This window comes from Cellulomonas cellasea (genome assembly GCF_030372105.1).
Lineage (GTDB): Bacteria > Actinomycetota > Actinomycetes > Actinomycetales > Cellulomonadaceae > Cellulomonas_A > Cellulomonas_A cellasea_A.
The window spans coordinates 1-57074 of sequence record NZ_JAUDBQ010000019.1 but is presented as its reverse complement, the minus strand read 5'-3'; the positions used below and the strand labels follow the sequence as shown (position 1 = coordinate 57074).

51 protein-coding genes and 1 tRNA gene are annotated in these 57074 nt (G+C 72.6%); 31 read left to right on the top strand and 21 right to left on the bottom strand.

Translation table 11 applies throughout. The features are described from left to right. Positions 1-240: 240 nt before the first annotated feature. The 4 genes from QUV83_RS15925 (at position 241) to QUV83_RS15910 (ending at position 6633) form a co-directional block, all read left to right on the top strand. Positions 241-3243, top strand: coding sequence for a glycoside hydrolase family 48 protein (locus QUV83_RS15925; RefSeq protein ID WP_289565906.1), 3003 nt, complete (start codon positions 241-243; stop codon positions 3241-3243). 179 nt (positions 3244-3422) lie between these two features. Further along, on the top strand, positions 3423-4883 hold the full coding sequence (locus QUV83_RS15920; protein WP_289565905.1) for a sensor histidine kinase: 1461 nt from the start codon (positions 3423-3425) through the stop codon (positions 4881-4883). After that, positions 4871-5551: a response regulator transcription factor gene (locus tag QUV83_RS15915; RefSeq protein WP_289565904.1), complete on the top strand. Its 681-nt coding sequence runs from the start codon at positions 4871-4873 to the stop codon at positions 5549-5551. Before QUV83_RS15920 ends, QUV83_RS15915 begins: the two co-directional genes overlap by 13 nt. Then, complete coding sequence (locus QUV83_RS15910) at positions 5548-6633, top strand: DUF4097 family beta strand repeat-containing protein (RefSeq protein WP_289565903.1); 1086 nt, start codon at positions 5548-5550, stop codon at positions 6631-6633. The genes QUV83_RS15915 and QUV83_RS15910 overlap by 4 nt, the downstream gene beginning before the upstream one ends. An 87-nt stretch (positions 6634-6720) precedes the next feature. Here the strand turns inward: QUV83_RS15910 and QUV83_RS15905 are convergent. The 5 genes from QUV83_RS15905 to QUV83_RS15885 all read right to left on the bottom strand — a co-directional run bounded on the left by QUV83_RS15905 (position 6721) and on the right by QUV83_RS15885 (position 15192). Next, a tRNA-Pro gene (locus tag QUV83_RS15905) sits at positions 6721-6794 on the bottom strand. Between the two features lie 77 nt (positions 6795-6871). Then, entirely contained in the window at positions 6872-7825 is a 954-nt protein-coding gene (locus QUV83_RS15900; protein WP_289565902.1) for a metallophosphoesterase, read from the bottom strand. Beyond that, entirely contained in the window at positions 7825-10233 is a 2409-nt protein-coding gene (locus QUV83_RS15895; RefSeq protein WP_289565901.1) for a transglycosylase domain-containing protein, read from the bottom strand. The genes QUV83_RS15900 and QUV83_RS15895 overlap by 1 nt, the downstream gene beginning before the upstream one ends. 106 nt (positions 10234-10339) lie before the next feature. Then, positions 10340-12778 (bottom strand): penicillin-binding protein, encoded by a 2439-nt coding sequence (locus QUV83_RS15890; protein ID WP_289565900.1) that lies wholly within the window; start codon positions 12776-12778, stop codon positions 10340-10342. Between the two features lie 53 nt (positions 12779-12831). Beyond that, positions 12832-15192: a transglycosylase domain-containing protein gene (locus QUV83_RS15885; RefSeq protein ID WP_289565899.1), complete on the bottom strand. Its 2361-nt coding sequence runs from the start codon at positions 15190-15192 to the stop codon at positions 12832-12834. Positions 15193-15411: 219 nt separating this feature from the next. Between QUV83_RS15885 and QUV83_RS15880 the strand changes: the two genes are divergently transcribed. Genes QUV83_RS15880 through QUV83_RS15870 form a run of 3 tightly spaced genes read left to right on the top strand, consistent with a single transcriptional unit; the run spans position 15412 to position 16353 of the window. Next, complete coding sequence (locus QUV83_RS15880; RefSeq protein WP_289565898.1) at positions 15412-15711, top strand: WhiB family transcriptional regulator; 300 nt, start codon at positions 15412-15414, stop codon at positions 15709-15711. Positions 15712-15721: 10 nt separating this feature from the next. Next, the gene (locus tag QUV83_RS15875) at positions 15722-15883 is read left to right on the top strand and encodes a DUF4177 domain-containing protein (protein ID WP_289565897.1); all 162 of its coding nucleotides are present in this window, start codon (positions 15722-15724) and stop codon (positions 15881-15883) included. Continuing rightward, positions 15880-16353: a RidA family protein gene (locus QUV83_RS15870; RefSeq protein WP_289565896.1), complete on the top strand. Its 474-nt coding sequence runs from the start codon at positions 15880-15882 to the stop codon at positions 16351-16353. The genes QUV83_RS15875 and QUV83_RS15870 overlap by 4 nt, the downstream gene beginning before the upstream one ends. A gap of 63 nt (positions 16354-16416) precedes the next feature. On the opposite strand, the gene QUV83_RS15865 is transcribed toward QUV83_RS15870, so the two are convergent. Further along, positions 16417-17094, bottom strand: a complete 678-nt coding sequence (locus QUV83_RS15865) for a Crp/Fnr family transcriptional regulator (RefSeq protein ID WP_289565895.1) — start codon at positions 17092-17094, stop codon at positions 16417-16419. 53 nt (positions 17095-17147) lie between these two features. Next, positions 17148-17570 carry a hypothetical protein gene (locus QUV83_RS15860; RefSeq protein ID WP_289565894.1) on the bottom strand — a complete coding sequence of 141 codons (423 nt, stop codon included), beginning with the start codon at positions 17568-17570 and terminating at the stop codon, positions 17148-17150. A gap of 186 nt (positions 17571-17756) precedes the next feature. Between QUV83_RS15860 and nth the strand changes: the two genes are divergently transcribed. Continuing rightward, on the top strand, positions 17757-18464 hold the full coding sequence (nth, locus tag QUV83_RS15855) for an endonuclease III (RefSeq protein ID WP_289565893.1): 708 nt from the start codon (positions 17757-17759) through the stop codon (positions 18462-18464). A 24-nt stretch (positions 18465-18488) separates the two neighbouring features. Here nth and QUV83_RS15850 read toward each other — a convergent pair whose 3' ends face one another. The 3 genes from QUV83_RS15850 to QUV83_RS15840 form a co-directional block, all read right to left on the bottom strand. Next, positions 18489-19415: an alpha/beta fold hydrolase gene (locus tag QUV83_RS15850; RefSeq protein WP_289565892.1), complete on the bottom strand. Its 927-nt coding sequence runs from the start codon at positions 19413-19415 to the stop codon at positions 18489-18491. A gap of 10 nt (positions 19416-19425) precedes the next feature. After that, entirely contained in the window at positions 19426-20712 is a 1287-nt protein-coding gene (gene nhaA, locus QUV83_RS15845; RefSeq protein WP_289565891.1) for a Na+/H+ antiporter NhaA, read from the bottom strand. Positions 20713-20829: 117 nt separating this feature from the next. Next, complete coding sequence (locus QUV83_RS15840; protein ID WP_289565917.1) at positions 20830-21576, bottom strand: winged helix-turn-helix transcriptional regulator; 747 nt, start codon at positions 21574-21576, stop codon at positions 20830-20832. A 235-nt stretch (positions 21577-21811) separates the two neighbouring features. Here QUV83_RS15840 and QUV83_RS15835 point away from each other — a divergent pair, with 235 nt between their 5' ends. The 3 genes from QUV83_RS15835 to QUV83_RS15825 all read left to right on the top strand — a co-directional run bounded on the left by QUV83_RS15835 (position 21812) and on the right by QUV83_RS15825 (position 23715). Next, a complete protein-coding gene (locus tag QUV83_RS15835) occupies positions 21812-22576 on the top strand; it encodes a hypothetical protein (RefSeq protein ID WP_289565890.1) in 765 nt (254 codons plus the stop codon). Positions 22577-22579: 3 nt separating this feature from the next. Further along, positions 22580-23065, top strand: coding sequence for a thioredoxin family protein (locus QUV83_RS15830; protein ID WP_289565889.1), 486 nt, complete (start codon positions 22580-22582; stop codon positions 23063-23065). 158 nt (positions 23066-23223) lie between these two features. Next, positions 23224-23715 carry a DUF4395 domain-containing protein gene (locus QUV83_RS15825; protein ID WP_289565888.1) on the top strand — a complete coding sequence of 164 codons (492 nt, stop codon included), beginning with the start codon at positions 23224-23226 and terminating at the stop codon, positions 23713-23715. 32 nt (positions 23716-23747) lie between these two features. Here QUV83_RS15825 and QUV83_RS15820 read toward each other — a convergent pair whose 3' ends face one another. Further along, positions 23748-24116 carry a DsrE family protein gene (locus QUV83_RS15820; protein WP_289565887.1) on the bottom strand — a complete coding sequence of 123 codons (369 nt, stop codon included), beginning with the start codon at positions 24114-24116 and terminating at the stop codon, positions 23748-23750. A 187-nt stretch (positions 24117-24303) separates the two neighbouring features. Here QUV83_RS15820 and QUV83_RS15815 point away from each other — a divergent pair, with 187 nt between their 5' ends. The 6 genes from QUV83_RS15815 to dtd all read left to right on the top strand — a co-directional run bounded on the left by QUV83_RS15815 (position 24304) and on the right by dtd (position 29119). Beyond that, positions 24304-24927, top strand: coding sequence for an FABP family protein (locus QUV83_RS15815; RefSeq protein WP_289565886.1), 624 nt, complete (start codon positions 24304-24306; stop codon positions 24925-24927). An 8-nt stretch (positions 24928-24935) separates the two neighbouring features. After that, the gene (gene ygfZ, locus QUV83_RS15810; protein WP_289565885.1) at positions 24936-26120 is read left to right on the top strand and encodes a CAF17-like 4Fe-4S cluster assembly/insertion protein YgfZ; all 1185 of its coding nucleotides are present in this window, start codon (positions 24936-24938) and stop codon (positions 26118-26120) included. Continuing rightward, positions 26117-27250: an FUSC family protein gene (locus QUV83_RS15805; RefSeq protein ID WP_289565884.1), complete on the top strand. Its 1134-nt coding sequence runs from the start codon at positions 26117-26119 to the stop codon at positions 27248-27250. The genes ygfZ and QUV83_RS15805 overlap by 4 nt, the downstream gene beginning before the upstream one ends. 80 nt (positions 27251-27330) lie before the next feature. After that, the gene (locus QUV83_RS15800) at positions 27331-27663 is read left to right on the top strand and encodes a DUF2516 family protein (protein WP_289565883.1); all 333 of its coding nucleotides are present in this window, start codon (positions 27331-27333) and stop codon (positions 27661-27663) included. A gap of 8 nt (positions 27664-27671) precedes the next feature. Further along, complete coding sequence (locus tag QUV83_RS15795) at positions 27672-28682, top strand: asparaginase (RefSeq protein ID WP_289565916.1); 1011 nt, start codon at positions 27672-27674, stop codon at positions 28680-28682. After that, positions 28679-29119 (top strand): D-aminoacyl-tRNA deacylase, encoded by a 441-nt coding sequence (gene dtd, locus QUV83_RS15790; RefSeq protein ID WP_289565882.1) that lies wholly within the window; start codon positions 28679-28681, stop codon positions 29117-29119. The genes QUV83_RS15795 and dtd overlap by 4 nt, the downstream gene beginning before the upstream one ends. A gap of 97 nt (positions 29120-29216) precedes the next feature. Here dtd and QUV83_RS15785 read toward each other — a convergent pair whose 3' ends face one another. Further along, entirely contained in the window at positions 29217-30347 is a 1131-nt protein-coding gene (locus QUV83_RS15785) for a YeiH family protein (RefSeq protein ID WP_289565881.1), read from the bottom strand. A gap of 380 nt (positions 30348-30727) precedes the next feature. On the opposite strand from QUV83_RS15785, the gene QUV83_RS15780 reads away from it, so the two are divergent. After that, complete coding sequence (locus tag QUV83_RS15780) at positions 30728-31252, top strand: O-acetyl-ADP-ribose deacetylase (protein WP_289565880.1); 525 nt, start codon at positions 30728-30730, stop codon at positions 31250-31252. Here the strand turns inward: QUV83_RS15780 and QUV83_RS15775 are convergent. Both QUV83_RS15775 and QUV83_RS15770 read right to left on the bottom strand, forming a co-directional pair. After that, positions 31249-31854, bottom strand: a complete 606-nt coding sequence (locus QUV83_RS15775) for an alpha/beta hydrolase family protein (RefSeq protein ID WP_289565879.1) — start codon at positions 31852-31854, stop codon at positions 31249-31251. The genes QUV83_RS15780 and QUV83_RS15775 overlap by 4 nt on opposite strands. A gap of 24 nt (positions 31855-31878) precedes the next feature. Beyond that, the gene (locus tag QUV83_RS15770; RefSeq protein ID WP_289565878.1) at positions 31879-32460 is read right to left on the bottom strand and encodes a TetR/AcrR family transcriptional regulator; all 582 of its coding nucleotides are present in this window, start codon (positions 32458-32460) and stop codon (positions 31879-31881) included. A 117-nt stretch (positions 32461-32577) separates the two neighbouring features. Between QUV83_RS15770 and QUV83_RS15765 the strand changes: the two genes are divergently transcribed. From QUV83_RS15765 to QUV83_RS15735, 7 genes are all read left to right on the top strand, one after another. Beyond that, a complete protein-coding gene (locus QUV83_RS15765) occupies positions 32578-34068 on the top strand; it encodes an MFS transporter (protein WP_289565877.1) in 1491 nt (496 codons plus the stop codon). A 51-nt stretch (positions 34069-34119) separates the two neighbouring features. Further along, a complete protein-coding gene (locus tag QUV83_RS15760; protein WP_289565876.1) occupies positions 34120-34683 on the top strand; it encodes a dihydrofolate reductase family protein in 564 nt (187 codons plus the stop codon). A gap of 39 nt (positions 34684-34722) precedes the next feature. Next, positions 34723-35181: a GatB/YqeY domain-containing protein gene (locus QUV83_RS15755; protein ID WP_289565875.1), complete on the top strand. Its 459-nt coding sequence runs from the start codon at positions 34723-34725 to the stop codon at positions 35179-35181. A gap of 32 nt (positions 35182-35213) precedes the next feature. Then, positions 35214-35681, top strand: a complete 468-nt coding sequence (locus tag QUV83_RS15750; RefSeq protein WP_289565874.1) for an acyl-CoA thioesterase — start codon at positions 35214-35216, stop codon at positions 35679-35681. A 122-nt stretch (positions 35682-35803) separates the two neighbouring features. Next, entirely contained in the window at positions 35804-36856 is a 1053-nt protein-coding gene (locus tag QUV83_RS15745; RefSeq protein WP_289565873.1) for an Abi family protein, read from the top strand. 213 nt (positions 36857-37069) lie between these two features. After that, on the top strand, positions 37070-39652 hold the full coding sequence (locus QUV83_RS15740) for an ATP-dependent Clp protease ATP-binding subunit (RefSeq protein ID WP_289565872.1): 2583 nt from the start codon (positions 37070-37072) through the stop codon (positions 39650-39652). A 260-nt stretch (positions 39653-39912) separates the two neighbouring features. Beyond that, positions 39913-42378, top strand: coding sequence for a glycosyl hydrolase family 95 catalytic domain-containing protein (locus QUV83_RS15735; protein ID WP_289565871.1), 2466 nt, complete (start codon positions 39913-39915; stop codon positions 42376-42378). A 14-nt stretch (positions 42379-42392) separates the two neighbouring features. On the opposite strand, the gene QUV83_RS15730 is transcribed toward QUV83_RS15735, so the two are convergent. After that, positions 42393-43097: a FadR/GntR family transcriptional regulator gene (locus QUV83_RS15730; RefSeq protein ID WP_289565870.1), complete on the bottom strand. Its 705-nt coding sequence runs from the start codon at positions 43095-43097 to the stop codon at positions 42393-42395. 43 nt (positions 43098-43140) lie between these two features. Continuing rightward, positions 43141-44679, bottom strand: coding sequence for an alpha-N-arabinofuranosidase (locus QUV83_RS15725; RefSeq protein ID WP_289565869.1), 1539 nt, complete (start codon positions 44677-44679; stop codon positions 43141-43143). A gap of 150 nt (positions 44680-44829) precedes the next feature. On the opposite strand from QUV83_RS15725, the gene QUV83_RS15720 reads away from it, so the two are divergent. Further along, the gene (locus QUV83_RS15720) at positions 44830-46242 is read left to right on the top strand and encodes a Gfo/Idh/MocA family protein (RefSeq protein WP_289565868.1); all 1413 of its coding nucleotides are present in this window, start codon (positions 44830-44832) and stop codon (positions 46240-46242) included. Here QUV83_RS15720 and QUV83_RS15715 read toward each other — a convergent pair. Then, positions 46239-46979 (bottom strand): alpha/beta fold hydrolase, encoded by a 741-nt coding sequence (locus QUV83_RS15715; RefSeq protein ID WP_289565867.1) that lies wholly within the window; start codon positions 46977-46979, stop codon positions 46239-46241. The genes QUV83_RS15720 and QUV83_RS15715 overlap by 4 nt on opposite strands. 114 nt (positions 46980-47093) lie before the next feature. Between QUV83_RS15715 and QUV83_RS15710 the strand changes: the two genes are divergently transcribed. Beyond that, positions 47094-48065 (top strand): helix-turn-helix transcriptional regulator, encoded by a 972-nt coding sequence (locus tag QUV83_RS15710; RefSeq protein ID WP_289565866.1) that lies wholly within the window; start codon positions 47094-47096, stop codon positions 48063-48065. 15 nt (positions 48066-48080) lie between these two features. Here QUV83_RS15710 and QUV83_RS15705 read toward each other — a convergent pair whose 3' ends face one another. Then, on the bottom strand, positions 48081-49535 hold the full coding sequence (locus QUV83_RS15705) for a sugar porter family MFS transporter (RefSeq protein ID WP_289565865.1): 1455 nt from the start codon (positions 49533-49535) through the stop codon (positions 48081-48083). 84 nt (positions 49536-49619) lie between these two features. On the opposite strand from QUV83_RS15705, the gene QUV83_RS15700 reads away from it, so the two are divergent. The 3 genes from QUV83_RS15700 to QUV83_RS15690 all read left to right on the top strand — a co-directional run bounded on the left by QUV83_RS15700 (position 49620) and on the right by QUV83_RS15690 (position 52142). Continuing rightward, positions 49620-50267 (top strand): hypothetical protein, encoded by a 648-nt coding sequence (locus tag QUV83_RS15700; protein WP_289565864.1) that lies wholly within the window; start codon positions 49620-49622, stop codon positions 50265-50267. A 246-nt stretch (positions 50268-50513) separates the two neighbouring features. Further along, a complete protein-coding gene (locus QUV83_RS15695; RefSeq protein ID WP_289565863.1) occupies positions 50514-51134 on the top strand; it encodes a DUF47 domain-containing protein in 621 nt (206 codons plus the stop codon). A 6-nt stretch (positions 51135-51140) separates the two neighbouring features. Then, positions 51141-52142 carry an inorganic phosphate transporter gene (locus QUV83_RS15690; RefSeq protein WP_289565862.1) on the top strand — a complete coding sequence of 334 codons (1002 nt, stop codon included), beginning with the start codon at positions 51141-51143 and terminating at the stop codon, positions 52140-52142. Between the two features lie 37 nt (positions 52143-52179). Here QUV83_RS15690 and QUV83_RS15685 read toward each other — a convergent pair whose 3' ends face one another. From QUV83_RS15685 to mshD, 3 genes are read right to left on the bottom strand one after another with little or no spacing between them, the layout of a single operon-like run. After that, positions 52180-53154, bottom strand: coding sequence for an NUDIX hydrolase (locus QUV83_RS15685; RefSeq protein ID WP_289565861.1), 975 nt, complete (start codon positions 53152-53154; stop codon positions 52180-52182). Beyond that, positions 53151-55562, bottom strand: coding sequence for an RNA degradosome polyphosphate kinase (locus QUV83_RS15680; protein WP_289565860.1), 2412 nt, complete (start codon positions 55560-55562; stop codon positions 53151-53153). The genes QUV83_RS15685 and QUV83_RS15680 overlap by 4 nt, the downstream gene beginning before the upstream one ends. A gap of 4 nt (positions 55563-55566) precedes the next feature. Then, on the bottom strand, positions 55567-56529 hold the full coding sequence (mshD, locus tag QUV83_RS15675) for a mycothiol synthase (protein ID WP_289565859.1): 963 nt from the start codon (positions 56527-56529) through the stop codon (positions 55567-55569). Between the two features lie 153 nt (positions 56530-56682). Between mshD and QUV83_RS17700 the strand changes: the two genes are divergently transcribed. Further along, a partial coding sequence (locus QUV83_RS17700; RefSeq protein WP_436231936.1) for a hypothetical protein occupies positions 56683-57074 on the top strand: 392 nt, incomplete at its 3' end.

The window sequence follows — 57074 nt, the reverse complement described above, 5'->3', positions numbered from 1 at the left end:
AACGCTTCACGCACTAGTGCGACAGGGCCCGCCTGCTGAGGGTGGGTCCTGTCGCCCGCTGGGCGCGCCGGAGCGGGCCTGGCGATGCTGCCCTCCCCGCCCGGCGCGCAGGACGACACAGCAGATCGCGCTCGTCCGTCCGGCGCGCGCCCGTGCGCGTCGGCAGCGTGTCTCGCAGTCCGCACCCTCCGGCCTTCCTCCGGAGGGCGGCTGCGCGTCCTCCGGAGAAAGGGAACTCTCGTGTCTCGACACACCCGTCGACGCTCGCCCTGGCTGGCCTTGGCCGCCGTGGGCGCGGCGTCGTGCGTCGCCTTGGCGGGGATCGGGCCCGCGTTCGCGGCGCCACCCGCACCAGCCGCGGTCGTCGCCGCGGCGCCTGTGAAAACCGCGGTGACCACCGCGTCCACCGAGTACGCACAGCGCTTCCTGGACCTCTACAACGAGATCCACGACCCCGCGAACGGCTACTTCAGCCCGCAGGGCATCCCGTACCACTCGATCGAGACGCTCATCGTGGAGGCGCCCGACTACGGGCACGAGACCACCTCGGAGGCGTACAGCTTCTGGATGTGGCTCGAGGCGAGCTATGGCCAGGTCACCGGTGACTGGGAGCCGTTCAACGCCGCGTGGACCACGATGGAGAAGTACATGATCCCGCAGGCCGCGGATCAGCCCACGAACTCGTTCTACGACCCGTCGAAGCCGGCGACGTACGCCGCCGAGTACGACCACCCGAGCAAGTACCCGTCCCAGATCAACTCGGGCGTGGCCTCCGGCGTCGACCCGATCGGCGCGGAGCTCAAGTCCACGTACGGCACGTCGGACGTGTACGGCATGCACTGGATCGCGGACGTCGACAACAAGTACGGCTTCGGCGGCAGCCCGGGCGGCGGCTGCAACACGGGCCCCGCGTCCACGGGCACCTCGTACATCAACACGTTCCAGCGCGGCACGCAGGAGTCCGTCTGGGAGACCATCACCCAGCCGTCCTGCGACAACTTCAAGTACGGCGGGACGAACGGCTACCTCGACCTGTTCACCAAGGACGCGAGCTACGCCAAGCAGTGGAAGTACACCAACGCCCCCGACGCCGACGCGCGCGCCATCGAGGCCGCGTACTGGGCGCACACCTGGGCCAAGGCGCAGGGCAACGAGTCGAAGATCGCCGCGACGGTGGCCAAGGCCGCCAAGATGGGCGACTACCTGCGGTACTCGCTGTTCGACAAGTACTTCAAGAAGATCGGCTGCACGGCGCCGAGCTGCGCCGCGGGCACTGGCCGGGACAGCGCGCACTACCTGCAGTCCTGGTACTACGCCTGGGGCGGCGCGACGGACACCTCCGCCGGGTGGGCGTGGCGCATCGGCTCGAGCACCAGCCACTTCGGCTACCAGAACCCGATGTCGGCGTGGGCTCTGTCGAACGTCTCGGTGCTGACGCCGAAGTCGCCCACCGCCAAGGACGACTGGTCCAAGTCGCTGGACCGCCAGCTCGAGTTCTACCAGTGGCTGCAGTCCGCCGAGGGCGGCATCGCCGGTGGCGCGACGAACAGCTGGGGCGGCGGGTACGGCGCCCCGCCGGCCGGCACCTCGACGTTCTACGGCATGGGCTACCAGGTGGCGCCCGTGTACAGCGACCCGCCCAGCAACCAGTGGTTCGGCATGCAGGTGTGGTCGATGGAGCGCGTCGCGGAGCTCTACTACGCGACGGGTGACGCCCGGGCCAAGAAGCTGCTGGACAAGTGGGTCCCGTGGGCCATCGCGAACACGGAGGTCAACGCGAACGGCACGTGGGCCATCCCGGCCACGCTCGGCTGGTCCGGCCAGCCGGACACCTGGAACGCCACGAGCCCCGGGACCAACGCCGGCCTGCACGTGACGGTCGTCGACAAGGGCCAGGACGTCGGCATCGCCGGCGACTACGCCAAGCTGCTCACCTACTACGGCGCGAAGTCGGGCGACGCGGCCGCGAAGTCCACGGCCAAGGCCCTGCTCGACGTCATGTGGGAGAACAACCGCGACGACAAGGGCATCTCCACCACGGAGACCCGCGAGGACTACAAGCGGTTCGACGACGTCATGACCGGCACCACCGGCGACGGCGTCTACGTGCCGTCCGGCTGGTCGGGGAAGATGCCCAACGGCGACGCCATCAAGCCGGGCGTCAGCTTCCTGGACATCCGCTCCTGGTACAAGAACGACCCGGACTGGCCCAAGGTCCAGGCCTACCTGGACGGCGGCCCGGCGCCGGAGTTCAACTACCACCGGTTCTGGGCGCAGGCGGCGATCGCCACGGCGATGGCCGACTACGACCGGCTGCTGGGCACGCCCACCACGCCTGACACCACGGCGCCGACGGTCCCCACGGGCCTGACCTCGCCGTCGAAGACCGCGACGAGCGTGTCGCTGTCCTGGACCGCGTCCACCGACGCGGTGGGCGTCACCGGGTACGACGTGTACCGGGGGACCACCCTGGTGGGCACGGCCACGGGCACGACGTACACCGACACGGGCCTGACGGCCTCGACGGCGTACTCGTACACGGTGCGGGCCAAGGACGCGGCGGGGAACATCTCGGCGCCGTCCACGGCCCTGGCGGTCACGACCTCGGCGACGGGCGGCGACACCACGGCCCCGACCGTCCCGACCGGCCTGACCTCCCCGTCGAAGACCGCGACGAGCGTGTCGTTGTCCTGGACGGCCTCGTCCGACGCCGTCGGCGTCACCGGGTACGACGTGTACCGGGGGACCACCCTGGTGGGCACGGCCACGGGCACGACGTACACCGACACGGGCCTGACGGCCTCGACGGCGTACTCGTACACGGTGCGGGCCAAGGACGCGGCCGGGAACATCTCGGCGCCGTCCACGGCCCTGTCGGTCACCACCAACGCCGGGCCCACCCCGACGCCCACGGTGACCACCGCCCCGACCTCTAGCTGCAAGGTGACGTACACCGCCAACAGCTGGAACACCGGGTTCACCGCGTCGGTGAAGGTCACCAACACGGGCACGACGGCGCTGTCGGGCTGGACGCTCGGCTTCGCGTTCCCGTCCGGCCAGAAGGTCACCCAGGGCTGGAGTGCGAACTGGTCGCAGTCCGGCACGCAGGTGACCGCGGCCAACGCCGCCTGGAACGGCAACCTGGCGGCGGGCGCGAGCGTCGACATCGGGTTCAACGGCTCGCACACCGGCGTGAACACCGCGCCGTCGGCGTTCACCGTGAACGGCGCCGCGTGCAGCTGACCCCCGGCTGAGCGCAGCGTCATCAGCACCACCCGCAGGGGCCGGTCCGCGAGGGCCGGCCCCTGCGGCGTGTGACGACCCACCGGCATGCCCACCGGCACAGGTAGGGGAAACCCCACCCCCGACTCGGGGGTGGGCAGGCTGGGACTGCGCAGGTCAGCGGCCCTACCGTCGTCCACATGGAGAACACGACCACCGCGGCGCAGGCCGCACCCACCGGCGGGCCCGGGCCAGGGACCGCCGCGCCCGCGCCCCCTGTGGCGCCACCCCGCCCTCCCGCCAGCCAGGCAGTGGGCATCGACGAGGACCTCGCCCACGTGGCCCCTGCCCTGCGCGGCGGGCACGCGCTCATCCTCGCCCCGTGGGCGGGGGCGACCTGGCGCGCGGTGTCGCAGCTCACCGTCGGCTTCTTCGTGCTCACCGTGGCGGGCGTCCTCGCTGCGTCGGTGGTGCCGACCTTCGCGGCCCTGTCGATCATTGGCGTGGGCCTCCCGCTGCTCGCCGCGTCACTGGTCCTCACCGACCCGTTCGCGGCGGTCGAGCGGGCCCGGCTCGAGGCCCAGCTCGGCGTCCGTGTGGCCGCGCCCGTGCGGCGCCCCGCGACCAGCAAGCCCGGCCGTGGGCGGCTGCTGACGGTGCTGACCGACGGGCGCCGATGGTCGGCCGTGGCCTACGCCGTCGTGGGCATGGTGCTGATGTGCGTCCAGGTGATCGTCGCCTGGGGCGGGCTCGGCTACTCGCTCGCCGCGATCGCGCTGCCCGTGTACCGCTCCGCCACCGAGCTCTCGTCGAGCCAGGCGATGCTGTGGATCGCCGTGGGCATCGTCGGCGTCTGGGCGACGTCATGGGCCACGCAGGGGCTCGCCCTGGTGCACGTGCGCCTCGCCCGGACGCTGCTCGGCCCAGGCCGGCGCGGCGAGGTCGAGGAGGCCCGCGCCCAGGCCGCCGTCGCCCAGGAGGAGGCCGCCGCGGCCCAGGAGCGCGTCGAGATGGCGCGGGTCCGGGCCGAGCACCTCACCGAGACGCGCACCCGTGCCGTGGGCGCCGCCGACACCGAGCGGCGCCGCATTGAGCGCGACCTGCACGACGGCGCGCAGCAGCGGCTCGTGGCCCTCGGCGTCGAGCTGGGCGCCGCCAAGCGCGCGGCCGCAGCCGACCCCGACGCGGCGCGTGACGCCATCGACCACGCGCACCGCGAGGTCAAGGAGGTGCTCGCCGAGCTGCGCGACCTGGTGCGTGGCATCCACCCCGCAGTCCTCACCGACCGCGGCCTCGACGCGGCCCTCTCGGCGCTCGCGGCCCGCAGCCCCGTGCCGGTGGAGGTGGACGTGCCCGACACCGACGCGCTCGCGGCGTGCACGCCTGCCGCGCAGGCCGCCGCCTACTTCGTCACCGCCGAGGCGCTGACCAACGCCGCCCGGCACGCCGGCGCGAGCCTGGTCCGCCTGGACGTGCGCGTGAGTGGCGACATGCTGCGCCTGGAGATCGCCGACGACGGCCACGGCGGCGCCGTCGAGCTGCCCGGCAGCGGGCTGGAAGGCCTGCGCGGGCGGGTCGAGGCCCTCGACGGCACCTTCCATCTGGAGAGCCCCGCGGGGCACGGCACACGTTTGGTGGTGGAGGTCCCATGCGCATCGTGATCGCCGAGGACTCGGTCCTGCTGCTCGACGGCCTGACGCGGCTGCTCACCTCCGAGGGGCATGAGGTCACTGGCCATCGCACCGCCGACGACGCGGTGGCGGCCCTGGGCCGGCCCGTCGGGCCCGGGCACACACTGCCCGACCTGCTGGTGACCGACGTCCGGATGCCCCCCACGCACACCGACGAGGGCCTGCGCGCCGCGGTGCACCTGCGCAGCGTGCACCCGACCCTGCCGGTGCTCGTCCTGTCCCAGTACGTCGAGCAGCGCTACGCGTCCGAGCTGTTCGCCGGTGATGTGCGGGCCCTCGGCTACCTGCTCAAGGACCGCATCGCGGACGTCGACGAGCTGCTCGACGCCGTCGGGCGGGTGGCCGGGGGAGGCACGGTGATCGACCCCGAGGTCGTCGCCCAGCTCCTCGCCCGCGCCCGGCGCCCCGTCCTGGAACGCCTCACCGCCCGTGAGCGGGAGGTCCTGGCCCTGATGGCGGAAGGGCGGTCCAACGCCGCCATCGCCGAACGACTCGTGGTCGGCACCGCCGCCGTCGAGAAGCACGTCACCTCCATCCTGACCAAGCTCGAGCTCACGCCCGGCGCCGACGACCACCGCAGGGTGCTCGCCGTGCTGCGCTACCTGGAGCACGCACCCCACCGAGGAGAACTCTCATGAGCACGCCCACCCTGACGCCCGTCGAGCATGGGCGCCCTGACGAGCGGCCCGGCCAGCGGCCGGCACAGCGCGCTCTGCTGTGGACCGGTGGCGTGCTCGGCGCCGCGCTCATCGCCTGGTGCGGCCTCCAGGCCGCCGACCTGTTCGCGACGAGCCCCGAGACCAAGGACCACGACTACGGCGCAGCCGGCACTGTCGAGCTGATGGCAGACGGGCCGGTCACCGTCAGCGTCGGCGCGGACGACGCGGTGCTGGTGACGGAGCGCAACCGCACCGGCTTCGGCGACAGCACCTACACAGGCGACTTCACATCGACCAACGGCAAGGGCCGGCTCGTCGTGGAGAACCGGTGCGACCGCTGGTGGGGGAGCACCAGCTGCCAGGCGGGCCTCGACGTGACAGTCCCGGCAGGCACCGCGGTGATCGTCCGCTCGACGTTCGGCGCGGTGGCGGTCTCCGACGTGTCCGGGCCGGTCGAGGTCCGCACCGGGGACGGGCGCGTCGAGGTGAGCGACGTGGACGGCGACGTGCTGGCCGCCACCGGCTCCGGCGCGGTGCTCATCGACGGGGTGCGCGGGAGCCTGTCCGCGACCACCTCGGACGGCGCCGTCGAGGTCGCGAACGTCACGGGCGACGTGCTCGCACGCTCCGGCTCGGGCAAGGTGCTCGTCGACGGCGGACGCCAGGTCGAGGCCCGGACCCTCGACGGCGCCGTCACCGTCACCGCCTCCCGTGGGGCGGTCAGCGCGACCTCGGGCTCGGGAGCCGTCAGCGTCGAGGACGTGGCGGGCGACGTGGAGGCGAAGACGTCCGACGGGGCCGTGCACGTGCAGTCCGTGGACGGCAACGTGAACGCCGACTCGGGCAGCGGCAGCGTGCAGGTCGAGGGAGCGCGCGGTGACGTGACCGCGACGACGTCCGACGGCCCGGTGACGGTGCGCGGCGCCGGCGACCCGGTGGTGCTGACCATCTTCACCAGCGACGGCCGGACCACCGTCGAGGGCGCCACCGACCCCACCGCGCGGCGGGCCGTGGTCATCCGATCGGGCAGCGGCGACGTGGCCTACCTCGGCCCCCGCTGACCCCTCCGTCCCGGCGCCGCCGCCCGGGAACGGCGAAGGCCCCTGATCTCGCGTCTCCGCAGATCAGGGGCCTTGCTGTCTCACCGGTCGGGGTGGCGGGATTCGAACCCACGACCTCTTCGTCCCGAACGAAGCGCGCTACCAAGCTGCGCCACACCCCGGTTGAGCCTGGCCAGAATAGCCGACGATGTGCCCAGCGACGAAACCGGCTGTTCAGCGCCCTGCCAGGGCTTGCTGCTCAGCCCTCCGCGGCGACGAGCGTCAGCACCGTCGCCTCGGGCCGGCAGGCGAACCGCACCGGCGCGTAGGGCGACGTGCCGAGCCCGGCGGACACGTGCAGCCAGGTGGACCCGGCGCCGCCGGGGGAGTCGGGCCGGGCGCCCGGCCAGCCGTGCAGGCCCTTGGCGCGGCGCCTGTCCAGGTCGCAGTTCGTCACCAGCGCGCCGTACACCGGCACGGCGAGCTGTCCGCCGTGGGTGTGCCCCGCGATGATCAGGTCCGCGCCGTCGTCCTGCATCTCGTCGAGCACGCGGCGGTAGGGGGCGTGCGCGACACCGAGGTGCAGGTCGGCGGCGGGCTCGTCGCGCAGCCCGGCGATGTCCGGGGTGGTGTCACGGCCGGGGAACCGGTCGAGGTCGAGGTGCGGGTCGTCGACCCCCACCAGTGAGAGCCGCCGGCCGGCCACGTCCAAGGTGTCCCGCCGGTTGGTCAGGTCCTTCCAGCCGGCCGCGCGGAACCGTGCGGCGAGCTCGCGCCACGGCAGCTCGATGGACGCCTTGGTCTGCGGCAGGCGCGCGTCGGGCAGCAGGTACCGGGCCGGGTTCTTCGCCGACGGCGCGAAGTAGTCGTTCGAGCCCATCACGAAGGCGCCCGGCTTGGCCAGGTGCGGCTCGAGGGCCTCCAGGAGCGCCGGCATCGCCTCGAGGTGCGCCCAGTTGTCCCCGGTGTCGATCACCAGGTCCACGTCGAGCGAGGCGAGGTCCCGCACCCAATCGATCTTGCGCTGCTGGCCGGGGGTGAGGTGCAGGTCGGACAGGTGCAGGATGCGCAGCGGGTCCTGGCCGGCGGGGAGCACCGGCACGGTGACCTCGCGCAGCGCGTACCAGCGCACCTCCACCAGGGAGGCCCAGGCGAGGGCCCCGGCGCCGGCGAGCGCGAGGCCGCCGATGGCCTGCCGGGCGGCGGGCGCCATCAGCGGTCGCCCCCGCCGTTGTTCCCGTTGTCGTTCCCGTTGTTGCCGTTGCCGCCGCCGGGCCCCTGGTTCTGGCCGTCGCCTGAGCCCTCGGGCGCCTGCCCGTTCGACAGGGTCAGCGTGATGTACGAGCCCTTGGTGGCGGCCCCCGTCAGCGACTGCGACGCCACGGCCCCGGCTGCGACGGTCGACGGGATCTGCTCGGTGGCGACCTTGACGCTGAACCCGGCCGCGCGCAGCGCCGACGTGGCGGCCTCCTGCGACTGGCCGACGACGTTCGGCACGGGGATCTGCACGCCGTGCAGGAGGGTGCTGTCCACGCTGTTGAACGCCGGCACGTCCTTGCCCGCCATCGCCTGCGTCATGAACCGCTTCCAGGTGGGCGCGGCCACCGTCGAGCCGTACATGTACCGCACGTACGAGCCGTTCACCGTCAGCCGCTGCACCGGGATCATGCCCTCGCTGTAGCCGACCCAGACGGCCGCGGAGCGCAGCGGCGTGTACCCGACGAACCAGGTGTTCTCGTTGCGAGTGGTGGTGCCCGTCTTGCCTGCCGAGGCGAACGGCGGGGCGCCGACGGCCTTGGCGGTGCCGGACCACACGTTGCTCATCGCGTAGTTCATCGCGTCGGCGATCTGCGGCTCGATGGCCTGCGTGCAGTTCGCGCTGGGGATCGGGATCTCGGCGCCGGACGCGTCGGTGACGCGGGTGATCGCGACGGGCTCGCAGTAGACGCCGCCCGAGGCGAAGGTCGCGAACGCGGCGGCCATGGTGAGCGGGGCCACCGAGTCGGAGCCGAGCACGTTGGCGGGAACCACGTTGAAGTCCTTGCCGCTGGCCTGGTGGATGCCCAGGCTCTTGGCGCCGTCCATGATCGCGCACAGGTCGAGCTGGGTGGCCATCGCGATGAACGCGGAGTTCACCGAGTTGCGGGTCGCGTCGAGCACCGACATGACGCCGCTCTTGCCGCCCTCGGCGTTCCCGAACTTGTAGGTGTCGGTGCCGAGCTGCGTGCACGACGCGGTGAACTCGCGCTGCGGGTACGACATCCGGGTGCCGTCCACGTACTCGCTGAGGCTGTGCCCCTGCTTGAGCCACTCGAGCAGCGTGAACGCCTTGAACGTCGAGCCGGGCGCGAAGCCAGTCGACCCGCCATAGGCCTGGTCGGTGTTGTAGTTGACCGAGGTCTCGCCGGCGACGCCGGAGTTCACGGCGCTGTACGTGCGGTTCTGCGCCATCGCGGTGATCTTGCCGGTGCCCGGCTCCACCACGGACATCGCGTGCGCGACCCCGGAGCGGTCGTTGACCGGGATGCCGGCCTTGACCTCGGTGTCGGCGATGGCCTGCTCGGCGGGGTCCAGCGTGGTGGTGATGGTCAGCCCGCCGCGGTACAGCAGGTCGAGGCGCTCCTCCTCGGTCTCACCGAAGGCCTCGTTGTTCTTGATGACCTTGACCACGTAGTCGCAGAAGAAGCCGGAGCCCGGGACTGCCTGATCGGCGGACATGCAGCCGAGCCGCGGCTCCTGCGGCTGCAGGGTGTCGCCGATGGGGGTGGCGATCCCGGCCTCGTACTCCTCGGGGGTGATGACCCCCTGGGCCTTCATGAGCTGCAGGACGATGTTGCGCCGCTTCTGCGAGTTCTCCGGGTTCTTGATCGGGTCCCACTTGGTGGGGCTCTGCGTGACGCCCGCGAGCGTGGCGGCCTGCAGGTACGTCAGATCGGCGGCCGACGTGGAGAAGTACTTCTGCGCGGCGGCCTCGACCCCGTAGACGGAGATGCCGAACTGCGCGATGTTCAGGTAGTTCTCGAGGATCTGGTCCTTCGTGGCGACCTTCTCCAGCGAGATCGCCAACTTGGCCTCACGCAGCTTGCGGGAGTACCCCTCGATGCCCTCCGACTCGGTGGCCGCCGCGATCCCCTCGGCGTCGCCGTTGCGGACCGCCGTCTCCAGCAGCACGTTCTTCACGTACTGCTGCGTGAGCGTGGAGGCGCCCTGGGTGACGTTGCTGGCCGCGTTCTTCACTGCGGCGCGCAGCATGCCGGTGGGGTCGATGCCGCCGTGCTCGTAGAACCGCTTGTCCTCGGTGGCGATCACCGCCTGCCGCATCACGGGGGCGATCTCGTCGAGCGGCACGACGATGCGGTCCTCGGCGTAGAACTCCGCGAGCACGTTGCCGTTCGCGTCGAGCATCGTCGACTTCTCCGACAGCGGCTTGACGACCAACTCGGACGGGAGGTTGTCGAAGGCGCTCACGGTGATGTCGGTGGTGCCCTTCGCCACGGCTATGGCGGGGAGCAGCGTTCCCGCCGTCAGCAGGCCGCCGACTCCGGCGGTCAGCACGAACGCGAGGAGCAGGGCTGTCGCCTGGGCGAGGTTGACCTGGCGGCCGCGGGGGGAGGGAGCCATGGTTCGTAGGGTACGTGAGGAGCCCGGACGCGCCTGATCGGCGCGGCCGTCGCCGCCGGACCTGCACGGCACTGCCACATGGTCTCGACGCGGTGCTCACCCGGGCTCAGTCCCGATTGCCACCCCCGGGGAGGCCCGGCAGGCTCGGGAATCCGGGGTTGCCGGGGTTGCCCGGGCCTCCCGGGTTGCCGGGCCCCGATCCGCCCTGACCGTTCGACAGGCGCAGGGTGATGACCGATCCCTTCACGGCGCTGCCGTTCGGCGACTGCTCGGCCACATGCCCCGCCTGCAGGCTCGATCCCACCTGGTCGGGCGAGACGGAGACGCTGAAGCCGGCGGCCTTGAGGGTGGCGGTCGCGGCCTCTTGGCTCTGCCCGATCACGGACGGCACGAAGACCTTCTCGCCGTACACCTCCTTGTCACGCGCCGGCGTGAACTCGGGGACCTCCTGGCCCTCCATCGCCGGGTCCATGAAGGAGCGCCAGATGGGGCCCGCGATGGTGGCGCCGTAGACGTACCTCTCCCTCTTGCCCTTGACGTAGATCTCATGCGCCGAGCGCGTCGCGTCGTGGTACCCCACCCACACGGCGGCCGCGCGCAACGGCGTGTACCCCGCGAACCAGGTGTGCTCGTTGAACGAGCTCGTGCCGGTCTTGCCCGCAGACGTGTACGACGGGCTGCCGAGCTTGCTGGCCGTGCCGGTCCACACGTTGCTCAGCGCATGGGTCATCGCGGCGGTGATGTGCGTCTCCACCGCCTGGTGGCAGTCGGCGCTGGGCACGGGCAGCTGCTCGCCCGAGGGCTTCACGACCGAGAGGATCGCGATGGGCTTGCAGTAGGTCCCGTCGGCGGCGAGGGCGGCGTACGCGGCGGACATCGTCAGCGGCGCGACCTCCGCGGTGCCGAGGATGCTGCTCTGCTGCACGGGGAGGTTGGTGCTGCCGTCCGCCCGGGGCACGGCCATGTGGATGCCCACCGACTCCGCGCCCTCGACCATCGCGCACAGGTCCACCTTGCTGCCCATCGCGATGTACGCGGAGTTCACCGAGTTCTTGGTGGCGTCGAGCACGCTCATGGTGGTCCACGAGCCTCCCTCCGCGTTGCCCGGCGTCCAGGCCTTCCCGCCGCTGTCGACGAGCTTGGTGCACGGCGCGTTGAACTCCTTGGCCGGCCAGGACTTGCGCGACCCGTCGATGTACTCGCCCAGGCTGTGGCCCTCCTTGAGCCACTGCATCAGCGTGAACGGCTTGAACGTGGAGGCGGGCTGCATGCCGCGCGAGCCGCCGTACTGGTGGTCGGTGTTGAGGTTGAGGGCGGTCTGCCGGTTCTCGCCGCCGGTGGGCACGTACTCCCAGTTCTGCGCCATCGCGGTGATGTGCCCGGTGCCGGGCTGGACCACGGAGAACGCCGTGGACAGGTCGTCGGGGCTGTCAGCGGGCAGCCACTCGTCGACCGCCGCCTTGGCGAGCGTCTGCTCACGTGGGTCCAGCGTCGTGGTGATCGTCAACCCGGTGCGGTAGAGCAGGTCCTTGCGGGCCTGCTTGTCCGGGCCGAAGACGGGGTCGTTCATGATGATCTTGGTGACGTAGTCGCAGAAGTACCCAGAGCCCGCGACCACGGTGTCGGCCATCTTGCAGGCCTCCTTCGGGCGCTGGATGTTCAGGGTGTTCGCCAGCGGGGTGGCCACGCCCGCGTCGTGCTCCTCCTGCGTGATGAGGCCCTGCTGCCGCATCAGGCTCAGCACCGTGTCGCGACGCTGCTGGGAGTCGGTGAGGTCCTCGATGTTCTTGGCCGGGTCGTAACGGCCCGGGGCCTTGGTGATCCCGGCGATGGTGGCGGCCTCGAGGTAGTTGACGTCCGAGGCCGGCTTGCCGAAGTAGTACTCGGAGGCGGCCTCGACGCCGTACACCGAGGCGCCGAACGCGGCGATGTTGAGGTAGCCCTCGAGGATCTTCTCCTTCGTGGTCTCCTTCTCCAGCGAGATCGCGAGCTTGGCCTCCCGCAGCTTGCGGCTGTACCCCTCGGTGCCCTCGGCCTCGCGCGCGTCAGCCACCGCCGCGCGGTCGTCCTGGCTCTTCGCGGTCTCGATCAGCACGTTCTTCACGTACTGCTGGGTCAGCGTCGACGCGCCCTGCGTGGACTCCGTCGCCGAGTTCTTCACCACGGCGCGGAGCATGCCCATGGGGTCCACGCCGCCGTGCTCGTAGAAGCGCTTGTCCTCGACCGCGACGACTGTCTTCTGCAGGATCGGCGCGATGGCCTCCAGCGGCACGACGATCCGGTTCTCGATGTACAGCTCGGCGAGCAAGGTGCCGTCGGCGGCCAGGATGGTGGACTTCTCCGGCAAGGGCTGGATCTCGAGTTCCGACGGCAGCCCGTCGAAGGCCGTCACCGTGATGTCGGTGGTGCCCTTCGCCACCGCGACCACGGGGATCACGAGGCCCGCCGTGACCAGCCCCCCGGCGCCCGCGGCGAGGGCGAACGCGAGGAGCAGGGCTGTCGCCTGGCCGAGGTTGACCTGGCGGCCACGGGGGGAGGTAGCCATGCAGGGGAGAGTAGCGGGCGCCTCCCATATCCGGACAGGGTGGGCCTTTCGCGTCACCCGTCCTCGGCATCGGGCAGGGATGCCGAGCGGTCGGGCGGGGACGAGCCGTTCGACGGGTGGAGCGTCACAGTCGAGCCCATCTCCGCGACGCCCGTGACGTCCTGGGCGCCCACCGTCCCCTCGCCCGTGTGGGCGGGCACGGGATCGCCCACGACGACCTCGAACCCGACGGACTGCAGCAGGGCCGTGGCCTCGTCGAGCCCGTGGCCCACCAGCTCGGGCACCGCCACGGGGTTGTCAGGCGTCACGACCCGGCCCGATGTTCCGAATCCCGGGACCGTCCGACCCTCCATCGCCTGGTCCATGTACCGCACCCACGTGGGCCCGGCGATCGTGGCGCCGTACGTGTACTTGATCTGCTTGCCGTTGATCATCATGTTCTGCACGGGGATGAAGCCCTCGCTGAACCCCACCCACACGGCGGCGGAGCGCAGCGAGTTGTATCCCACGAACCAGGTGTCCTCGTTGTGGCTCGTCGTCCCCGTCTTCCCCGACGCCGGATAGGGGCGGGCGCCCAAGGACTTCCCCGTGCCGCTCCACACATTGCCCAGCGCGAAGTTGAGCTGTGCGGCGATGGGCGGCTCGACCACCTGCGAGCAGGCGGCGTCCGGCACCGGGAGCTGGGAGCCGTCGGGCAGGGTGACGTTCGTGATCGCGACGGGCTTGCAGTAGACCCCGCCCGCCGAGAACGCCGCGAACGCCGCGGCCATGCGCAGCGGCGCCACGGACTGGCTGCCGATCACGTTGGCGGGCAGCGGGTCGAACGGCTTGCCGTTGCCGCCCTGCACGATCCCCAGGCTCGCGGCGCCCTCCATGATCGAGCACAGGTTGAGCTTGGTGGCCATCGCGATGTAGGCCGAGTTCACCGAGTTCTGGGTGGCGTCGAGCACCGTCATCGGGCCGCTCGCGCTGCCCTCCGCGTTGCCGAAACTGTAGATCTCGGTCCCCACCCGCCTGCACGGAGCCGCGAACGCCCGGATCGGGTAGGACATCGGGCTGGCGTCGACCACCTCGTCGAGGGTGTGCCCCTCGCGGAGCCACTGCAGCAGCGTGAACGGCTTGAACGTCGAGCCGGGGGCGAACCCGCTGGAGCCGCCGTAGCCGGTGTCGGTGTTGAAGTTCGTCGCGGTCTGCCGTGCCGGCGCCTCACTCGTGTTGTTGTACACGCGGTTCTGCGCCATCGCGGTGACCCGCCCCGTGCCGGGCTCCACCACGGAGATCGCCGACGAGACGCCGGACGGGTCGTCCACCGGGATGCCGTTCTTCACCTCGGCGTCCGCGAGCGCCTGCTCACGCGGGTCGAGGGTGGTGGTGATCGTCAGGCCACCCCGGTACAGCAGCTCCAGGCGGTCGTCCACGGTCTCGCCGAAGGTCGGGTCGTTCTTGATGATCTTGGTGACGTAGTCGCAGAAGAAGCCGCTGCCGGGCACCTGGTCGCCCGCGGCCATGCAGCTCAGCTTGGACGCCTGCGGGCGCAGGTAGTCGCCCAGCGGGGTCGCCACACCGCGGGCGTGCTCGTCGGCGGTGATGTACCCCTGCGCGAGCATCAGGCCCAGCACCACGTCCCGGCGGGACTGCGACGCCTCGGGGTTCTTCACCGGGTCCCACTTGGTGGGGCTCTGCGTGACGCCCGCGAGGGTCGCCGACTCCAGGTAGTCGAGGTCGGACGCGGGCTTGCTGAAGAAGCGCTGCGCCGCCGACTCCGCCCCGTACACCGCGATGCCGAACTGGGCGATGTTGAGGTAGCCCTCGAGGATCTCCGCCTTGGTGTTGGCGTTCTCCAGCGCCACCGCCAGTTTCGCCTCGCGGAGCTTGCGGCCGTACCCCTCGGTGCCCTCCGCCTCGCGCGCGTCCGCGGCGGCGGCGCGGTCGCCCTCACGCAGCGCGGACTCGATGAGCACGTTCTTCACGTACTGCTGCGTGAGAGTGGACGCGCCCTGCGTGTCGCTGCCCGAGGCGTTGCGCGCCACCGCGCGCAGCATGCCTGTCGGGTCGACGCCGCCGTGGTGGTAGAACCGCTTGTCCTCGGTGGCGATCACGGCCTGCTGCATGATCGGCGCGATGGACTCGAGCGGGACGGCCTTGCGGTCCTCGGCGTAGAACTCCGCGAGGATCGTCCCGTCGGCCGCGAGCATCGTCGACTTCTCCGAGACCGCCTTGACGTCGAGATCCGCCGGCAGCGAGTCGAAGGCCGTCGAGGTGACCCCGGCCGACCCCTTGAGCGCCGCGACGGCCGGCAGCACCAGCCCGGCCGCGAGCAGCCCGCCAACCCCGGCGAGCAGGGTGAAAGCGATCAGCAGAGAGATCGCCTGAGCAAGATTGACCTGACGGTCCCACGCTGGTCTAGCCCCCATTGAAAGAGCGTACGTGCGCATCCGGGAGCCCACCCGGCGAGTGTGCGGGGCCCTGCGGAGCGGCACGTCGGCGGCGTGGGAAGGCTCCCATTAGTAGCCCGGATTGACCCGATCGGAGGATGTCCAGGAGGCAGGAAAGGCGTTACGGTCCCGGTGGACGCCGTGGTGGCGTCCGCTGGGCCGCCGCTCGCCGACGGTGGCCGAAACAAGGGAGCTCGCGTGGGAACGACGCTGCAGGACGCACATTGGGCGGCATTCGCGGCCTGCGGACTGGGCAAGGTCTCACCCGATGCGCTCTTCGTCGAGGGCGCCGCGCAGCGCGAGGCGCGTGCGGTGTGCACGGGATGCCCGGTGCGCCTCGAGTGCCTGGCCGACGCGCTCGACAACCGCATGGACTTCGGCGTCTGGGGCGGCATGACCGAGCGTGAGCGCCGCGCGCTGCTCCGCCGCCGGCCCGATGTGCGCTCGTGGAAGTCCGAACTGGTGATCAGCGGAGACGTCGCGCTGGCGGCGCACTAGGGTGGCGGCCATGGCCACCCAGTGGGAGTACGCAACCGTTCCGCTCATCATCCACGCCACCAAGGCGATCCTCGACCAGTGGGGCTCCGACGGGTGGGAGCTCGTCCAGGTGATCCAGGGGCCCGACGCCGGGCTCGTCGCCTACCTCAAGCGCCAGAAGGCCACCGCGTGACGGCCGCGCCCTCGCAGCGCCTGGCCGACCTCGGCCTGGTGCTGCCGGCGGTCGCCGCGCCCGTCGCGGCCTACGTGCCGGCGGTGCGCTCCGGCGACCACGTCCACACCTCCGGGCAGCTCCCGTTCATCGAGGGCGCCCTGCCCGCCACCGGCAAGGTCGGCCAGGGCCCCGGGCTCGTGTCGCCGGAGGAGGCGCACGGGCTCGCGCGCACCGCCGCGCTGAACGCGATCGCCGCGGCGGCCGCCGTCGCCGGGGGAGTCGACCACATCGTCCGCGTGGTCAAGGTCGTCGGCTTCGTGGCCAGCGACCCCGCGTTCACCGGTCAGCCCGGCGTGGTCAACGGCGCTAGCGAGCTGCTGCACGAAGTCTTCGGCGCGGCAGGCGTGCACGCCCGCTCAGCCGTGGGCGTCGCGGTGCTGCCGCTCGACTCGCCGGTCGAGGTGGAGATCGTCGTCGAGGTCGGCTGACCTCAACGCGCACTCGGCCTCAACGCCTCGACCTCAGCGCGCTCGACCTCAGCGGGCGCTCGATCAGCGGGCGCGGCGCTCGAGGCGGTCGACGTCGAAGAGCACGATGGCGCGTCCCTCGCGGCGGACCCAGCCACGCGCGGCGAAATCTGCCAGCGCCTTGTTGACCGTCTCGCGGGACGCGCCGACGAGCTGTGCGAGCTCTTCCTGCGTCAGGTCGTGGGCGACGCGGATCCCCTCGTCGACGGTCTCGCCGAAGCGGGTCGACAGGTCCAGCAGGGCCTTCGCGACGCGGCCGGGGACGTCGGAGAACACCAGGTCCGCGAGCGCCTCGTTGGTGCGGCGCAGTCGACGCGCCAACGCGCCGAGCAGGTGCTTGGCGACGGTCGGGTTCGCCTCGAGCCACGCGATGAGCTCGAGGTGCCCGAGCTCGAGGATGGCGCCGTCGGCGACGACCGTGGCGGTGGCGGTGCGCGGGCCCGGGTCGAACAGCGACAGCTCGCCGAACATCTCGCCTGGGCCGAGCACGGCCAGCAGGTTCTCGCGGCCGTCATTGGACCGGCGGCCGAGCTTGATCTTGCCCGACCGGATCACGTACAGCCGGTCGCCCGGCTCGCCCTCGTGAAAGAGCACCTCGCCGCGCGACACCTCGACCTGGGTCATCGACGCGATCAGGGCGCTCGACGCCTCGGGATCCATGTTCGCGAACAATGGCGCCGACAGCACGACGTCGTCCTCCACGCTGGCACCTCACCTTCTCCGCTGGGAACGGTTCTGAGGACCAGTCTGCCGCATCAGATGGGACGCGGCGCCTCAGGCCGTTCCCGCAGGCCCGCGGCCGGGTCGATGGCGAGGGCCTGGATGAGGTCCTCGGTGACCTGGTCCAGGGCGTCGCAGACGCTGTGCTCGTAGCGGGCCAGGCGTTCGTCAAGGTCGCGGAGCGCGGGGAGCTGGGAGGGCGCCGCGGGGGACATGCCGCCGCGCGTGGCGCCGTGCAGCTCGAGAGGCCGAGGCGGCTCGGGGCAGGGCGCCCCGCCGGGGAGGAGCGCGACGGCCTCGCCGAGCGGGCCGGGCATCGCGATCCCCGCCACCGCCAGGTCGAGGCGCGCCTGGACCAGTCGCCGCCACCAGCGCACGGTCGCCTGCTCGGCACGCAGCGCGTGACGGCTGCTGCGCAGTTCTGCGCACCTGCCCATCGTCATCGGCGCTGTGGACATCGACCCGCTCCTGCTCGCGGCTGGCGTGCGCCCGGTGGCGCGCGATCTTCTGGTTTTTCGGCCCTCACCTGCGCAGACTTGAGGAGGGCGCCGTGAGTTGGGCACATGATCACTCGCTGGGAGCAACGCGACACCCGCACGGTCACACGAGGCCCCGGCAACCGGGTGGATGCGTAGGCTGCTGATGTGACCACGACGCGCAAGTGGCTGGCGGAGACGCCTCTGGCGCGCGTGCGCCGGGCCAGGAGGATCAACCGACTGCTCGCTGTGCGCTATCCCGACGCGCGCTGCGAGCTTGATTTCACCACCCCGCTCGAGCTGCTCGTGGCGACGGTGCTCTCCGCCCAGACCACTGACGTGCGGGTCAACCAGGTGACGCCCGAGCTGTTCGCGGAGTACCCCGACGCGAAGGCCTACGCCGAGGCGGACCGGGTGGAGCTCGAGGAGCTGCTGCGCCCCACCGGGTTCTTCCGGGCGAAGACGGAGGCGCTGCGGGGGATCGGGCGTGAGCTCGTGGAGCGCTTCGACGGCCAGGTGCCGGATCGGCTCGCCGACCTCGTGACGCTCCCCGGGGTGGGCCGCAAGACGGCCAACGTGGTGCTCGGCGACGCGTTCGGCATCCCCGGCATCACCGTGGACACCCACGTCGGGCGGCTCGCGCGGCGCCTGGGCTGGACGACCGAGGAGGACCCGGTCAAGGTCGAGCACGACATCGGCGCGCTGATCGAGCGGTCCGAGTGGACGATGGCGTCGCACCGGCTGATCTTCCACGGGCGGCGCACCTGCTTCGCGCGCAAGCCCGCGTGCGGGGCGTGCCCGATCGCGGGCGAGTGCCCGTCGTACGGGATCGGCGAGACGGACCCCGAGCTCGCGACGGCGATGCTCAAGGGCTGAGCCGACACCGCCGGGAGGCCGCCGTCAGACGGGCGCGACCTCGGCCAGCCAGGCGAGCAGCAGCTCGTTGACCTGCTCGGGCGCCTCCTCCGGCACGTAGTGCCCGACTCCCGCGGCCCGCTCGAACTGGTACCCGCCGCCCAGCGACGCGGCGACGTGCCCCACCGCCTGCGCCGTGCGCACGGGCCGGCAGCCGTCGAGCTCGCCGTGGACCTGCAGCACGGGGACCGCGGGGGCCGCGCGCAGGGCCGCCAGGTAGCGCCGACCGTCCAACCGCGGGCCCGAGCGCACCACCCAGCGGGCCTGCTCCATGGAGCAGTGCGCCGCGAATGGCACCCGGGCGGCGCGGCGATACGTCTCGGCGGTGTGGTCGTCGAGCCAGCCGTCGGCGCCCCACTCGCGCATCACCCGGGGGACGAGGTCCGTGCGGGTCAGCGAGCGCTCCGGCAGGTAGGGGAGCTGGAAGTACGCGAGCCGCCGCGCTGCCGCCCTGGTGAGGGTGGCGCGTGGCTCGGCGCGCGTGTGCAGCGGGTGCGGGGCCCCGAACGTCGCGACCGCGTCGGTGAGCGACGGGTGGTAGGCGGGCATCGACCACGCGACGTCCCCGCCGAGCCCGTGCCCGACGACGACTGCGCTCTCGGCGCCCAGCGAGCGCACCACGCCGGCCACGTCACGGGTGAGGGTCGGCACGTCGTAGCCCTGCGGCGGCTTGTCCGAGGAGCCGGCGCCGCGCAGGTCCATCGCGACGACCCGGTAGCCGGCGGCGCCCAGCACCGGGAGCTGGTGGCGCCATGCCCACCAGAACTGCAACAGGCCATGCAGGAGCACCACCACGGGCGCGTCGCGGTCGTCGGGTCCGGAGACTGCGACGTGGAACCGGGCGCCGTTGGCGGGCACGAGTTGGTGACGCCACGGTCCGTCGAGGACCAGGGCCGAGGAGTCTGTGGTCATCAGAGCGAACCTACCCGGTCGGCGCCCCAGGATCGGCGGCTTCTGGCCTAGGGGCCGAGGTCCTGGCGTGGTATCGGTCACGCAGGGCCAGCGCGGCGCCGCCGACGACGGCCGCGGTGGCCGATCCGGCCAGGATCGCGACCTTGAGGTGCTCGGTGTGCGGGGAGCCCGCGCCGAACGCCAGCTCGCCGATCAGCAGCGACACGGTGAACCCGATGCCGCCCACCAGCCCGACGGCCACGATGTCCCACCACGCCAGACCGGGGGCCAGCGTCGCGCGGGTGAAGCGGGCGACCAGCCACGTGGCGGTGACGATGCCCAGCGGCTTGCCGATCACCAGGCCCAGTGCCACACCCTGGGCGACGGGGTCCCCGACGGCGCCGGAGATCGACTCCGCGGACAGGCTCACCCCGGCGGCGCACAGCGCGAACAGCGGCACGGCGACCCCGGCGGAGAGCGGCCGCCAGCGGTGCTCGAGCCGCTCGGCGACGCTGTGCCCGCCGGCCCCGGGGGTCAGCGCGGGGACGGTGAGCGCGAGCAGCACCCCCGCGATGGTGGCGTGCACCCCGGAGGAGTGCATGAAGGCCCAGGTGAGCAGCCCGAGCGGCAGCAGCACGAACGGCGAGCGGGTCCAACCCGTGCGGCGCACCGCCACACCGAAGGCGGCCACCCCCACCAGGGCGGCGCCCAGCCAGCCGAGCGAGAGGCTGTCGGTGTAGAACACCGCGATGACGACGATGGCGAGCAGGTCGTCGACGACGGCGAGCGTCAGCAGGAAGACGCGCAGCGTGATCGGCAGCCGGCGGCCCGCCACGGCGAGCACCGCCACGGCGAAGGCGATGTCGGTGGCGGTGGGCACTGCCCACCCGCTCAGCGAGCCGCCGTCCTGGAGGAGGTTGACCGCCACGTACACCAGCGCCGGCACGAGCATCCCGCCGACGGCCGCGACCGCGGGCACCACGGCTGTGGAGAACCGCCGCAGCTCGCCCTCGACGATCTCGCGCTTGAGCTCGAGGCCGACGACGAAGAAGAAGATCGCGAGCAGCCCGTCGGTGGCCCATTGGGCGACCGTCAGGTCGAGGTGCAGGCTCGCGGGCCCGATGACGATGCCGAGCAGGTGGCTGTAGGCGGCCGACCACGGGGAGTTCGCCCACAGCAGGGCGACGACAGTGGCGACCAGCAGCAGCACCCCGCCGACCTTCTCGTCGCGGAACGTGTCGAGCAGATTGCGCTCGGAACCGGCCCTCAGGGACGAGAACAGGCGGCGGGCAGGACGGGACTTCGGGCGGGCAGGCATGTGGGCCACCTCACGGGCGCGCGGACGGGACTGCCGACCAGACTTCCCGGCGCACCACCGCCAGGTTAGCCGCTGACGTCGTCCCCGACCTGAGGGCGTGCAGGGCCCGCGCCCACGTCAGGCGTCGGCGGGGTGCGCTGCCTCGTCCGCCAAGGCCGCGTCGGGGGTGGCAGAGCGCGTCGCGCGGTCCTTCGGGGGGTCGAAGCGGTAGCCGACGTTGCGCACCGTGCCGATGAGCTGCTCGTGCTCGAGCCCGAGCTTGGCCCGCAGCCGGCGCACGTGCACGTCGACGGTGCGGGTGCCCCCGTAGTAGTCGTAGCCCCAGACCTCCTGCAGGAGCTGGGCCCGGGTGAACACCCGCCCCGGGTGCTGCACCAGGTACTTCAGGAGCTCGAACTCCTTGTAGGTCAGGTCCAGTGGCCGCCCGCGCAGGCGGGCCGTGTAGCCGCCCGGGTCGATCATCAGCTCGCCCGCGGAGATCTCCTGCGGCTGGTCCGCGAACGCCGACGACTGGGCCGAGCGCTCGATGACCAGCCGGAAGCGCGTCTCGACCTCGGCGGGGGTGGCGTTCTCCAAGATGATGTCGTCCGCGCCCCATTCCGCGGTGACGACCGTCAGGCCGCCCTCGGTGAGCACCAGCACGAGCGGGACGGCCAGCCCGGTGGCGCGCAGCAGCCGGCACGTGGTGCGGGCGGTGACCAGGTCCCGGCGCGCGTCCAGCACGATGATGTCGGCGTCGGGCGCGTCGACGAGCGCCGACGGCTCGACCGGGAGGACGCGGACTCGGTGCGAGAGCAACCCGAGCGCCGGGAGCACCTGGGCGGAACCGCCGGGCGCAGGAGTGAGTAGCAGCAGGTCTGCCACCGACGGGACCTCCAAGCGTGCGGGTGTGGACACGCTACCGCCTGCTTTACCGCATCCCCGCGCGGCCTGCCTGCGCTGAGACCCCTCCACCCATCTGCCAGCGGCCGCGCGGGTCTGCGACAATCGTCGCCGTGCCCGGCTCCCTCCCCCTCGTAGCGCCCCCGGCTGCCGTGTGCGGCCGCCGCCACGCGTGCGCCTCCCGCACCGTTCCCAGCAGTCAGGCCCGGTAGCGGCCGTGCAACTCTCGACCCGGGCCGTCTCCACGGCCGTCCTGGCCGCCGTCGTGGCCGTCGCCGGCTACTTCTCCGACCTGACCGTCGCGGGCGTCGAGCTCGGCGACCTGCCCCTCACGGTGGTCGTGGGCCTGCTCGCCATCGGGTTCGCCTTCGGCTGGCCCGTGCTCGTGAACCTGCCCAGCCGGCCCGGCTCCGCCGCCGTGGTCGCGCTCGGCGGCGCGGGCGCGGTGGTCATCGTGCACCTCACCGCCGGGGAGCCGCCGCTGCGGGACCTGCCCGTGGTGTTCGCCTTCTCGATCTTGCTGGCCTTCGTCAACGAGCTGCTGCGCGGCGGTGGCCGCGAGCGGCTGGTCGAGTCCGTGTCGGGCACCGTGGCCGGCACGCTCGTCGCCGCCGCCGCGGCCGGCTGGGTGGCCACCCAGCGCACCCCCGGCGGCGAGGAGCTGGTCATCGCCGGGGCGCTCGCCCTGGCTGTGGGCTCCGCTGTGGCGGCGCTGCCGCTGAAGCCGTGGCTCGGCGCCGGGGCGACTGTCGGCTCGGCGCTCGCGGCCGGCGCGCTCGCCGGGCTGGTGCTGCCCGGCTTCGACCCGCTCGCGGGCGCGCTGCTCGGCGTCGCCGTCGGGCTGCTGGTCGCCGCGCTGCACCAGCTCTTCGACCGGCTGCCGGTGCTCGAGCGGTTCCGCGCCTCGCTGGCCGCGATCATCCTGCCGGTCACCGTGACCGGGATCCTCGTCTACGTCGCAGGTCGCGTCTTGGTAGGTTGAACGATGCTCACGCGCATCGTGATCGTCGCCGCGGTGCTCCTCGCCGCGTCAGCCCTCGGGCTGTGGTGGCGATCCCGCAACGGCAGCTACACGCCGGTGCGTGGCGCTGTGCGGGCGACAGCGGGCGAGGGCCCGACGGCCCCCGGGCAGGGCGCCGCCGACGATCTCAGCCTCACCGCCGCCCAGATCGGCCGCCCACTCGGCAGCCGGGCGACATTCGTGCAGCTCTCCAGCGAGGTCTGCGCGCCCTGCCGGCGCACCCACGCCGTGCTGGCGGACCTCGCCGCCGAGAGTCCCGGCCTCGCGCATGTGGACCTCGACGTCGAGCAGCACCTCGACCTGGTCCGCCGCTTCCGCGTGCTGCGCACCCCCACCGTCCTGCTGGCTGACGCCGACGGCGCTGTCGTGGGGCGCATCTCCGGCGCGATGACCCGCGCGCAGGCGCTCGCCGCGCTCGAGTCGTGTCCCGACGGGGTGCGGGGCCGCTGAGCCCTGGCTCGTCCCGCACCCCGGCGCCGCGGCGCCCCGCGCCCGCCGCGCCAACCCCGCTGCGCCATCCCCGCTGCGTCCTGAGAACGCTGCGCCCCGAAAACGCTGTGTCCTGAACCCGCCGCCCCGCACCCGTGAGCGTTGTCCGAGGAGGACCCATGTCCGGACCCACCCCCACCTCAAGTCCCACCCCAAGCCCTGCCGCGAGCCGGCCGGCGGCCGTGCCCGGCATCGACCCGCGCGGGCCGCGCGTCGGCGCCGCGATCACCGCCGTCCTGCTCGTCGTCGTGCTGCTGCTGCCGCCCGGCGGAGCGCTCGCGCTGCTCGCCGTGGTCGCGGCGCTGTTCGCGGTGGGCGCGGCGCGCGGCGCGCAGGGCTCGGTGCAGGGCCTGCTGTTCCGCGCGCTGGTGCGGCCTCGGCTGGCCCCGCCCGCCGAGCTCGAGGACCCCCGCCCGCCGCGGTTCGCCCAACTGGTCGGGCTGGTGATCACCGGGGCGGGAGTGCTGCTCGGCCTGGCCGGCCTCGGCGCGGCCGTGCCGGTTGCCGCGGGGCTCGCGCTCGTCGCGGCGTTCCTCAACGCGGCGTTCGGCCTGTGCCTCGGTTGCGAGATGTACCTGCTGGGCGTGCGGCTGCGGTCACGCGCCTCCTGAGGGCCGCCCGTCGGGGGGCCTGGGCGCGCCGGTCAGTAGACGAGCGCCTGGGCCCCGGGCGCGAGCACCTCGTCGACGAAGGTCGGCGCCCCGGCGATGCGGACCCCCGCGATCACGTCGTCGGGCCCGATGTCGCGGCGGACCGCGCACTGCGTGCAGACCGTCACCTGGCCCGCCTCGAGGACCACGTCGAGCAGGTCCGCGAGGGGCGCCGCGTGCTCGAGGGTGAGCGTCGCGGCGCGGCCCGGCAGCGCGAACCAGGAGGCCTCGCCGGTGAGCCACAGGCTCACGTCGGCGCCAGCGGCGACGGCGGCCGCGGCCACGGTCAACGCCTGGTTCGCGACCTCGGGACGGTCCGCGCCGGAGGTCGCCTTGATCACCAGCGTGCGTGTCTCGGTCATCGCGCCAGCGTACGGGCGGGACATCGATAGGATCGGTGCATGGAAGCGCTTGAAGCAGTTTTCATCGGCCTGCTCGTCGCGGCGACCGTCACCATCGGGTGGTTCGCCTGCTTCGTCGTCTACCGCCTCTACAAGGGTCAACGCTGACCGTCACCGGACGCGACCGATCCACCCACCGGAGGTAGTCATGCCATTCATCCTGCCCGAGGGCCTCGCGCCCGAGGTGTACCCGCTCGCGTGGCTCGTGGGGGACTGGCACGGCGAGGGCGTCGTGGGGTACCCCGGGATCGAGGAGTCCGCGTTCACGCAGGACATCACGTTCAGCCACGACGGCGGCCCGTACCTCGCGTACACGTCGACCATCCGGCTCGTCGTCGCGCCCGACGACGCCGCGGCGCTGGCCGCGCAGGACGGCGAGCCCTCGGCGGACGCCGAGCCTGACGACGCGCCCGCGTCGACCCCGGTGCCGCAGCAGGCGCCGGGGCCCGTCTGGTCCACGGAGTCGGGGTTCTGGCGGATCGCGCCGGAGCGGCCCGAGGGGCTCACCGAGGAGCAGCACCCAGTGGAGGTGCTCCTCAGCGACCCGTCCGGGTTCCTGTCGGTGTACCTCGGGGCTGTCGGCAACGGCCGCATCGACCTGGCGAGCGACCTGGTGGCGCGCACGGCGACGGGCGCGGACGTCACCGCGAGCACCCGGCTGTACGGGCTCGTCAACAGCGAGCTCATGTGGGCGCAGGACCTGGCCGCCTTCGGGCAGGCCATGCAGACGTACGCGTCGGCCCGGCTGACGCGCGTGGAGAACGAGGAGTGAGCCCAGTGGTGGACCCGGCGACCGACGTCGCAGCAGTTCCAGCGCCGCCCCGGCACCGCAGCCCGCTGCTGTCCCGCAAGGGAGCGGTCGAGGGCGCCGGCCCGGACGCGGGGGTCGCCTGGCACTACGGGGACCCCACCGCCGAGCAGCGCGCGCTGTCCCGCGGCGGCGGGGTGGTGGACCAGTCCCACCTCGGCGTGGTGACGGTGACCGGGCCCGACCGGCTCACCTGGCTGCACTCGATCACGTCGCAGCACGTCAGCGACCTGAAGCCGCGCACCTCCACGGAGTTGCTGGTGCTCAGCCCGCAGGGGCACATCGAGCATGCGGCCGGCGTCGTCGACGACGGCACGACCACCTGGCTCATCACCGAGGGCGACTCGGCCGCGACGCTCGCGGCCTGGCTGGACCGGATGCGCTTCACGCTGCGCGTCGAGGTGGCCGACGTCACCGACGAGTGGGCGGCGATCGGCGAGCCGGTGGACGCCGAGGGCGCCGAGGACGAGCCGGTCACGTGGCGCGACCCGTGGCCGCACACCGCGCCCGGCGGCACCCGCTACGGGCCCGACGACGACCAGCACCCCGGAGCCGACCGCGCCTGGCGGCTCGTGCTCGTCCCGCGCGCCGAGTTGGCGCAGGCCGTGGCGGCGCGCGAGCAGGCCGGGTGGCCGCTGGTCGGCACCTGGGCCAGCGAGGCGCTGCGCGTGGAGGCCTGGCGCCCCCGGCACGGGCGCGAGGTGGACCACCGGGCCATCCCGCATGAGCTCGACTGGCTGCGCACGGCCGTGCACCTGGAGAAGGGCTGCTACCGCGGCCAGGAGACCGTCGCGCGCGTGCACAACCTGGGCCGCCCGCCACGCCGGCTGGTCATGCTGCACCTCGACGGGTCCGGGCACCTGCTGCCCGAGCCCGGCGCGCAGGTGCATGAGACGGGTGCGTTGACCAGCGGCGGGGAGATCGGCCGCGCCATCGGGCACATCACCAGCGTCGCGCGCCACCACGAGCTCGGGCCTGTGGCGCTGGCGGTGGTCAAGCGCTCCGCTCCCACTGACGTCGACCTGATGGTCGAGTGCGAGGGTGGCCCCGTGGCCGCCGGCCAGGAGCCGATCGTCGCCGGCGAGGGCGTGTCGGCCGACCGCCCGGCGCCTCGTGGTCCCGTCGCCCGTGGCCTGGGGCATCGCCCGAGCCTGTGAGCAGCACCGGCTCCGATGTCGCCGGGTCGATCGTCGACCGGCTGCGCAGGGCCCGCGAGGAGTTCGTCGTCTGGGCGGCTGACGGTTGGCGGCGTGCCCGGTCCGCGTGGTTCGCGATCCTGCAGGCCGCCATCGCGGCCGGTGTCGCGTTCGGCATCTCCCATCAGGTGCTCGACCATCCGTACCCGATCTTCGCGCCGATCTCGGCGTGGATCGCGCTGGGCTTCAGCGAGGACCGCCAGCTCCGGCGCATCTTGGAGATCTCCGCGGGGGTGGCCGTCGGCATCGGGCTCGCGGAGCTGCTGGTCAGCGTCATCGGGTCGGGCACCTGGCAGATCGGCTTGGTGCTGGTCCTGGCGGCGCTGGTCGGCCGTTTCGTGGACCGCGGGCAGCTCGTCGCGCGGCTCGCCGGGTCGCAGGCGATCGTCGTGGTGGGGCTGCCGGCCACCGCCGCGGGCGGCGGCGGGGTGGGGCGGTTGACGGACGCGATCATCGGCGGGCTGGCGGCCTTCGTGATCGTCGCGATCAGCCCCTCGGACCCACGGCGCCTGCCACGGCGGTATGCGCACAAGGCGATGGTCGACCTCGCCGTGATGCTGCGGCTGGTCGCCCGCGGGCTGCGGGACCAGGTCGCCCGGGACCTGGAGGAGGCGCTGCTGGCGGGGCGCTCCTCGCAGGCCGCGTTGGACGACTGGAAGAGCTCCGCCACCGACGCCCGCAAGAACGCCCGCGTGATCCCCCTCGGCCGGCGCCATCGGGACGACTTGGTGACCCTCGAGAGCGCGGCCGTCATGGCCGACCGGGCGATGCGCAACGCCCGCGTGCTGGCTCGCCGGTCGCTGACGGCGATCCCCACGGAGGAGACGTCCGTCGTCGAGCTCGCCGGGGCCATCGAGCAGATCGCCGACGCCGTGGACGAGCTCGGGCAGGAGCTGGTCTCCGGCGCCTCCCCGGAGCGCACCCGCTCGCTGTTGACCGCCGCGGCGCACCGCCTCGACCCGTACCGGATCGCGAAGGACGACATCCGGCTGCAGAGCATCGTGCTGCTGGCGAGGTCGCTCGTGGTGGACCTGTTCGAGGCTGTCGGCTCCACCGCCGCGGAGGCCCGCACGCACCTGCCGGCCATCTGACGCCGCGGGGCGGGCGCGCCGCCGGGATCGTGCTGCCCGCATACGCTGTCGCGGGCGGGTTGGCGTCGTAGGCTCGGCGCGTGATCCCCGCGCTCCAGACCGCCATCTTCATCATCTTCTACGTCGCCATCTTCGGGGCCAGCGTGTGGGCGCTCCTCGACCTGCTGCGCCGGCCCACGGCCGCGTTCACGGCGGCCGGCAAGCTGACCAAGGCCAAGTGGGGCGGGATCCTCGGGCTGTCCGTGGCCGCGTCGTTCATGGCGCTGCCGTACCCGATCGGGCTCGGGTTCCTGCCGTTCCTCGCGCTCGGCGCCGCCGTCGCGGCCATCGTGTACCTGGTGGACGTGAAGCCCGCCGTCACCCCGTACACCAAGCGGCGCGGCCCCCGCGGCCCGCAGCGGGGTGGCTGGTGAGCCGCAGCATGCCCGCGGCACTGCTCGCCCAGGTGGTGCGGGGCGACCTCGTCGAGTCCGAGCATGTGGGGAGCCTGGTCGTCCTCGGGCCCGACGGCGCGGCGCGACTCACGGTGGGCGACCCCGACCAGCCCATCTACGGGCGGTCGTCGCTGAAGCCGTTGCAGGCCGTCGCGATGCTGCGCAACGGCCTGGACCTGCACGGCGCCCACCTCGCGCTCGCCGCCGCAAGCCACAACGGGGAGCCCGCGCACGTCGCGGGCGTCCGGGAGATCCTCGCCGGCGCCGGGCTGGACGAGTCCGCGCTGCAGAACACCCCGACGCTGCCCCTGGACGCCGCAGCCGCGTTGGAGTGGCAGCGCTCAGGGCGCGGCCCGGAGTCGGTGGCGCAGAACTGCTCGGGCAAGCACGCGGCGATGCTCGCGACCTGCGTGGCCGCCGGGTGGGACACCGCGAGCTACCTCGACCCCCAGCACCCGTTGCAGCAGGCGGTGCGCCAGACGCTCGCCGAGCTGACCGGCGAGCCCGCGAGCCATCCCACGGTGGACGGCTGTGGGGCGCCGCTGTTCGCCACGACGCTGCGCGGCCTGGCACGGGCCTTCGCCGTGATCGCCCGCGCCCCGCATGCGGCGCCGGGCAGCGCCGAGGCCCGCGTGGCCCAGGCGATGAGCGCGCACCCGTGGCATGTCGCCGGGACCGGGCGCGACGCCACCGAGGTCATGCTCGCCGTGCCCGGGCTGATCGCGAAGGACGGCGCCGAGGGCGTGTACGCGGCCGCGCTGCCCGATGGCGGGGCGCTCGCGTTCAAGGTCGCCGACGGCAGTGCCCGGCCCCGGCCCGTCATCCTGCGGGAGGCGCTGCGGGTCGCCGGGGCCGACCAGGCTCCGGGCGCGGATGTGGGGGCGCTGGACCGCGCCGGACGGGTGGATGTGCTGGGCCACGGGCGGCCCGTCGGCGCCGTGATCGCGGCCTTCGGCGCGACGGCAGGCGCGGCGGCCGACGACACGGGGCGTGCATGAGGGCCGTGCTGCAGCGGGTCACGCGGGCCAGCGTGACCGTCGACGGCGAGGTCGTGGGCGCCATCGACCGTCCCGGGCTCGTGGCGCTGGTCGGTGTGACGCCCGGTGACGGGCCCGCGCAGGTGGAGCTCGTCGCGCGCAAGATCGCGGACCTGCGCATCCTGCGCGGCGAGCTCAGCGTGACCGACGCCGGCGCCCCCGTGCTGGTGGTCAGCCAGTTCACGCTCTACGGCGACACCCGCAAGGGCCGGCGGCCGACGTGGAACGCCGCGGCGCCCGGCCCGGTCGCCGAGCCGCTCGTGGACGCCGTGGTCGACGCCCTGCGCGGGCGGGGGATCGAGGTCGCCACGGGACGGTTCGGCGCGGACATGCAGGTGGACATCGTCAACGACGGGCCAGTGACGCTGCTCATCGAGTCAGACCCCGGAGCCCGCTGAGGCGGTCCCGCAGCTCGCAGCCCGCACCCCCGCAGACGTGGGGCGCCGGGCGGCGCGGCGACCGCACCACCCGGCGCCCGGCGCCTGACAGGCCAGGTCAGAGCTCGAAGCCCGCGAACAGCACTGACGCCAACGCGAGGCCCACGACGAGGTTGAACACGGTGGCCAGCCCGAAGACCGCCACCGGCCGCCACCCGGCGGCGCGCAGCGCCTTGACGCGCAGCTCGAGGCCGATGCTGACGAATGCCAGGATGAAGAACAGCGTCCGCAGGTCGTTCGCCACGGTGATCACCGGCTTGCCGACGTCCGAGCCGACCTGGGCGAGGTAGACGGTGCCGATCACCGACGCCGCGAGGAAGCCCAGCACGAACTTCGGGAACCGCCGCCACAGCTCGCCGACACCAGGCGCCGCGGCGTCGGGGCGGCGCTCGACCTTGAACGCGAAGTACGCGGTGAGGGCGATCGCCACCACGCCGATCAGCGCGTTCTGCGTGGCCTTCACGATGGTCGCGAGGGCCAGCGCGTCCTCGCCGGCGAGTGTCCCGGCTGCCGCGACGGCCGCCGTGGTGTCGATGTTGCCGCCGATCCACGCGCCGGCGACGGCGGGGCTCAGGCCCAGCAAGTCGACCAGCCACGGCAGCACGAAGATCGACGGCAGCGCGAACACGATCACCAGGCTGGCCGCGTAGGCGAGCTGCTCACGCTTGGCCTGCACGGCGCCCGCCGCCGAGATGGCCGCGCTGACCCCGCAGATGGACACTGCGGAGCTGAGCAGCGCGCGCAGCTTGTCGTCGAGCCCGAACTTCCCGCCCACCCACCAGGTGAACAGGAACACGCTGGAGATCAGCACCAACGCCTGCACGATCGCGGGCACGGCTGCCGTGACGATCAGGCTGAGGTTCACCGACGCCCCGAGCAGCACCACGCCCGTCTTGATGAACAGCTCGGTGCGGAACGCGGCGGCCAGCTTGTCCTTGAGGTTCGTCGCCACCAGCACCGCGTTGCCGAGCAGGCCCAGCGCGATGGCGTAGACCGGGAACTCGACGGGCTTGGCGATGCGGGCCAGCGGGGTGCCCTCGGTCCACACGGGGACGTTGAGCTCGAGGAACCGGGTGAGCGCGGCGAGCAGCACCACGAGCAGCAGGCCCGCGACGGTCCAGGCCACGCCGGGCGGTGGCGTGGTGTCGGCGTCGGGCGCGGGATCGGGGTCGTGCGAGAGGTGGGTCATGTCGGTCCTTGGAGGTGAGCCGGCCCGGCGGGGGAGGGCGCGCGCGGGCCACGGGCGGACGGGTGCGGGGCGCCGAGAGGAGGTGTCAGAGGCCTGCCCGCGGCGGTGTCGCCCGGGGTGTGGCTCGGCGTCGCATGAGCGCCCGTCGGGGCGGTCGCGGCGGTCCTCTCGGCTACCGACAGCGACAGGCGGACGCGGGGGGCGCAGCGGGCACGAGTCCCCGCGCGCAGGCCGCCAGCGTCGTCATGTGCGCCATCCTGGACGCGGTCCACACCCGGCGCCCACTGCCATCCGAATCGTGGACATTCGTCCCCTCTGCGGCGTCTGCGAGGCTTGTTCCTCCAGTGTTGCCAGCACAGAGGGCGGGTGAGGATGTCGTGATGCGCATAGAAGCCATGCTGGGAGACCTCACCACCCAGGACGTCGACGTCGTCGTCAACGCCGCCAACTCGTCGCTGCTCGGCGGGGGCGGGGTGGACGGCGCCCTCCACGCCGCCGCAGGGCCCGCTCTGCTGGCGGCTTGCCGACAGGTCCGCCGCGAGGCCTGGCCCGACGGGCTGCCCACCGGCGAGGCCGTCGCGACTCCGGCGGGCCGGCTGCCCGCGCGGTGGGTGGTGCACACCGTGGGGCCCAACGCGCACGCCGGTCAGCGCGACCCCGCCCTGCTGGCGTCCTGCTTCACCCGGTCCCTCGACGTCGCGGCCGGGCTCGGCGCGGCCAGCGTCGCCTTCCCGGCGGTGAGCGCGGGCGTCTACGGGTGGCCGATGGCCCAGGTCGCCGATGTGGCGGTCGCCGCCGTGCGCGGCTGGCGGTCGCCGGAGCCCGGGCGTCGGCCCGCGCTCGTGCGGTTCGTGCTGGTCAGCCCGGATGCGCTCGCCGAGTTCGAGCGGGCGCTCGGCGCCTAGGCGGGCGCCAGCCAGCGGGCCACCGCCGCGATGATGGGCGCGTCGTCCTTCGGCGCGTGGTTGCCGGGAACGAACACCGTGGTCACCGGGCCGCCGATCGCGGCCAGGTGTGCGGTGAGCTCGGCGGGCGTGCCGAACGGGTCGCGCTCCCCGGAGACGGCCAGCACCGGGACGCGCACATCGGGCAGATGCTCGACGCGCAGGCGGTCCGGCTTGCCTGGCGGGTGCAGCGGGTAGGACAGCAGCACCAGCCCGGCGGCGGGCTGTCCCTCGGCGACGGCCATCGACGCCATCCGCCCACCGAAGGAGCGGCCGCCCAGCAGGATGCGGTCGGGCGCCACGCCCAGGTCGGCGGCGAACCGGTCCGACTCGGCGCGGACGTGCGCGATGGCCACGGGCGCCCGGTCGGGCGCCTTGCGGCCCGCGGCCCTGCCCGGGAAGTCGACTCGGCGCACCGGCAGCGGGGCCAGCGCCTGCTCCAGGGCGACCAGCGTGTGGTGGTCGCGGTCGGCGCCGGCTCCGGGGAAGAGCAGCAGGCCCGCGACGGGGCCTGGGGGAGCGGCGGGGGCGGCCGCCGATGGGGAGGGTCGTTCGCTGGGCACCCCTCACGGTAGGCGCGCGTGGGGTCAGGGGGTGACGGCGCGCGCCCAGCCGGCGGGGTCGAGGGTCAGGGCGATGAGCTGGTCGGCGAGCCGCTCATTCTCGGCGGCGTCGATCCCGCCGCCCCACAGCGGCGCCGCGTTGGCCCCGTCGGCGGCGGCGACGACGAGGCTCGTGACGGCGGGGGGAAGGCCGTCGTCCGCGAGGTCGCGGCGCCACCGGCTGGCGTCCTCGCGCGCCACCTCGGCCACGGCGGGGCTCGTGATGAGCTGGGTGATCAGGGAGTACGTCTCATGCGCCGTGCGGAGCTCTGCCTCGGCCAGGCTCGCGCGCACGTAGGCGCGGGTGAGGCGGCCCGGGCGATCGTCTGAGGGGTCGATGCTGCTGTGCACGGCCTCCCGGAAGTCCTCGAGCAGCGACTGGGCGAGTGCCGTCATGAGGTGGTCCTTGGTCGCGAAGTGGTAGATCACCCCGCCCTTGGACAGCCCGGCCTCCTGCGCGACGTCGTCGAGCGTCGCGGCCATGCCGTGGGTGCGGAACACCGTGCTCGCGGCGTCGAAGACCACCCTGCGCGTGTCCTGTGCGGTGCGGCCGGCGGTGCGCGCCATGTGCGCCCTCCTTCTTGAGCCCGTGGCGGAGATCACTGCCCCACATCCTCGCCCACGGTGGAACTGTACCGGCCGGTCAGTATAGTTTGGTGGATCATGGTCAACACGCAGATGCCGATGCCCACAACCGAAACCGTGGCCCACCCCCGCCGCTGGGCGGCGCTCTCGGTGCTCGTCATCGCCGTCCTGCTGCTCGCGATCGACGGGACGGTGCTCTACCTCGCCGTCCCCGCGCTCACGCTCGACCTCGCGCCCACCGCGACGCAGATCCTGTGGATCGGCGACGTCTACTCGCTCGCACTCGCGGGCCTGCTGGTCACGATGGGCACCCTGGCGGACCGGATCGGGCGCAAGAAGCTCCTGCTCAGCGGCGCGCTCGCGTTCGGAGCAGCCTCCGTGGTGGCCGCCTACGCGCCGAACGCCGAGACCCTCATCGCCGCGCGACTGCTCCTCGGCGTCGCAGGCGCGACGCTGATGCCGTCGACGCTCTCGATCATCCGGAACCTGTTCCCCGACGCCCGCGAGCGCACCCGCGCCATCGCGATCTGGTCGGCGGCGTTCGGCGGCGGCGCTGCCATCGGCCCGCTCGTCGGCGGATTCCTGCTCGAGCACTACTGGTGGGGCTCGGTGTTCCTGGTGAACGTGCCGGTCATGGCCGCGCTGCTGGTCTTCGGCGCGATCGTGCTGCCCGAGTCGCGGGACCCCTCACCCGGGCCGTTCGACCTCGCGTCCGCCGCGCTGTCGCTCGTCACCATCGCCTCGTTCGTGTACGCGATCAAGCACCTGGCCAGCTCGGGCCTCGACACGGTGACCCTGTCCTCCGCGGCGATCGCGGTGGTGGCGGCAGTGGTGTTCATCCGCCGCCAGCGCCGCCTGGCGACCCCGCTGCTCGACCTCACGCTGTTCCAGCGGCCCGCGTTCAGCGGCGCCGTCGCGGCCAACTTCGTGTCGGTCTTCGCCCTCACCGGCCTGCTGTTCTTCTTCTCCCAGTACCTCCAGCTGGCCCGCGGGTTCGGCCCGATGCAGGCAGGCCTGGCCGAGCTGCCCACGACCCTCGCCTCCATCGGCGCCATCGCCCTGGTCGGCTGGTCGCTGGCCCGCCTCGGCCGCGGGCGCGCCGTCGGGGCCGCGCTCGCGCTGACCGCGCTCGGGCTGGCGCTCGTGGCCGTCGCCGAGGGCTCCGAGAACTACGTGTGGCTCGCGCTCGCCCTGGTCCCCGTGGGCCTGGGCGTGGGGATCGCCGGGACGCTGACCGCCGACGCGGTCGTCTCCTCCGTCGAGCCCCACAAGGCCGGCGCGGCCTCGGCGATCTCCGAGACCGCCTACGAGCTCGGCGTCGTGTTCGGCATCACCGTGCTCGGCTCGCTCATGTCGGTGCTCTACCGCTCCGGCCTCGACCTGCCCGCGACGCTCGACGCCGCCCAGCGCAGCAGCGTGCAGGACTCCCTGGCCTCGGCGCTCTCCGTGCTCGAGCCCGGATCCGACCTCGTCCACCATGCGCAGGAGTCCTTCGTCTCCGCGATGCAGGCCACGTCGCTGGTCGCGGCGGGCATCACCCTCGTCGCCGCCGTGGTGGCCTGGCGGGTGATCCCCTCGCACAGCGAGTGACGGCCACTTCGCCCACTTGTGCCCGACTTCGCGGGCCGGTTGAGTGGGCGGATGGGAAGAGTCATCTACTCCGTCGCCTCGTCTCTGGACGGCTACAACACCGACGCGCAGGGCGGCTTCGCCTGGGCGATGCCCGATGAGGCAGTCATCGCCGCCCTCACGGCGGACACCGTGGGCGTCAGCACCTACCTCATGGGCCGGCGCATGTACGAGACGATGGCCGGATGGGAGACCGAGCCCTCCTGGGCTGAGGGATCACCCGAGTCGGCGCGCTTCGCGGACGTGTGGAAGCGCGCCGACAAGGTGGTCTTCTCCACCACCCTCGACAAGGTGTGGACCGAGCGCACCCGCCTCGAACGGGCCCTCACAGTCGAGGCGGTCGAGCGCGCCAAAGCCGAGGCGTCGGGCGACCTGACGGTCGAGGGCCCCACCCTCGCCGCCACGGCGCTCTCGTTGGGCCTCGTCGACGTGGTGGAGCTCCTGCTGTGCCCCGTCATCGTCGGAGGCGGCGGGAAGGTCTTCCCCGACGGGCTCTCGCTCGACCTGCGGCTCACCCGCGAACGGCGCTTCGACAACGGCATGGTCCAGGTCACCTACGACGTCGGACGCCCCTGAGGCGGGCCCGCGCCGCTGGCATGGGGGACGATGGCTCCCATGAGCACACTCGAGAGGCTGACGTCCGACCTGACCACCTCCATGAAGGCCCGAGACACGTTCCGCACCGGGACGCTGCGCCAAGCGATCGGCGCCGTCCGCGCCGCCGAGAAGGCGGGGCCCATGGTCGTCGAGCTCACCGAGGAGCAGGTGCAGGAAGTCCTCGTCCGCGAGGTCAAGAAGCGCCGTGAGAGCGCGGAGATCTACACCGGCGCCGGCGCCGCCGACCGCGCCGCGAACGAGACAGCCGAAGCCGACCTCATCGAGGCCTACCTGCCGGCAGCCGTCAGCGAGGAGCAGCTCGACACGATCGTCGCCGACGCCATCACGGCCACCGGCGCCAGCAGCATGAAGGACATGGGCGCCGTGATGAAGGCGGCCACCGCCGCAGCGGCGCCGCTCGGGCGGGTGGACGGCAAGGCGCTGTCGCAGCGGGTGCGGGCGGCGCTGGCGGGCTGAGCCGCCGATCTGCCGGTCGTAGGGTTGGCGGCATGGATGAGACGGCTCCGCAGACGACCAGCACGAGCCGGGGCCGGGTCGTCATGCCGGTGCGGTGGTCGGACGTGGACCTGTTCGGGCACGTCAACAACGCCGCCTACCTGCGCTATCTCGACGACGCCCGGTTCACGCTGTTCCCGTCGATGGGCGTCGACGAGATGGGCGCCCTCAGCGCCTCGCTGCTCGTGGTCGTCAAGCATGAGATCGACTACGTGGCGCCCCTGACCTTCCGGCCTGCGCCGTTCGCCGTCGAGGTGTGGGTGTCGCGGATCGGCCGCTCGTCGGTCGACTTCGCCTACGAGATCGTCGACGCCGCCGACGCCGGCACGGTGTACCTGCGGGCCCGCTCGCGGATGGTGCAGCTCGACAAGGCGACGCACACCGCGCGGGCGTTCACCCCTGAGGAGCGGGCGCTGTACGAGGCGTACCTCGACGAGGCTCCGGAGCTGCGGGGTTGGTAATCGTGGCATCCACATGACGCGCTCCGCCGCTGGACGCCGGGGCGAGGGGCCGTTAGCCTCGCAGCATCATGATCAGCCCGTCGCCTTAGGCGGCGGGCTGATTTTCGTTCCGCTGGAGGGTCATGGGCGAGTACACCAAGGAGTGGCTCTCTCTCGACCAACAGGTTGCGAGGCTTGAAGACCGCGGGGTCGACGTGGATCCCAGGGAACACACGAAGGCTCTCCTGAGCGCGATCGGCTACTACCGACTCACGGGGTACCTCTACCCGCTCCGCAGTTCGGAGCAGCAGGTGGGCGAGGACGGCAGGTTGCGAACGCGAGTCGTGAGCGGCTACCGGCCCGGAGCGTCCATCGACCACATTGCACAGGTGATCGACTTTGATCGGGACTTGCGGATGCTGGTGATGGAAGGCGTCGAGCGAATCGAGGTCGCCCTGCGCATGCGGGTCGGTTACGTGCTCGGACGGCGTTCTGCCTTCGCGCACCTCGACGCCGAGGTCTTCCTCCCCAAGTTCGTCGAACACCAGGTAGACCCGGCGACCGGTTGGCGGACACTGCCGAGCAAGCACGCCGCGTGGCTGCAGCGCGTCGGTGAGCGTCGGGAGGGTTCTGACGAGACCTTCGTCAGGCATTTCCGGGAGACGTACGGCGGACAGATGCCCATCTGGGCGCTCACCGAGATCCTCGAGCTCGGTCACCTCTCCCGCCTCTACAGGGGCCTCAACGACGATGACGCGGGGGAGATCGCTCAAGCGTTCGGGGTCCCGACGAAGAGGCTGATGGCGAGTTGGCTCGCGAGCGTGAACTACGTGCGCAACGTTGCCGCGCACCGCGCTCGCCTGTACAACCGGAAGCTGCAGCACGCGCCGGGTCGACCGAAGGTGGGAGTCGTGCCACTACTCGATCACCTGCGCGAGAGCGACTCGCCCAAGAGCGTCTTCGGCGTGTACAACGCGCTGGCGGTGATCGCTTACCTGCTGAGATCGATCGACGCTGACATCGAATGGCGCCGCCGTCTTGCCTCACTGCTCGAGGCATTCCCGTCGTCATCCGACCTCGACATCGGGTCACTGGGTGCACCGCGGCAATGGGCTGGGCTCGACCTATGGCGGGCGCAACGGCGTGATGGCGTAAACGCGTTGCTCCTGTCAGATGCGCGACAGAGCGCCAACTGAGACCCCGGGGTGGCGGGCTCCGACTGGTTGCTGACGCTGCGCCCGGCGTGTGCCGATCTCATCGGACGCCGCGACAGGGCCTGGCGTCACGCCTGCGGCGAACACGGGCAGGTTGGGCGGGGCGCCGCCGTTAGCATCGAACAACGCCGCCTTGTCGGGCCCGTGGGCCTGCCCCGGGTAACCGACCAAGCACGTCGCTCGTGAGGAGTGCACATGTTCGAGAGATTCACGGACCGAGCCCGTCGCGTGGTCGTCCTCGCCCAAGAAGAGGCGCGGATGCTCAACCACAACTACATCGGCACCGAGCACATCCTCCTGGGTTTGATCCACGAGGGTGAGGGTGTCGCGGCCAAGGCCCTGGAGTCCCTCGGCATCTCCCTGGACGCCGTGCGCGCCCAGGTCCAGGAGATCATCGGCGAGGGCCAGCAGGCGCCGAGCGGCCACATCCCGTTCACGCCGCGGGCCAAGAAGGTGCTGGAGCTGAGCCTGCGCGAGGCGCTGCAGCTCGGCCACAACTACATCGGCACCGAGCACATCCTGCTCGGCCTCATCCGTGAGGGTGAGGGTGTCGCCGCCCAGGTGCTGAACAAGCTGGGCGCCGACCTGAACCGCGTGCGCCAGCAGGTCATCCAGCTGCTGTCGGGCTACCAGGGCAAGGAACCGGTCGCCTCGGGCGGCCCCGCCGAGGGCCAGCCCTCGGGCTCTGCCGTGCTCGACCAGTTCGGCCGGAACCTCACGCAGGCTGCGCGCGACGGCAAGCTCGACCCGGTGATCGGGCGCGAGAAGGAGATCGAGCGGGTCATGCAGGTGCTGTCCCGCCGCACCAAGAACAACCCGGTGCTGATCGGCGAGCCGGGCGTCGGCAAGACGGCCGTCGTCGAGGGCCTCGCGCAGGACATCGTGCGCGGTGACGTCCCGGAGACGCTGAAGGACAAGCAGCTGTACACGCTGGACCTCGGCGCGCTCGTCGCGGGCAGCCGGTACCGCGGTGACTTCGAGGAGCGCCTGAAGAAGGTCCTCAAGGAGATCCGCACGCGCGGCGACATCATCCTGTTCATCGACGAGATCCACACCCTCGTCGGGGCGGGCGCCGCGGAGGGCGCGATCGACGCGGCCAGCATCCTGAAGCCGATGCTGGCGCGTGGCGAGCTGCAGACCATCGGCGCGACCACGCTCGACGAGTACCGCAAGTACGTCGAGAAGGACCCGGCCCTGGAGCGCCGCTTCCAGCCGATCCAGGTCGCCGAGCCGAACCTGCAGCACGCGATCGAGATCCTCAAGGGCCTGCGCGACCGCTACGAGGCGCACCACCGCGTGTCCATCACCGATGGCGCCCTGGTGGCCGCCGCGACCCTCGCGGACCGCTACGTCAACGACCGGTTCCTGCCGGACAAGGCCATCGACCTGGTCGACGAGGCGGGCGCGCGCCTGCGCATCCGCCGTATGACGGCTCCGCCGGAGCTGCGCGACCTCGACGAGCAGATCGCCGAGACGCGCCGCGACAAGGAGTCCGCGATCGACGAGCAGGACTTCGAGAAGGCCGCTCGCCTGCGTGACGCCGAGAAGCAGCTCGGGCTCAAGCGCATCGAGAAGGAGAAGGCCTGGAAGTCGGGCGACCTCGATGCGGTGGCCGAGGTGGACGAGGAGCTGATCGCCGAGGTGCTGGCGATCGCGACCGGCATTCCGGTGTTCAAGCTGACCGAGGCCGAGTCCAGCCGCCTGCTCAAGATGGAGGACGAGCTGCACAAGCGGGTCGTCGGCCAGGAGGCGGCCATCAAGGCGCTGTCCCAGGCGATCCGTCGCACGCGCGCCGGGCTCAAGGACCCGAAGCGCCCCGGTGGCTCGTTCATCTTCGCGGGGCCCACGGGCGTCGGGAAGACGGAGCTCGCCAAGGCGCTCGCCGAGTTCCTGTTCGGGGACGAGGACGCGCTGATCCAGCTCGACATGTCGGAGTTCTCGGAGAAGCACACCGTCTCGCGGCTGTTCGGCTCGCCCCCCGGCTACGTCGGGTACGACGAGGGCGGCCAGCTGACCGAGAAGGTGCGGCGCAAGCCGTTCTCCGTGGTGCTGTTCGACGAGGTCGAGAAGGCCCACGCGGACATCTTCAACTCGCTGCTGCAGATCCTCGAGGACGGTCGCCTGACCGACTCGCAGGGCCGCGTCGTCGACTTCAAGAACACCGTGATCATCATGACCACGAACCTCGGCACGCGGGACATCGCCAAGGGCCTGCAGACCGGCTTCCAGGCCGGTGGCGACCTGTCGACGTCCTACGACCGGATGAAGGCGAAGGTCAACGACGAGCTGAAGCAGCACTTCCGCCCGGAGTTCCTGAACCGTGTGGACGACGTCGTGGTGTTCCCGCAGCTGTCCCAGCCGGAGATCTTCGCGATCGTCGACCTGATGATCGCCAAGCTCGACGCGCGCATGAAGGACAAGGACATGTCGATCGAGATCACCCCGGCGGCCAAGAAGCTGCTGTCGGAGAAGGGTTACGACCCGGTGCTCGGCGCCCGTCCGCTGCGTCGCGCCATCCAGCGCGACATCGAGGACCAGCTCTCCGAGAAGATCCTCTTCGGGGAGATCACGTCCGGCCAGAAGGTCATCGTGGACGCCGAGGGCGAGGGCATCCTCGGGGAGTTCACCTTCAAGGGCGTGCCGAACGACTCGGCCTCGAAGGAGCCCGCTCACGTGGGCGCCGTCGGGACGCCGGGCTCCGGCACGGACCTCCCGCCGGCCCCGCCGGTGACCGGCTCGGCTGACGCCGGGACGGGCCCGCTGCCCAAGCAGGCCTGAGCCTCACAGCACGACCACTCGACCCGGGACCGCATGTCGGTCCCGGGTCGAGTCGCGTCTGGGGACGTGGCGCCCGCTGAATCGCGGAGAATCGCGCGCCGTTCGGCAGGACGCCCGGCCCGCCACCTGCGAAGATCGGACTTTTCGGCGGGAAAGCTGCTCGCTGTCGACAGCTCGACGGGGAACGGCGCCGGTGGCCGCCGGCGCCGCGCGGTGAGGCGGGCCGTCTGCGCGGTCCGAGCGAGGGGGACCAAGTGCGCTTGCACGACGACCGACCTGCCGACCTGTGGACTGACGCGTTGCCGCTGGGCAACGGGCGCCTGGGCGCGATGTGCTTCGGCGGGGTCCGCCGCGACCGGTTCCAGGTCAACGACGACACCTGCTGGTCGGGCTCGCCGGCCACGGCCTCCGGGCGGCCGCTGCTGGCGCCCGGGGAGGGCCCGGAGGTGGTGCGGGCCGCCCGGGAGGCGCTCGCGGAGGGCGATGTGCGCCGCGCCGAGCAGTTGGCGCAGCGGCTGCAGCATGGGCACACGCAGGCGTACCAGCCGCTGGTGGACCTGGTGGTGGAGCAGCCGGGCCGCGCGGAGGACGAGGTCCCGCCCGGGTACCGGCGCTGGCTGGACCTGGGCGAGGCGGTGGCCGGCCACCGGTTCGGCGAGGTGGGGGAGCGGACTGAGCAGCAGGCGTTCGTCAGCGCGCCCGCCGGGGTGCTGGTGGTGCACCGCACGTCCGAGGTGCCCGTCGACCTGCTGGTCCGCGTCACGTCCCCGCACCCCGTGGTCCTCGCCCCCGGCGACGTGGACCTGTGGGCGGGCACCGTGCGGATGCCCTCCCACGTGTACCCGCCGCATGAGGACGCCGCGGAGCCGGTCGCCTACGACGACGACCCGGGCGCCTCGATCACGGCTGCCGTGGTGATGCGCGTGGTCACCGACGGCGCCCTGCGGGTGCGCGACGACGGGCTGACGGTGCACGGAGCCCGCGAGGTGACGGTGCTGCTCACGTCGGTGAGCGACTACGCGGGGGCGATGCGGCCGCCGCACGGCGACATCGGCAAGCTGCTGCGGCGCGCGCGGGGCACTGTGGCGGCGGCTGCGGAGCAGTCGGTGGAGCGGCTGCGCGCCGACCACGTCGCCGACCATGCTGCGCTCTTCGACCGGGTCGCCTTGGACCTCGGCGGCAACCCCGGCCATGACGCCCTGACCACTGACTCGCGGGTGGCGCGCCATGCGGTGATGGGCGGCGACCCGGCGCTGGCGGCGATGTTGTTCCAGTACGGGCGCTACCTGATGATCGCGGGCTCCCGCCCGGGCACGATGCCGATGACGCTGCAGGGCATCTGGAACGAGGACGTCCGCCCGGCGTGGAGCTCGGCGTACACCACCAACATCAACCTGGAGATGGCGTACTGGCCCGCGGGGCCCGCCAACCTGGCCGAGTGCGCCGAGCCGCTGCTGGGCTGGCTGCCCGGCGTGGCGGCGTCGGGGGCCGCCACCGCTCGCGAGCTGTACGGGGCCCGCGGGTGGACCGCGCACCACAACTCCGACGCCTGGGCGTTCACGCTGCCCGCCGGCGAGGGGGACGGCGACCCGTCGTGGACCGCGTGGCCGCTGGGCGGCGCCTGGCTCGCGCAGCACGTGTGGGAGCACTTCGAGTTCACCGGCGACACGGCGGCCCTCGGGCGCGCGTGGCCGCTGCTGCACGGCGCCGCGCGGTTCTGCCTGGACTGGCTCGTCGAGCAGCCCGACGGCTCCCTGGGCACCTCGCCCGCGACCAGCCCGGAGAACCACTTCGTGGCGGACGACGGGGCGCCGGCGGCGGTGTCGACGTCCACGACCTCCGACTTGGCGCTGGTGCGCGGCGTGCTCGAGTGCACGCTGGCCTCACTCGACGCACTGGAGGATTGCGTCGAGCACATCGACCCGGACACCGACCAACCCGTCGACGTCGACGCGTGGCGGGCGGAGGTCGGCGCGGCGTTGCGCCGGCTGCCGGGGGAGCGGGCCATGCCCGACGGCCGCCTGGCCGAGTGGTCGCAGGACCTGGTCGACGCGGAGCCCGAGCATCGCCACACCTCGCACCTGATCGGGGTGTTCCCCGGCGGCTGGGTGCACCCGGACACCACGCCGGACCTCGCCAAGGCCGCGGCGGCGACCCTTGACGCCCGCGGGCCCCGCTCCACCGGCTGGGCCCTGGCCTGGCGGCTCGCGCTGCGCGCCCGGCTGCATGACGGCGCCGGCGCGGAGGAGCTGGTGCACGCGCTGCTGGCGCCCGCCGGGGACGGCGCGGGGGTCTACCGGAACCTGTTCAGCGCCCATCCGCCGTTCCAGGTCGACGGCAACCTCGGCTTCACCGCGGGGGTCGTCGAGATGCTGGTGCAGGGCCACCGGGTGGTCGACGGCGTGCGGGAGGTGCATCTGCTGCCGGCGCTGCCGCCCGGCTGGCGGGACGGCTCGGTGCGCGGCCTGCGGGTGCGCGGCGGGATCACTGTGGACATGACATGGGCCGAGGGGGAGCTGGTGCAGGCGACCCTGACGGCGGACGCCGAGCCGGATGCGCGGGAGGAGGACGAGGCTTTCGACGCTGACGTCCCGGCCGACGACCTCGACGACGCGATGCCCGTCGTGGTGCGGTGCGGGTCGCTGCGGACGGCGCTGGGCCTGCGACCCGGCGAGCCCGCGGTGGTCACCCTGGCCACGGTCGGCGACATCCTGGCCGCGAGGTAGCGCGCCGGGCCCGGTCAGTCGGGCTCGGAGCCGTGCACGAAGTCCTCGACGCCGAGCAGGTGCACGGCCATCCGCAGCCGGGCCCGGTCCGGGTCGCCTGCGGCCAGCGCGGCGAGCACGGCCTCATGCTCGTCATGGGTCCGCCGGGCCACGTCCTCATCGGTCCGGCTGCGCCACAGCCGCGCCCGCACGGTGCGGCTCGCGAGCGACTCCACCAGCGCGGCCAGCACGGGGTTGCCCGCGGCGGTGGCGATGGCCCGGTGGAACGCGATGTCCATCTCCAGGAGCCGCTCATGGTCGAGCGGATCCTCCCGCAGCGCGGCGGCGGCCGAGTCGAGGATCGCCCGGGCCTCCGCGAGCCCCGCGGCGTCGATGTGCTGGGCCGCCAGACCTGCGGCCTCGGTCTCCAGCAGCCGCCGCACGGCGTGGAAGGACTCCGCGCCGCTCTGCCCGTGCAGGTCGACGACGAAGCCCATCGGGGCGAGCAGCCGCTCGGGGTCCAGGCTCGTCACGTACGTGCCGTCGCCCTGCCGGGTGTCGAGCACCCCCAGGATCGACAGCGCGCGCACCCCCTCCCGCAGTGACCCGCGGGAGACGCCCAGCTCCGTGGCGAGGTCCTTCTCCACGGGGAGCCGGTCACCGGGGTGCAGCCGGCCGTCGAGGATCATCTTCTTGATGCCGTCGACGACCTCGTCGGTGCGGGACATGGGACGGGACATAGGCACGAGTGTGCCTCAGCCGGGGCCCCGAGCGGCGGGACGGTCAGCTCCTCCGGGCGGTCCCGTGGAACGCCGTCCACGACTCCGGCGCGAGGGTGAGCGTCGTGCTGCCACCCTCGCCGCCCGCGGGGGCGGGCACGGTGGACAGGCAGCGCTCCGCGACGCGGGCCGCGTGCTCGGGGCCCGCGACGGCCGGCTCGTGGTCGGCCACGAGCTGGACGCCACCGGTGAGGTCGACGGTGAGCCCGACGTGCGCGAGGTCCACCTCGACCGGCTCGGCGGAGCGGTTGACCAGGAACAGCGCCAGGGCGCCGTCACCGTCCGCGCCCTCGTCCCAGGTGGCGGCGGCGGTCACGAGGGGCGCCTCGCCGTGCTGGCGGGTCGTGGTGGTGGGGGAGGTGACGCGCAGGTCCAGCGCGGCGCCGCGCGCGATCCGGGCGGTCTCGGCGAAGGGGTGGAAGGTGGGCTGGCGCCAGGACTCGCCGCCGGGCTCCGTCATGATCGGGGCGATGACGTTGACGAGCTGGGCGAGGCACGCGACGGGCACCCGGTCGGCGTGGTTGAGCAGGGTGACCAGCAGGTCCCCGACCACCACGGCGTCGAGTCCGGAGTAGACGTCCTCGATGATGCGCGGGGCGTCGCGCTGCAGTGGCAGGTTCTTCTCCCCGGGGAACCGCGTGGCCAGGTACCAGACGTTCCACTCGTCGAAGGAGAGGGTGATCTCCTTGTCGGAGCGGCGCTCGGCGCCGACGGCGTCGGCGGAGGCCACGACCCGGCGGATGAAGCGGTCCATCGCGGTGCCGGAGGCGAGGAAGCTGGCGCGGTCGCCGTCGAGCTCCTCGTAGTACGCGTGCATGGAGAGGTGGTCGACGATGTCGTACGTGTGCTCCAGGACTGTCCGCTCCCAGGAGCCGAACGTGTCCATCTGCATCGAGGAGGACCCGCACACCACGAGCTCGATGCTCGGGTCGACGAGCTTCATGGCCTTCCCGGCCTCGGCGGCGAGCCGGCCGTACGTCTCGGCGTCCTTGTGGCCGATCTGCCACGGGCCGTCCATCTCGTTGCCCAGGCACCACAGCCGCACGCCGTAGGGCTTCTCGCGGCCGTTGGCGATGCGCAGGTCGGCCCAGCGGCTGCCCGCCTCGCCGTTGCAGTACTCGACGAGGGCCGCTGCGGCGGCGACGCCGCGGGTGCCGAGGTTGACGGCCATCATCGGCTCGATGCCCTCGCGCTCGGCCCACTGCAGGAACTCGTCGGTGCCGATGTCGTTGGGCTCGATGGTGCGCCAGGCGAGGTCGATGAACGGCTTGCGCTCGGCGCGGGGGCCGACGCCGTCCTCCCAGTTGTAGTTGGAGACGAAGTTGCCGCCGGGGTAGCGCACCACGCTGACGCCGAGCTCGCGGGTGAGGTCGGCGACGTCGCGGCGGAAGCCGTGCTCGTCGGCGGTGGCGTGGCCGGGCTCGTAGATCCCGGTGTAGACGGCCCGGCCGAGGTGCTCGACGAAGGATCCGAACAGGCGGCGGTCGATCTCGCCGACCTGGAAGTCGGGGTGGAGCACGACCTGGGCGCGCGGGTGGGGCATCAGCTTCTCCTGAGGTGCGTGTCGGCGTCCTCGCCGACTGTTCATCGTTGTAGATCCTAGAGCGCGACGCTGGGGCGGACTAGTCTGGCGCTACGGAACGCGCTTTCCCACGAGTCGGCGCCGTCGCGCCGAGAGAACGCTGAGGACATCATGACGTCGACGTCGCCCGCGCCAGCCCCTCTTGCCACAGTCACCGACACCGGACCCGACACGGTGTCCGACACCGACTCTGCGGCTGCGCCCGGCGGCCGCCGCCGCCACGCCGTCGTCGGCGCGGGCCACCGCTCCCAGATGTACATCGACGCGATCGTCGGCGAGCACGCCGAGGTCGCCGAGCTCGTGGCCTGGTGCGAGCCCAACCCCGCCCGCGCCGCCTACTACGACGCGCACGTGGGAGCCCAGCTGCCCCGCTACCAGCCCGACGCGCTCGAGCAGATGATCGCGGAGCAGCAGGTGGAGCGGGTCGTCGTCGCCACCCCCGACCACACCCACGCCGACGTGGTCTCCCGCGCGCTCGACGCCGGCGCCGACGTCGTGCTCGAGAAGCCGCTCACCATCGACGCCGCGGGCTGCCGGCGCATCTCCGACGCCGTCGCGCGCACCGGCCGCGACGTCGTGATGACCTTCAACTACCGCTACTCGCCGCGGAACTCCGCGCTGCGCGAGGTCATCGCCACCGGCGTCATCGGCGACGTCACGAGCGTGCACTTCGAATGGGCCCTCGACACCGTGCACGGCGCCGACTACTTCCGCCGCTGGCACCGCGACAAGTCGAAGTCGGGCGGCCTGCTGGTGCACAAGTCCAGCCACCACTTCGACCTGGTGAACTGGTGGCTCGACGACGTCCCCACCCGGGTGTTCGCCTCCGGGGGGCTGCGCTTCTACGGCGACGAGAACGCCCGCGCCCGGTCGCTCGGCCCCCGGCCCACGCGCGGAACCGGCGCCGTGGGCGACCCGTTCGCGCTGGACCTGCGCGCCGACTCCCGGTTGGCGGCGCTCTACCTCGACGCCGAGGAGCACGACGGCTACCTGCGCGACCAGGACGTCTTCGGCCCCGGCATCACCATCGAGGACAACATGTCGGTGCTCGTCGACTACCAGCGCGGCGCCACCCTCACGTACTCGCTCAACGCGCACAGCCCGTGGGAGGGGTACCGCGTGACGGTCAACGGCACGGCCGGGCGCGCCGAGCTCGAGGTCGTCGAGCGCGGCGCCGTGCAGCCCGACGCTGACGGCAACGCCGTGCTCGACCCGAGCGCCACGCCGGACCGGGTGGACGAGGGCCCCCGCCCGCATGGCGAGCGGCTGCTGGTGCAGCGCCACTGGGCGCAGGCCTATGAGCACCCGATCCCGCGCGGGCGCGGCAGCCACGGCGGCGGGGACGCGATCCTGCTCGCGGACGTGTTCCGCGGCGCGCAGGACGACCCGCTGGGCCGTGCGGCGGGCTACCTCGACGGGGTGCGCGCCGCCGCCGTGGGCATCGCCGGCAACCAGTCGATGGCCAGCGGGCTGCCCGTGCTGCTCGCCGACCTCGACCTGGGCGTCGACCTCGGCGGCGCCTAGCCGCTGACGGACTCCAGCACCGCGGCGAGCTCCACCGGTCGGCTGATCATCGGCCAGTGCCAGGTCGGAAGCTCGACGTACGTCCAGTCGCCGTCGACCATGTGCGCGAACACCGGCGTCTGTGGCGCCATCTGCCGCAGTTGCTCCAGGCTGAAGCTGCACAGCACGCCCGTCCGGGGCAGCCGCTCCCAGGCGCCGGTGAGCGCGACCGGCTGGGTGGCGGTCAGCCAGGGCTGCGGCTGCGAGCCCTCGACGAGCGCGGCGACGGCGGCGTCGTCGACCTCGGGCGCCTGGGCGGCGAGCGCTGCCCAGGGCGGCGGCGGGAGCTTCCAGCCCTGGCCCTGCGTCATGACCAGGTCCTCGTTGGCCGCGCGCGCGTCGGGCCCCTCGAAGTCGGCCTGTGCCATGCCGTCCGGCAGGGGCCCTGAGTCGATGTAGACCAGGCGCGCCACGCGATCGGGCATGCGGTCCGCCACACCTGTCGTCACCAGGGCGCCGTAGCTGTGGCCGACGAGCACGACGTCGTGCAGGTCCTGCTGCTCGAGCAGGTGCGCCACGTCGTCGATGTGGGTGGTCAGGTCGGTCTCGGGGGAGCCGAGGTGGGCGCGCTCGCCCATGCCTGGGAGGTCGACGGCGTGCACGACGTGGCCGCGCTCACGCAGGGAGTCTGCGACGGCACGCCAAGCCCAGCCTCCGAGCCAGAAGCCGGGGACGAGGACGTAGGTGGTGGTGTTCATGGAGGCAACGCTAGGGTGGTTTGCGGACAGGTTCCGCCCGGTATGCGGGGCCTGCCTGACACGAGTTTCCGAGCAGTTCTCCTAGCAGTGTTCCTAGCAGTTCCGAGGAGGGCCGTGACCCGCCCGACCGCTCGCGTGCTCGCCATGTTGGAGCTGCTCCAGACGGGCGGCCAGCGCACCGTCGGCGATCTCGCCGCTCGGGTGGGAGTCGACGAGCGCACGGTCCGGCGCTATGCCGAGCACCTCGCCGACCTCGGCATCCCCGTCCAGGCGCAGCGGGGCAGATACGGCGGGTACCGGCTCGCACCGGGCTACAAGCTGCCGCCGCTGATGCTCACCGACGACGAGGCCGTCGCAGTCGTCCTGGGCCTCAGGGCCGCGGAACGCGCGGGGCTGGCCACCACCGACCATGCGGCGGCGGCGAGCGCGCTGGCCAAGGTGTCGCGGGTGCTGCCGCGGGCCCTGGGCCAACGGCTCGAGAACCTGCTGTCGACCGCACAGTTCACGACCCCGCCGCTCCCCGCCGCTCCCGCCGGCGCCGACACGCTGCTTGGCCTCGCCTCGGCAGCCCAAGCGCGGCGCACCGTCCTGATCGAGTACACCGCATGGGATGGGCGGGACTCGCAGCGTGAGGTCGACGTCTACGGCTTGGTCTTCCACTCCGGCCGGTGGTACGCCACCGGACACGACCACGCCCGACACGACGTGCGGACCTTCCGCCTGGACCGCATCGCCTCAGTCACACAGGGCGAGGGCTCCTACGACGTGCCCGCCGACTTCGACGCCCGGACGCAGGTCGTCTCGGGCATCGGGGCGGTCAGGTGGTCGCATGAGGTCTCCGTCGTGTTGCGGACCACCCTCGCCGACGCGGGCGCGCGCCTGCCCCGGAGCGTGGGACGGCTGAGCGAGCACGTCGACGGTGTGCTCCTCGAGGCGCGCGCGGAGAACCTCGACGGCATGGCCCGCATGCTGGCCGGGCTCGGCTGGGACTTCGAGGTGATCGCCCCGGACGCCCTGCGTGACGAGGTCCTCGCCCTGTCCGACCGCCTCCGAGTGAGCGCGGCGCGTGGCGCCGGGGCCCGCTGACTCCGGGCGCGGGCGTCAGGCCGAGCGGGGTTTGCGCTGCCGGGTCTTGCCCTGCATGTCCTCGAGCTCGACGCCCTTGGTCTCCGGCACCTTCCACAGCACGAAGAAGAACGACAGCGCCGCGAACACCGCGTACATCAGGTACGGGCCGGTGGCGCCGAACGCGGCGAGCATCGGAGGGAAGGACACGGTGATGAGGAAGTTGGCGATCCACTGGCACGCCGCCGCGACCCCCAGCGCCACCGCGCGGATGCGGTTCGGGAACATCTCCCCGAGCAGCACCCACACCAGCGGCCCCCAGGACGCCCCGAAGAAGACGACGAACAGGTTGGCCGCGACGAGGGCGATCGGCCCCCAGGCGCCGGGCAGCGTCACATCGTCCGAGGGCCCGACGGATTGCGTGAAGGCCAGCGCCATCACGCCGAGCATCGCCGTCATGCCCAAGGACCCGGTGAGCAGGATGGGGCGGCGGCCCACCTTGTCGATCAGCGCGATGGCGATGAACGTGACCACCACGTTGGTGACGGACGTGAAGACGGAGACGATGAACGAGTCCGACTCGTCGAAGCCGACGGCCTGCCACAGCGTCGTGGAGTAGTAGAAGATCACGTTGATGCCGACGAACTGCTGGAACACCGACAGCAGGATGCCGACCCACACGATGGGCAGCAGGCCCAGCGTGGGCCCGCGCAACGACGCCTGGTCGGCGAGGGCCTTGTCGGTCTCGATCGTCTTCTCGATGTCGCGCACGCGCGCACGCGGGTCCTCATCCGGGCCGAGCACCCGGGACAGCACCTTCACGGCCTCGTCGGGCCGCCCCTCGGCCACCAGGTAGCGCGGCGACTCGGGGATCCGCATCGCCAGCACCCCGTACACCGTGGCGGGGATGACGGCCACGATGAACATCCACCGCCACGCGGCCAGGCCGAACAGGCTCGGCTCGTTGGCGCCGCCCGACAGGTTCGCGAACAGCGCGTCCGAGAGCAGGGCGGCGAAGATGCCGAGCGTGATCGCGAGCTGCTGCAGCGACCCGAGCCGGCCGCGCATGGCCGCCGGCGCGATCTCGGCGATATACGCCGGGGCGATCACCGACGCGATGCCGATGCCGATGCCGCCCACGATCCGCCAGAAGATCAGGTCCCACACCGCGAAGGCGAAGCCCGAGCCCAGTGAGGACACGAAGAACAAGATCGCGCCCAGCAGCATGACCCGCGGGCGGCCCCAGCGGTCGGCGAGCCGGCCTCCCGCCCATGCGCCGAATGCGCATCCCAGGAGTGCGACCGCCACCGCGAAGCCCGTCAGCGTGGCGTTGAGCTCGAAGGTGTCCTCGATCGCGTCGACCGCGCCGTTGATGACCGAGCTGTCGAACCCGAACAGGAACCCACCGACTGCGGCGGCGACCGCCAGCGCGACGGCCTTGTTGTGATCCGGATGACGTTCCTGTGCTGAGCCTGCTGCGGACTGCGCCATGGTTCGCCTCCAGTGCCTGTGACCAACCGGAAGGGCGCCCACCACGGTGTGCGCACCGACTTCGGCCTCGTTGACAATGTAACGATGAGCACCTCAGACGGCGCGGCGAGACGTCCACGACGACCGGCCCGGCTCGACCAGCAGCAGGCGGAGAGCCTGCCCGGCGGCATCGACCCGGCGGTCCGATCCGAGGTCGCGCACACCACCGCTGGCGCGATCGTGCGGCATGGGCGCACCGGCGCCGACGACCCCGAGCTGGTCGAGCGGCTGGTGCGGCTCGTCGAGGCGGAGGGCCTGGACGTGGTGGCCGCGATGTGGGCGGACAGCCCGTCCGGCACGCTGCCCGGCGCCCTGTGGCGGCTGTACGTGCTGCGCGAATGGGTGCGCCGCGACCCGGGCACGGTCGCGGAGCGGTACCGGCTGGGCCTCGCGGCGGCGCCCGTGCATGACGCGGTGGCGGGGGTGGCCAGCCCGCCGGGGCCCGACGAGGTGCGCGACGTGGCCGACGCCGTCCTCTCCGGGGTCTACACAGGCGACTTGGCCGTGGCGCTGGAGCGCGGCGCGGCGTTCTGCCGAGTGCTCGCCACCGGGGCCGCCTTCGACGCGGACTACCTGGAGACGAGTGACGACCGGGCCGCGCATCAACTCACCCGCGGGGCGTCCTCGCTGGTCAGAACGGCTGAGGAACTCGAAGAGGCCGCAGCGCTGTGGCGGGTGGAGAAGCTCGACTGAGCGTTGCGGAGCCCTCAGGCGCCGGGCGTATGATTTTTCCGACGTCGGATCGCGGTAGCCCCGGGCTCCACACAATGCCGCTTCGAGCGGCCTTCGCGCCGACAGGCGCTCTGCGGTCCGGCGTCGCCTCGAATTCCCCGTCCAGTCCCCCCGAACACATGCGTGCCAGACACACCAGGGTTGCGCGCCCCCCGCGCTTCTGCCCTAGCCTGTGCCCGACCTGCATCCCCCCCATCGGAGCCTGCCGTGCGCCTGCGCCTGACCCCGCGCGATACCTCGTTCTTCGACCTCTTGGCCGCCTCAGCAGCTCATCTCGTGACGGGCGCCAACCTGCTCGCCGAGTTGCTCGGCGCTGAACGTCCCGCCCGGAAGGCGATCGCCAAGCAGTTGGTCGAGGTGGAGCACCTCGCCGACGACGCGACGCACACGATCATGCGTCGCCTCAACCAGACCTTCGTCACCCCGTTCGACCGGGATGACATCTACGGCCTCGCCTCGGCGCTGGACGACTGCATGGACTTCATGGAGGAGGCCGCCGACCTCATCGTGCTCTACAAGCTCGAGGAGCTCCCGGCGCGCGTCTCGGACCAGGTCCAGGTGCTGCAGCGGGCCGCCGAGCTGACTGCCGACGCGATGCCGCGGCTGCGCTCGATGGAGGACCTCGCCGACTACTGGGTCGAGGTCAACCGCCTGGAGAACCAGGCCGACAAGACCCACCGCAAGCTCCTCGCGCAGCTCTTCGACGAGATCACCGACCCCATCCTGCTGATGAAGCTCAAGGAGGTCGTGGAGAAGCTCGAGGACGCCGCTGACGCGTTCGAGAAGGTGGCGAACACCGTCGAGACCATCGCCCTCAAGGAGTCCTGAGCTCCGGTGGAACTCGCACTTGTCATCCTTGTCGTCGCGCTCGCACTCGGCTTCGACTACACGAACGGCTTCCACGACGCGGCCAACGCCATCGCGACCTCGGTCTCGACGCGTGCGCTGACCCCGCGGGCCGCGCTCATCATGGCCGCGGTGATGAACTTCGCCGGCGCGCTGCTCGGCACGGAGGTCGCCGAGACGATCGCCACGTCGATCGTCGACCTGCAGCACGCCTCCTCGCACACCGCCCTCGTGGTGGTGCTGTGCGCCCTCGTCGGCGCGATCACGTGGAACCTCATCACATGGTGGTTCGGCCTGCCCTCGTCCTCCACGCACGCCCTGATCGGCGGCCTCGTCGGCGCCGGCCTCGCCGGTGGCCTGGGCATCTACGGCAGCGCGATCGTCGACAAGGTCGTCCTGCCGATGATCATCTCGCCGCTCGTCGGCTTCGGCCTCGCGTTCTTCGTGATGGTCGGGCTGCTGTGGCTCATCCGCAACGCGGCGCCGTCGCGCACCACTCGCAGGTTCCGCCTCGCGCAGACCGCCTCGGCGGCCGCCATGGCGCTGGGCCACGGCCTGCAGGACGCGCAGAAGACGATGGGCGTGATCTTCCTCGCGCTGCTCACCGTCGGCTGGGCGAGCCCCGGCGAGATCCCCCTGTGGGTCAAGCTGGCGGCCGCCGCGGCGATCTCCGCGGGGACCTACGCCGGCGGGTGGCGCATCATGCGCACGCTGGGACGCAAGATCATCGAGCTGGACCCCGCGCGCGGCTTCGTCGCCGAGTCGGTCTCCGCTGTGGTGCTCTACGTCAACGCGTTCGTCCTGCGCGCGCCGGTGTCGACCACGCACACGATCACCTCGGCGATCATGGGCGTCGGCGCCACCAAGCGGCTGTCGGCGGTGCGCTGGGGCGTCGCGAAGAACATCGGCCTCGCCTGGCTGCTGACCATCCCGGCGGCGGCGCTCGTCGCAGCCATCTTCTTCTGGATGCTGAACCCGCTGCTCTCCTGAGCGCCCGCACGTCGAACGCCCACCTGCCCGCGAGCCGTCAGTCGGCCGCGGGCAGGTGTCGTTCTGCCGCGACCACGCGCGGCCCCTTCTCGGTGAGCGCGACATGCGCGACGAGCGCCTCGCCGGGGGCGAGGAACGGGTCGGCCGCGGGGAGCTTGTCGGCGACCTTGCGGCGGGCGTGGGCGCCCAGCACGTCGAGGATCGTCGGCAGCACTGGCCGGTGGGTGCACAGCACGGCGTCCGTGCGGCCCGTCAGCAGGTCCTCCACCTCGGCGGCGACCTGGCCGGGGGAGCTCTGATGCGACGCCTCGGTGAGGCGCTCGGAGACGATGGCGCCGCCAGCCGTCGCCGCCAGATACGGCGCCACGGTGTGCTCGCATCGGGCCCAACGGCTCGTGACGACCTGCGTGACGCCGAAGGCGGAGAGCACCGGGACCAGGGCCTGGGCCTGCCGCCGGCCGAGCGGGGTGAGGGGCCGGTCTGCCTCGTCGCCCGCCCACGCGGCCCGGCTGACGGCCTTGCCATGCCGGGCGACGATGACCGCCCGAGTGTCGAGGCATCCCCGGTTGAACGCGTCGACGAGCTCGGCCAGCGGCTTCTGGTCGTCGGAGCGCGTGAGCTTGCGTTGCGCCGTCTCCACGTCCATCCAGCGCACCGCGTCGATCTCGGTGGTCGACGCGCGCGGCACCGGCGGCCGGGCGAGCAGCGCGGGGGCGTCCGGACGCCCGGCGACCTGCGCGGCCCAGTAGTGCGCGTGCTTGCGGCGCCCGTCGGCCAGCGCGTACCGCACCGTGGGCAGTCGCATGCCCAGCACCACGTCGTGGCCGGTCTCCTCGGCGACCTCCCGGATCGCCGCGGCGGCCAGCCCCTCGCCGGGCTCGAGCTTGCCCTTGGGCCACGACCAGTCCTTGTACCGGGGCCGGTGCACCAGCGCCACCTGCAGGGATCCCTGTCGCACGCGCCACACGAGCGCGCCGGCCGCCTGGACCGTCGGCTGTCGCGCAGGGCTCACCGGGCGGCCCCGTGCCGCCGCTGACGGCGGATGAGCGAGGCCTGCAGGTCGCGCAGCGGGGTCCCGTCGGGCGCTGTGGCGTGCCGCGTCCACGAGCCGTCGGCGGCCAGGTGCCAACTCGAGGTTCCCGGGTCCACTGACTCGTCGATCAGCCCCACCAGCTCGGCGGTCTCCTCCGGGTCCGTGATGCGCACCAGCGCCTCGACGCGGCGGTCCAGGTTGCGGTGCATCAAGTCGGCGGAGCCGATGAACACCTCAGGCCCCGGGTCCGCCGGCTGGCCGGCGCCGGTGGGCACCCCGTCGCTGGCGGCGAACGCGAAGATGCGCGAGTGCTCGAGGAACCGGCCCAGGATCGAGCGCACCTGGATGGTGTCGCTCAGGCCCGGCACCCCGGGCCGCAGCGCGCAGATGCCGCGCACCACCAGGTCGATGGGCGTCCCGGCCTGCGAGGCCCGGTACAGCGCGTCGATCACCGCCTCGTCGACCATCGAGTTGACCTTGATCTTGATCCACGCCGGGCGGCCCTCCCGGGCGGCCTGCGCCTCGCGCTCGATGCGCTCGACAAGCCCGGTGCGCACCGAGCGCGGCGCCACGAGCAGGCGGTGGAACCGGGACTTCGGCGCGTAGCCCGAGAGCTGGTTGAACAGGCGCGTCAGGTCCTGGCCGACATCCGGGTCGCAGGTCAGCAGGCCCAGGTCGGTGTAGATGCGGGCCGTCTTCGGGTTGTAGTTGCCGGTGCCGATGTGGCAGTAGCGGCGCAGCCCGTCAGCCTCCTGCCGGACGACGAGGGACAGCTTGCAGTGCGTCTTGAGGCCCACGATCCCGTAGACGACGTGCACGCCCGCCTGCTCGAGCTTGCGCGCCCACGAGATGTTGGCCTGCTCGTCGAAGCGGGCCTTGATCTCCACCAGGGCCAGCACCTGCTTGCCGGCCTCGGCCGCGTCGATCAGGGCGTCGACGATCGGGGAGTCGCCGGACGTGCGGTACAGGGTCTGCTTGATGGCCAGCACCTGCGGGTCCGCGGCCGCCTGCTGCAGGAACGTCTGCACCGACGTGGAGAACGAGTCGTACGGGTGGTGCAGCAGGATGTCCCGCTCGCGGATGGCCGCGAACACGTCGGTGGGTGTCGCGCTCTCCACCTCGGCGAGGTGGCGGTGCGTCGACGGCACGAAGTGCGGGTACTGCAGGTCCGGCCGGTCCAGGTCCGCGATGAGGTTGAGGCCCGTGTGGTCCAGCGGCGCGGGGACCTGGTACACCTCCTCCTCGACGACGCCGAGCTCGCGGACCAGCAGCTGGCGGATGCGCGGGCTGATGCCATCGGCGAGCTCCAAGCGCACCGGCGGGCCGAACCGTCGCCGCAGCAGCTCCTTCTCCATCGCCTGGAGCAGGTTCTCCGCGTCGTCCTCCTCAACCTCCACGTCCTCGTTGCGGGTCACCCGGAACGTGTGGTGCTCCACGATGTCCATGCCCGGGAAGAGCTGGTCGAGGTGCTGGGAGATGACGTCCTCCACCGGCACGAAGGACGTCGGGCCCGTCTCCAAGGTCCCGGCCTGCGTGCTGGGGGCGCTCGGGCGGCCGCGCGCGTCCACGGCGATGTACCGCGGCAGCAGCGGCGGCACCTTCACCCGTGCGAAGTGCTCCTTGCCCGTCGTCGGGTTCGTCACCACGACCGCCAAGTTCAGCGACAGCCCGGAGATGTACGGGAACGGGTGGGCCGGGTCCACGGCCAGCGGGGTCAGCACCGGGAAGATCTGGCGCCGGAAGAACTTGCGCAGCCGATCCTGCTCCCCGTCGCCCAAGTCGTCCCACCGCACGATGGTGATGCCCTCCGCGGCGAGCGCCGGCTGCACCTCGTCGGCGAAGACCCGGGCGTGCCGGGCGACCAGCTCATGGGCGCGCACGCTGATGGCCTCGAGCACCTGGCGCGGGCTCAGCCCCGACGCGGCCGTCACCGCCAGCCCCGTCGCGATGCGCCGCTTCAACCCGGCCACCCGCACCATGAAGAACTCGTCCAGGTTCGAGGAGAAGATCGCCAGATAGCGCACCCGCTCCAACAGCGGCTGGCTCGGGTCCTCGGCGAGCTCGAGCACCCGTTGGTTGAACGCCAGCCAGCTCAGCTCCCGGTCGAGGAACCGGCCCTCGGGCAGTGGGGCGTCGGCGCCGGCGGGGCGCTTCTCGGAGTCGTCCTCGGCGATGTGCTCGGCGATGTGCGCGGCCAGCTCGGGCGGCAGCGCCCGCACCGGGCGGGCGGGCGCGTCCGCATCGTCGGGCAGGCCCTCCTCCGGGTCTGGGGCGGCGTGCACGGCCGACGGCCCCTCGGGGGCCACCAGGGCGATCGCGTCGGCGCCGGGCGTGCGCGCGTCGCGGTCGGCGCTCCGGTCGGGCGTCGGTGCTGTGTCGTCGCTCATACGTTCATCGTGTCACTGGTCGCGCGCTGAGGGCAGGCGTCCCGTACATCACGTCCACGGCCGAACGTGTGAAACCGGCCCGTGCGTACGTGCGGATCGCGGGCTCGTTGTCACCCTCGGTGTAGAGCTCCACGGCGCCCAGGCCCCGCTCGCGCAACGCCGCCACGGCCAGCCGGGTCAGCGCCCCGCCGAGGCCCAGCCCCTGGGCGTCGGGGTCGATGCCCAGCGCGTAGACCTCGCCGACGCCCGGCTCCGCGACCTTCGTCCACATCGAGCCCAGCAGGCGGCCGTCACGCTCGGCGAGCCAGAAGCCCTCCGGGTCGAACCACGGCTCCGCCTCGCGGGCCAGCAGGTCGGCGCGGGTCAGGCGCCCCTGCTCGGGGTGGTCGGCGAACGCGCGCGCGTTGAGCGCCACCCAGGCGTCCTCGTCCTTGCCGGGGACGAACGTGCGGACGGTGACGCCGTCGGGCATCTGCGGCGGCTGCGGCGAGGACGCCGCGCCTGGCTCCGGGTCCGCGGTGCGCAGGTCGAGCCGCATCTGCCACAGCTCGCGCACCGGGGCCATCCCCGCAGCCCGCGCGAGGGCCTGGGCCGGCGGCAGGTCGCCATGCGCCCAGACGCGCAGGCCTCCGGCCGACTCGGCCAGGGCGTGCGCCTGGCCGAGCAGCCCCCGCCCGATGCCCCGCCGGCGGACGGCGGGATCCACCACCAGCTCCGCGGACGCCGCCCCCGGCGCGCCCAGGTCGAGCTGTGCGTACCCGACGAGCGCGCCGCCCGGAGCCTCGGGCCCGCCGGGCCGCTCGACGAGCAGATGCGCGACCGGGGCGGCGGGGTCGGCGAGCCACAGCAGCGGCTGCTCGGACAGCGGGGCCACCCCGTCGGCGTCGTGGGCCCGGGCCGCCAGCGCCCGCACGGCCTCGGCCACTGAGTTGTCGAGTGCGCCCCGGACGGCGCGGATGTCCACCATCGAGCCATCCCATCACAGGCCAGTCGCAGCCCGCCCCGGACGCGACAGGGCCCGCGGCGCGGTGGAGCACCCGGGGGGTGGGGCTCCATCGTGCGCGCGGGCCCTGTCACGGTGAACGCCACGCTGCTGCGGGGCGCTCGGTCAGGCCGGCGTGTGGATCAGGCGGCCGGCTCAGGCGGCGGTCAGCTCGCGGTGCAGCCGACTGCCACGGCGCCGGTGGGGGCGTTGCCCGATCCGATGAACCCGTACGTGACCGTCGCGCTCGGGTTGAGCAGGCCGTTCCACGCGGCGTTCTTCACGGTGGTGACGCCGCCCGAGGTGCTGGCCTCGCCGTTCCACGCCTGCGCCACGCTCGTGCCCGAGGGCAGTGTGAAGGAGGTGGACCAGCTGCTCAGCAGAGTGGACCCGGCCTTCACCGTGACGGAGCCCTGGAACCCGCCGGGCCAGGAGTTCTGCACGGCGAAGGTCGCGGTGCAGGTCTTGCCCGTCGGCGGCGGGGTCGTGGGGGGCGCTGTGGTGGGAGGCGGTGTGGCTGGCTCCTATAC

Coding starts and splice junctions, on each gene's coding strand:
- QUV83_RS15830 (WP_289565889.1), top strand. CDS start 22,580: ATGCTCACGCGCATCGTGATCGTCGCCGCGGTGCTCCTCGCCGCGTCA.
- QUV83_RS15755 (WP_289565875.1), top strand. CDS start 34,723: ATGAGCACACTCGAGAGGCTGACGTCCGACCTGACCACCTCCATGAAG.
- QUV83_RS15820 (WP_289565887.1), bottom strand. CDS start 24,116: ATGACCGAGACACGCACGCTGGTGATCAAGGCGACCTCCGGCGCGGAC.
- QUV83_RS15895 (WP_289565901.1), bottom strand. CDS start 10,233: ATGGCTCCCTCCCCCCGCGGCCGCCAGGTCAACCTCGCCCAGGCGACA.
- QUV83_RS15745 (WP_289565873.1), top strand. CDS start 35,804: ATGGGCGAGTACACCAAGGAGTGGCTCTCTCTCGACCAACAGGTTGCG.
- QUV83_RS15680 (WP_289565860.1), bottom strand. CDS start 55,562: ATGAGCGACGACACAGCACCGACGCCCGACCGGAGCGCCGACCGCGAC.
- QUV83_RS15715 (WP_289565867.1), bottom strand. CDS start 46,979: ATGAACACCACCACCTACGTCCTCGTCCCCGGCTTCTGGCTCGGAGGC.
- QUV83_RS15915 (WP_289565904.1), top strand. CDS start 4,871: ATGCGCATCGTGATCGCCGAGGACTCGGTCCTGCTGCTCGACGGCCTG.
- QUV83_RS15890 (WP_289565900.1), bottom strand. CDS start 12,778: ATGGCTACCTCCCCCCGTGGCCGCCAGGTCAACCTCGGCCAGGCGACA.
- QUV83_RS15760 (WP_289565876.1), top strand. CDS start 34,120: ATGGGAAGAGTCATCTACTCCGTCGCCTCGTCTCTGGACGGCTACAAC.
- dtd (WP_289565882.1), top strand. CDS start 28,679: ATGAGGGCCGTGCTGCAGCGGGTCACGCGGGCCAGCGTGACCGTCGAC.
- QUV83_RS15730 (WP_289565870.1), bottom strand. CDS start 43,097: ATGTCCCGTCCCATGTCCCGCACCGACGAGGTCGTCGACGGCATCAAG.
- QUV83_RS15920 (WP_289565905.1), top strand. CDS start 3,423: ATGGAGAACACGACCACCGCGGCGCAGGCCGCACCCACCGGCGGGCCC.
- QUV83_RS15770 (WP_289565878.1), bottom strand. CDS start 32,460: ATGGCGCGCACCGCCGGCCGCACCGCACAGGACACGCGCAGGGTGGTC.
- QUV83_RS15875 (WP_289565897.1), top strand. CDS start 15,722: ATGGCCACCCAGTGGGAGTACGCAACCGTTCCGCTCATCATCCACGCC.
- QUV83_RS15785 (WP_289565881.1), bottom strand. CDS start 30,347: ATGACCCACCTCTCGCACGACCCCGATCCCGCGCCCGACGCCGACACC.
- mshD (WP_289565859.1), bottom strand. CDS start 56,529: ATGGTGGACATCCGCGCCGTCCGGGGCGCACTCGACAACTCAGTGGCC.
- QUV83_RS15705 (WP_289565865.1), bottom strand. CDS start 49,535: ATGGCGCAGTCCGCAGCAGGCTCAGCACAGGAACGTCATCCGGATCAC.
- QUV83_RS15780 (WP_289565880.1), top strand. CDS start 30,728: ATGCGCATAGAAGCCATGCTGGGAGACCTCACCACCCAGGACGTCGAC.
- QUV83_RS15900 (WP_289565902.1), bottom strand. CDS start 7,825: ATGGCGCCCGCCGCCCGGCAGGCCATCGGCGGCCTCGCGCTCGCCGGC.
- QUV83_RS15815 (WP_289565886.1), top strand. CDS start 24,304: ATGCCATTCATCCTGCCCGAGGGCCTCGCGCCCGAGGTGTACCCGCTC.
- QUV83_RS15885 (WP_289565899.1), bottom strand. CDS start 15,192: ATGGGGGCTAGACCAGCGTGGGACCGTCAGGTCAATCTTGCTCAGGCG.
- QUV83_RS15825 (WP_289565888.1), top strand. CDS start 23,224: ATGTCCGGACCCACCCCCACCTCAAGTCCCACCCCAAGCCCTGCCGCG.
- nhaA (WP_289565891.1), bottom strand. CDS start 20,712: ATGCCTGCCCGCCCGAAGTCCCGTCCTGCCCGCCGCCTGTTCTCGTCC.
- QUV83_RS15725 (WP_289565869.1), bottom strand. CDS start 44,679: ATGCCCCACCCGCGCGCCCAGGTCGTGCTCCACCCCGACTTCCAGGTC.
- QUV83_RS15765 (WP_289565877.1), top strand. CDS start 32,578: ATGCCCACAACCGAAACCGTGGCCCACCCCCGCCGCTGGGCGGCGCTC.
- QUV83_RS15740 (WP_289565872.1), top strand. CDS start 37,070: ATGTTCGAGAGATTCACGGACCGAGCCCGTCGCGTGGTCGTCCTCGCC.
- QUV83_RS15750 (WP_289565874.1), top strand. CDS start 35,214: ATGGATGAGACGGCTCCGCAGACGACCAGCACGAGCCGGGGCCGGGTC.
- QUV83_RS15860 (WP_289565894.1), bottom strand. CDS start 17,570: ATGTCCACAGCGCCGATGACGATGGGCAGGTGCGCAGAACTGCGCAGC.
- QUV83_RS15850 (WP_289565892.1), bottom strand. CDS start 19,415: ATGACCACAGACTCCTCGGCCCTGGTCCTCGACGGACCGTGGCGTCAC.
- QUV83_RS15700 (WP_289565864.1), top strand. CDS start 49,620: ATGAGCACCTCAGACGGCGCGGCGAGACGTCCACGACGACCGGCCCGG.
- QUV83_RS15910 (WP_289565903.1), top strand. CDS start 5,548: ATGAGCACGCCCACCCTGACGCCCGTCGAGCATGGGCGCCCTGACGAG.
- QUV83_RS15795 (WP_289565916.1), top strand. CDS start 27,672: ATGCCCGCGGCACTGCTCGCCCAGGTGGTGCGGGGCGACCTCGTCGAG.
- QUV83_RS15720 (WP_289565868.1), top strand. CDS start 44,830: ATGACGTCGACGTCGCCCGCGCCAGCCCCTCTTGCCACAGTCACCGAC.